Annotated in this window: 48 protein-coding genes (2 of these 48 cut by a window edge); 34 read left to right on the plus strand and 14 right to left on the minus strand. The window is 46.8% G+C overall.

The window, feature by feature from the left end:
- A protein-coding gene (locus MKX36_RS01470) for a hypothetical protein (protein WP_340864091.1) crosses the window boundary here: on the minus strand, window positions 1-270 show its beginning. Its footprint begins 303 nt before the window's first position; 270 of the gene's 573 nt are visible here — the first part of the coding sequence; its start codon is at window positions 268-270; its stop codon lies off the left edge, out of view.
- A 213-nt stretch (window positions 271-483) separates the two neighbouring features.
- Here MKX36_RS01470 and MKX36_RS01475 point away from each other — a divergent pair, with 213 nt between their 5' ends.
- From MKX36_RS01475 to MKX36_RS01500, 6 genes are all read left to right on the plus strand, one after another.
- The gene (locus tag MKX36_RS01475) at window positions 484-897 is read left to right on the plus strand and encodes a GntR family transcriptional regulator (protein WP_016820218.1); all 414 of its coding nucleotides are present in this window, start codon (window positions 484-486) and stop codon (window positions 895-897) included.
- Window positions 894-1,607 carry an ABC transporter ATP-binding protein gene (locus tag MKX36_RS01480; protein WP_250248510.1) on the plus strand — a complete coding sequence of 238 codons (714 nt, stop codon included), beginning with the start codon at window positions 894-896 and terminating at the stop codon, window positions 1,605-1,607. Before MKX36_RS01475 ends, MKX36_RS01480 begins: the two co-directional genes overlap by 4 nt.
- Window positions 1,604-2,371 carry an ABC-2 transporter permease gene (locus MKX36_RS01485; RefSeq protein ID WP_017425682.1) on the plus strand — a complete coding sequence of 256 codons (768 nt, stop codon included), beginning with the start codon at window positions 1,604-1,606 and terminating at the stop codon, window positions 2,369-2,371. The genes MKX36_RS01480 and MKX36_RS01485 overlap by 4 nt, the downstream gene beginning before the upstream one ends.
- 39 nt (window positions 2,372-2,410) lie before the next feature.
- Window positions 2,411-2,896, plus strand: a complete 486-nt coding sequence (locus MKX36_RS01490) for a cytochrome c biogenesis protein CcdC (protein WP_017425683.1) — start codon at window positions 2,411-2,413, stop codon at window positions 2,894-2,896.
- Between the two features lie 362 nt (window positions 2,897-3,258).
- Complete coding sequence (locus MKX36_RS01495) at window positions 3,259-4,476, plus strand: stalk domain-containing protein (protein WP_017425684.1); 1,218 nt, start codon at window positions 3,259-3,261, stop codon at window positions 4,474-4,476.
- 88 nt (window positions 4,477-4,564) lie between these two features.
- A complete protein-coding gene (locus MKX36_RS01500; RefSeq protein WP_340864092.1) occupies window positions 4,565-5,242 on the plus strand; it encodes a hypothetical protein in 678 nt (225 codons plus the stop codon).
- A gap of 94 nt (window positions 5,243-5,336) precedes the next feature.
- Here the strand turns inward: MKX36_RS01500 and MKX36_RS01505 are convergent, their stop codons facing one another.
- The 3 genes from MKX36_RS01505 to bglX all read right to left on the minus strand — a co-directional run bounded on the left by MKX36_RS01505 (window position 5,337) and on the right by bglX (window position 12,135).
- Window positions 5,337-6,341: a LacI family DNA-binding transcriptional regulator gene (locus tag MKX36_RS01505; protein ID WP_019685866.1), complete on the minus strand. Its 1,005-nt coding sequence runs from the start codon at window positions 6,339-6,341 to the stop codon at window positions 5,337-5,339.
- Between the two features lie 165 nt (window positions 6,342-6,506).
- Complete coding sequence (locus MKX36_RS01510) at window positions 6,507-9,947, minus strand: GH36-type glycosyl hydrolase domain-containing protein (RefSeq protein ID WP_340864093.1); 3,441 nt, start codon at window positions 9,945-9,947, stop codon at window positions 6,507-6,509.
- Between the two features lie 13 nt (window positions 9,948-9,960).
- The gene (gene bglX / locus MKX36_RS01515) at window positions 9,961-12,135 is read right to left on the minus strand and encodes a beta-glucosidase BglX (RefSeq protein ID WP_340864094.1); all 2,175 of its coding nucleotides are present in this window, start codon (window positions 12,133-12,135) and stop codon (window positions 9,961-9,963) included.
- A 572-nt stretch (window positions 12,136-12,707) separates the two neighbouring features.
- Between bglX and MKX36_RS01520 the strand changes: the two genes are divergently transcribed.
- From MKX36_RS01520 to MKX36_RS01530, 3 genes are read left to right on the plus strand one after another with little or no spacing between them, the layout of a single operon-like run.
- Window positions 12,708-13,961 carry a sugar ABC transporter substrate-binding protein gene (locus MKX36_RS01520; protein ID WP_025363775.1) on the plus strand — a complete coding sequence of 418 codons (1,254 nt, stop codon included), beginning with the start codon at window positions 12,708-12,710 and terminating at the stop codon, window positions 13,959-13,961.
- Between the two features lie 36 nt (window positions 13,962-13,997).
- Window positions 13,998-14,882: a carbohydrate ABC transporter permease gene (locus tag MKX36_RS01525; RefSeq protein WP_016820227.1), complete on the plus strand. Its 885-nt coding sequence runs from the start codon at window positions 13,998-14,000 to the stop codon at window positions 14,880-14,882.
- An 18-nt stretch (window positions 14,883-14,900) separates the two neighbouring features.
- A complete protein-coding gene (locus MKX36_RS01530; protein WP_013368987.1) occupies window positions 14,901-15,755 on the plus strand; it encodes a carbohydrate ABC transporter permease in 855 nt (284 codons plus the stop codon).
- 94 nt (window positions 15,756-15,849) lie between these two features.
- On the opposite strand, the gene MKX36_RS01535 is transcribed toward MKX36_RS01530, so the two are convergent.
- Entirely contained in the window at window positions 15,850-16,437 is a 588-nt protein-coding gene (locus MKX36_RS01535) for an RNA polymerase sigma factor (protein WP_107734469.1), read from the minus strand.
- A 216-nt stretch (window positions 16,438-16,653) separates the two neighbouring features.
- Between MKX36_RS01535 and MKX36_RS01540 the strand changes: the two genes are divergently transcribed.
- From MKX36_RS01540 to MKX36_RS01590, 11 genes are all read left to right on the plus strand, one after another.
- A complete protein-coding gene (locus MKX36_RS01540; RefSeq protein ID WP_340864095.1) occupies window positions 16,654-18,396 on the plus strand; it encodes an ABC transporter ATP-binding protein in 1,743 nt (580 codons plus the stop codon).
- Between the two features lie 106 nt (window positions 18,397-18,502).
- Window positions 18,503-18,688: a CLI_3235 family bacteriocin precursor gene (locus MKX36_RS01545; RefSeq protein ID WP_080561119.1), complete on the plus strand. Its 186-nt coding sequence runs from the start codon at window positions 18,503-18,505 to the stop codon at window positions 18,686-18,688.
- A gap of 73 nt (window positions 18,689-18,761) precedes the next feature.
- Window positions 18,762-20,216 (plus strand): Cys-rich peptide radical SAM maturase CcpM, encoded by a 1,455-nt coding sequence (gene ccpM, locus MKX36_RS01550; RefSeq protein WP_257126571.1) that lies wholly within the window; start codon window positions 18,762-18,764, stop codon window positions 20,214-20,216.
- 11 nt (window positions 20,217-20,227) lie between these two features.
- A complete protein-coding gene (locus MKX36_RS01555; protein ID WP_019685873.1) occupies window positions 20,228-21,352 on the plus strand; it encodes a TIGR04066 family peptide maturation system protein in 1,125 nt (374 codons plus the stop codon).
- A gap of 13 nt (window positions 21,353-21,365) precedes the next feature.
- Window positions 21,366-21,641 (plus strand): peptide maturation system acyl carrier-related protein, encoded by a 276-nt coding sequence (locus MKX36_RS01560; protein WP_257126572.1) that lies wholly within the window; start codon window positions 21,366-21,368, stop codon window positions 21,639-21,641.
- 97 nt (window positions 21,642-21,738) lie between these two features.
- Window positions 21,739-22,521 carry a hypothetical protein gene (locus tag MKX36_RS01565; protein ID WP_019685875.1) on the plus strand — a complete coding sequence of 261 codons (783 nt, stop codon included), beginning with the start codon at window positions 21,739-21,741 and terminating at the stop codon, window positions 22,519-22,521.
- Window positions 22,522-22,667: 146 nt separating this feature from the next.
- On the plus strand, window positions 22,668-24,257 hold the full coding sequence (locus MKX36_RS01570; RefSeq protein ID WP_290403122.1) for a S8 family serine peptidase: 1,590 nt from the start codon (window positions 22,668-22,670) through the stop codon (window positions 24,255-24,257).
- Between the two features lie 182 nt (window positions 24,258-24,439).
- Entirely contained in the window at window positions 24,440-25,954 is a 1,515-nt protein-coding gene (gene arfA / locus MKX36_RS01575; protein WP_275975555.1) for an arabinosylfuranosidase ArfA, read from the plus strand.
- Window positions 25,955-26,367: 413 nt separating this feature from the next.
- Entirely contained in the window at window positions 26,368-28,263 is a 1,896-nt protein-coding gene (locus MKX36_RS01580; protein WP_340864096.1) for an HSP90 family protein, read from the plus strand.
- A gap of 23 nt (window positions 28,264-28,286) precedes the next feature.
- Window positions 28,287-29,348, plus strand: a complete 1,062-nt coding sequence (locus MKX36_RS01585; RefSeq protein WP_340864097.1) for a hypothetical protein — start codon at window positions 28,287-28,289, stop codon at window positions 29,346-29,348.
- 90 nt (window positions 29,349-29,438) lie between these two features.
- Window positions 29,439-30,185 carry a glycerophosphodiester phosphodiesterase gene (locus tag MKX36_RS01590; RefSeq protein ID WP_340864098.1) on the plus strand — a complete coding sequence of 249 codons (747 nt, stop codon included), beginning with the start codon at window positions 29,439-29,441 and terminating at the stop codon, window positions 30,183-30,185.
- A gap of 172 nt (window positions 30,186-30,357) precedes the next feature.
- Here MKX36_RS01590 and MKX36_RS01595 read toward each other — a convergent pair whose 3' ends face one another.
- From MKX36_RS01595 to MKX36_RS01615, 5 genes are all read right to left on the minus strand, one after another.
- Window positions 30,358-31,185, minus strand: a complete 828-nt coding sequence (locus MKX36_RS01595) for a class I SAM-dependent methyltransferase (RefSeq protein ID WP_017425699.1) — start codon at window positions 31,183-31,185, stop codon at window positions 30,358-30,360.
- 141 nt (window positions 31,186-31,326) lie between these two features.
- Window positions 31,327-32,208: a UTP--glucose-1-phosphate uridylyltransferase GalU gene (galU, locus tag MKX36_RS01600; RefSeq protein WP_340864099.1), complete on the minus strand. Its 882-nt coding sequence runs from the start codon at window positions 32,206-32,208 to the stop codon at window positions 31,327-31,329.
- The gene (locus MKX36_RS01605) at window positions 32,205-32,627 is read right to left on the minus strand and encodes a GtrA family protein (RefSeq protein WP_340864100.1); all 423 of its coding nucleotides are present in this window, start codon (window positions 32,625-32,627) and stop codon (window positions 32,205-32,207) included. Before MKX36_RS01605 ends, galU begins: the two co-directional genes overlap by 4 nt.
- 3 nt (window positions 32,628-32,630) lie before the next feature.
- On the minus strand, window positions 32,631-33,722 hold the full coding sequence (locus MKX36_RS01610; RefSeq protein ID WP_340864101.1) for a glycosyltransferase family 2 protein: 1,092 nt from the start codon (window positions 33,720-33,722) through the stop codon (window positions 32,631-32,633).
- A 17-nt stretch (window positions 33,723-33,739) separates the two neighbouring features.
- Window positions 33,740-36,082, minus strand: a complete 2,343-nt coding sequence (locus tag MKX36_RS01615) for a glycosyltransferase family 39 protein (protein ID WP_340864102.1) — start codon at window positions 36,080-36,082, stop codon at window positions 33,740-33,742.
- Window positions 36,083-36,370: 288 nt separating this feature from the next.
- On the opposite strand from MKX36_RS01615, the gene MKX36_RS01620 reads away from it, so the two are divergent.
- Both MKX36_RS01620 and MKX36_RS01625 read left to right on the plus strand, forming a co-directional pair.
- Window positions 36,371-37,057, plus strand: coding sequence for a response regulator transcription factor (locus MKX36_RS01620; RefSeq protein ID WP_340864103.1), 687 nt, complete (start codon window positions 36,371-36,373; stop codon window positions 37,055-37,057).
- A complete protein-coding gene (locus tag MKX36_RS01625) occupies window positions 37,054-38,550 on the plus strand; it encodes a sensor histidine kinase (RefSeq protein WP_340864104.1) in 1,497 nt (498 codons plus the stop codon). Before MKX36_RS01620 ends, MKX36_RS01625 begins: the two co-directional genes overlap by 4 nt.
- A gap of 84 nt (window positions 38,551-38,634) precedes the next feature.
- Here MKX36_RS01625 and MKX36_RS01630 read toward each other — a convergent pair whose 3' ends face one another.
- Window positions 38,635-42,918 carry a S8 family serine peptidase gene (locus tag MKX36_RS01630; RefSeq protein ID WP_340864105.1) on the minus strand — a complete coding sequence of 1,428 codons (4,284 nt, stop codon included), beginning with the start codon at window positions 42,916-42,918 and terminating at the stop codon, window positions 38,635-38,637.
- Between the two features lie 362 nt (window positions 42,919-43,280).
- Between MKX36_RS01630 and MKX36_RS01635 the strand changes: the two genes are divergently transcribed.
- Window positions 43,281-44,216, plus strand: coding sequence for a manganese-dependent inorganic pyrophosphatase (locus MKX36_RS01635; RefSeq protein WP_340864106.1), 936 nt, complete (start codon window positions 43,281-43,283; stop codon window positions 44,214-44,216).
- Between the two features lie 68 nt (window positions 44,217-44,284).
- Here the strand turns inward: MKX36_RS01635 and MKX36_RS01640 are convergent, their stop codons facing one another.
- The 3 genes from MKX36_RS01640 to MKX36_RS01650 all read right to left on the minus strand — a co-directional run bounded on the left by MKX36_RS01640 (window position 44,285) and on the right by MKX36_RS01650 (window position 46,817).
- Window positions 44,285-45,208 (minus strand): alpha/beta hydrolase, encoded by a 924-nt coding sequence (locus tag MKX36_RS01640; RefSeq protein WP_340864107.1) that lies wholly within the window; start codon window positions 45,206-45,208, stop codon window positions 44,285-44,287.
- Window positions 45,205-45,744 (minus strand): MarR family winged helix-turn-helix transcriptional regulator, encoded by a 540-nt coding sequence (locus MKX36_RS01645; RefSeq protein WP_064961837.1) that lies wholly within the window; start codon window positions 45,742-45,744, stop codon window positions 45,205-45,207. Before MKX36_RS01645 ends, MKX36_RS01640 begins: the two co-directional genes overlap by 4 nt.
- A 110-nt stretch (window positions 45,745-45,854) precedes the next feature.
- Complete coding sequence (locus MKX36_RS01650) at window positions 45,855-46,817, minus strand: ATP-dependent DNA ligase (protein ID WP_340864108.1); 963 nt, start codon at window positions 46,815-46,817, stop codon at window positions 45,855-45,857.
- 192 nt (window positions 46,818-47,009) lie between these two features.
- Between MKX36_RS01650 and MKX36_RS01655 the strand changes: the two genes are divergently transcribed.
- From MKX36_RS01655 to MKX36_RS01705, 11 genes are all read left to right on the plus strand, one after another.
- Complete coding sequence (locus MKX36_RS01655) at window positions 47,010-47,285, plus strand: GNAT family N-acetyltransferase (protein ID WP_013369011.1); 276 nt, start codon at window positions 47,010-47,012, stop codon at window positions 47,283-47,285.
- A 291-nt stretch (window positions 47,286-47,576) separates the two neighbouring features.
- Complete coding sequence (locus MKX36_RS01660; protein WP_017425709.1) at window positions 47,577-48,140, plus strand: DUF420 domain-containing protein; 564 nt, start codon at window positions 47,577-47,579, stop codon at window positions 48,138-48,140.
- A gap of 184 nt (window positions 48,141-48,324) precedes the next feature.
- The gene (locus tag MKX36_RS01665; RefSeq protein WP_340864109.1) at window positions 48,325-49,599 is read left to right on the plus strand and encodes an ABC transporter substrate-binding protein; all 1,275 of its coding nucleotides are present in this window, start codon (window positions 48,325-48,327) and stop codon (window positions 49,597-49,599) included.
- A 64-nt stretch (window positions 49,600-49,663) separates the two neighbouring features.
- The gene (locus MKX36_RS01670; RefSeq protein WP_016820245.1) at window positions 49,664-50,545 is read left to right on the plus strand and encodes a carbohydrate ABC transporter permease; all 882 of its coding nucleotides are present in this window, start codon (window positions 49,664-49,666) and stop codon (window positions 50,543-50,545) included.
- Window positions 50,545-51,435: a carbohydrate ABC transporter permease gene (locus MKX36_RS01675; protein ID WP_025363791.1), complete on the plus strand. Its 891-nt coding sequence runs from the start codon at window positions 50,545-50,547 to the stop codon at window positions 51,433-51,435. Before MKX36_RS01670 ends, MKX36_RS01675 begins: the two co-directional genes overlap by 1 nt.
- 50 nt (window positions 51,436-51,485) lie before the next feature.
- Window positions 51,486-53,312, plus strand: coding sequence for a protein O-GlcNAcase (locus MKX36_RS01680; RefSeq protein ID WP_340864110.1), 1,827 nt, complete (start codon window positions 51,486-51,488; stop codon window positions 53,310-53,312).
- Between the two features lie 95 nt (window positions 53,313-53,407).
- A complete protein-coding gene (locus tag MKX36_RS01685) occupies window positions 53,408-54,949 on the plus strand; it encodes a DUF4127 family protein (protein WP_340864111.1) in 1,542 nt (513 codons plus the stop codon).
- A gap of 5 nt (window positions 54,950-54,954) precedes the next feature.
- On the plus strand, window positions 54,955-55,674 hold the full coding sequence (locus tag MKX36_RS01690; RefSeq protein WP_019685891.1) for an N-acetylmannosamine-6-phosphate 2-epimerase: 720 nt from the start codon (window positions 54,955-54,957) through the stop codon (window positions 55,672-55,674).
- Complete coding sequence (locus tag MKX36_RS01695) at window positions 55,652-56,491, plus strand: MurR/RpiR family transcriptional regulator (protein WP_017425714.1); 840 nt, start codon at window positions 55,652-55,654, stop codon at window positions 56,489-56,491. The genes MKX36_RS01690 and MKX36_RS01695 overlap by 23 nt, the downstream gene beginning before the upstream one ends.
- A gap of 116 nt (window positions 56,492-56,607) precedes the next feature.
- Entirely contained in the window at window positions 56,608-57,549 is a 942-nt protein-coding gene (locus MKX36_RS01700; RefSeq protein WP_230877453.1) for an ROK family protein, read from the plus strand.
- A 25-nt stretch (window positions 57,550-57,574) separates the two neighbouring features.
- A protein-coding gene (locus MKX36_RS01705; protein WP_340864112.1) for an FAD-dependent oxidoreductase crosses the window boundary here: on the plus strand, window positions 57,575-57,671 show its 5' end (the start). 1,514 nt of this gene lie beyond the right edge of the window; only the first 97 of its 1,611 coding nucleotides appear in the window; its start codon is at window positions 57,575-57,577; the stop codon falls past the right edge of the window.

Below are 57,671 nucleotides of genomic sequence, written 5' to 3' on the forward strand. Positions count from 1 at the left end.
TTTACCAGCCTTCAACTGTGTATCCAACTGACTGGAGGACAATTTCAATAGTTTCAGGAGAGCCTTGTTCTCAGCATAGTTTCCTCCTGCGATTTGTGGACCGTTAGCATCGCCAGGGTTTCCCTTAGGTGCCTGTGCTTTGCTTGCAGTAGGAGCCTTCTCAGGTGTAGTTGAAGCAGCATGGGCTGCGCCTGTGGAGTACAGCGCTCCGCCTCCTAAAAATGCCAACGCCAACGTTCCGGCCAAAATTGCTTTCTTGGTGCTCTTCATCTTCATTTCCCACCTTTCGTTTATGGTTTGTTTGGTACGTGATACATCATAAGGGATTAACTTGAATGCTATCTGAGCGCAAGCTGAGCATTTACTGAATGGAATTTGGATGGCAGGACTAGCATTTTAACGAATTGCTATTGTATTACGTGTATTAAGTGATATAATACACTACAGGCACGATAGATACAGCCGAATTAGGGGGAAACACCCATGGAAGAACAACGGGTTGGCTCGTTCCGATTTTTAATAGACTTTAGCCAGCCATTATATGAACAAATATTAAATCAAGTACGAAGCTCCATTGCTAAAGGAGAGATTGAAATGGGAAGCAAAATGCCATCTGTGCGTGATCTGGCGCAGGAATTGCGTATGAATCCGAATACCGTGATGCGGGCGTATCAGGAGCTGGAACGGGACGGATTGACTGAGAAGCGACGCGGTCTGGGTACGTATGTAACTTCGTCCAGTGAGCGGATTGCCAGCTTTCGGGAACAATTGGCTATGTCGTATATCGATCAGTTTCTCGGACAGATGAGCAGCCTGGGATTATCCTGGGAAGATGTACAGCAATATATAAGAAGCCGACAGGACGGAGATCACAAGGAAGGAGGCGAAAAGGCATGACGGAGTCTGTGGTAACCGCAAAGCAACTGATGAAGCAATATGGAAATAAAAAAGCATTGGACCAACTGGATGTCGTCATTCCGGCAGGACGTATTGTAGGTGTGCTTGGGCCCAATGGCTGCGGGAAGTCCAGCCTCTTTCGAGCCATCACGGGGTTGATTCAGCCGGACGGGGGCGAGCTTCAGGTGCTGGGCCAACAGCCAAGCTGGGAAACCAACCGGAATATATCCTATCTTCCTGACCGGGCACGCTGGTATCCCAATCATACAGTTCAGCAGACGCTGGAATGGGGGAAGTCCTTTTTGCCTGGCTTCAATCTAAAGGATGCCTATAAACTTGCTGACCATATGGATGTGGAATTGGAGCTAAAGATGGCCGGGTTGAGTCGCGGACAGGAGGCACGTGTGCTGCTGATTCTGTGCCTGGCACGAGAAGTACCGCTTATGATCCTGGATGAACCTTTTGTAGGCATTGATGTCCTCTCTAGAGAAGCGATCGTAGCTGGGATTATTGATTATTTGGAGGATCGGCAACAATCTATACTCATTAGCACACATGATATTCAGGAAGTGGAAGGCTTGTTTGATTACACGGTCATGATGGACCGCGGGCGAGTGATATGGTCTGGTGAATCGGATGATCTGCGTGCAGAGCATGGCTCGCTGAACCAGGTGTTCCGCAATTTGTACAAAAGGGAGTGGAAGGCGTGAATTCATCCGGGCTGTTCAAAGATTTAATACGCCATGAATTTCGAAATAAAGGAAGCTGGAGAAAGCAAAGCCGCAATCGACTGCCCAGATCGTGGAGACTTGTATATTTCTCACTATTTCTAATTGCGGCGTTCGCGATCTCCTTGTACTTCGCTCTTCACAACCAACTCGAATTGACAAGGCTGTGGTATGTCACCCTGGGCTTGCCGTACATGATTGTTTTCATGGGTGTGGGAATGCTGAGAAGAGAATGGGAAAATGACACCTACGGATGGTGGCTGACCCTTCCCTATCCGCGTATGTGGCTAATTAGCGCCAAATGGATTGCTGCTATTTTACAAACCATTGTCGTGATATTGCTCTTGTTTGTAGTAGGTTCTCTATACGCGCTATTTATCTCATCGACCATACAGGCTTATACGTTTGCGGATGCAGCGTCTTTTATGATAGCCGGCTTAAACTGGTTTGTAATGATTATCGCCTTTACGCCGTTGGTTATTGCGCTGGGTCTGCTGACGGCCAGTACCAAATACAGCACCTTGCGGCCGCTTAGCCCAATCCTGTGGATTCTTTTGATGGGTGGAGGAAGCGTCTTTTATTGGTCAGGCGATCAGCGGATTTATGAGCAGTTTCATCATGTTCACAACGGACAGTGGTTTCCTTTTACCTGGCATTTTCCGGTTGCGGTGTTGATTAGTTGGGTTGCTGCATATGCATTGATCCGCTTGAACGCTTATTTGCTGGAGAAAAAACTGTCGATTTAACTTAGGATAAATGACTCTATATTAGAAAGGAATTTCACCATGGCGACAATCTTTATCTATGCATTGATGGCTGTTCTGGTGGGTCTGATGATTTGGTTGAGAACCAAAAGACGAAGGGGCCCGGTAAAGGGAAAAGGATTTCGGATTTTGCTCCCTATGTTTATCGCTTTCCCAGCTATGATGATATCGGTATATCAATTGATGCATATTCCTGGTCAAACGTACGCGCCTCCCGCCTTTTGGGAACTGCTGGTTGCTGGGTTATTAGGGGCTCTGTTTGGCTACGTTATTTTGCTGCATACGGCGTATGAAAGACGAGATGACGGTCTCATCTATCCCAAGCCGAACCAATATTTTAAGTATATTATTATCGCTATTATTTTGATTCGGGTTGTTCTGACTCAATACCTCAGTAGTTTGGGTACGACCGAAATTAGCATGCTGGCCATTACGATGGCGCTGGTATATATCTCAATCTGGCGAATTGGGAGCTTTATCAAGTTTCGGAGGACGTTATCTGTATAACAATATGAATGAGGTAACAGCGGCTTTCTATTCAAAAAGCGTCCATTCGCTTGGTGATAGGAGCCGCTTTTTTTGAGCTAACTTCATTAGTACATGTTATTTATAATAAAATAATGAGGATGATCATACATTGTTATTGCTTTCCATATCCTTTATTCGAAGGTTTGTGACTTGCATGACAACGGTCATAAGTATAAAAATTCAAAGGAGGGTTAATAAGGTTTCAAAAGATTTAAATGGGGTTTAAAGTTAGATAGGTGGGGAAGAGTTCATACCTTCGTAGTTAACTGCAACCACATTAGTTACATAAAGAGAAATTGCATTCCATACTCTATTTTACAGGTTGAGAGGGGCTTACATTCATGAAAAAACATACGGTTACTGCTGCACTTGCTGGCTTGCTCGTTCTGTCTTCTGCTGTACCGGCTTTAGCAGCCGACGTGAAACCTGCTACGGGTATCCAGGTTTGGGTAGATGGCAAGAAGGAGGCTTACAAAATTGCGCCTATCGTGAGAAATAAGCAGGTGTTGATCCCCCTGAGACAATTGGCTACTAGTTTAGGAATTCCGCTGGACGCCAAGCATATTACATTCAATACGGCGCGTCAAAGCACGACGATTCGTTATGATCAAGCGACGGTTGTACTGGTATCAGGCAGTCCGGAAGCGCAAATCAACGGGATTAAGGTACCACTGTCCACCTCGACCATCTTGACCAAGCAAGGGGTAACCTATGTACCAGTTGATGTCGTCAAAGAAGCGTGGGGCAAGCAAGTGATTTGGGACCCGGCCAGCCAGACCTTGCAAATCGGGGTGAGTAATAAGGATAAGGTTGTAGAGATTCTGAAGAGCTTTGAAACGGGCGATACGAAAGCAGCTGAGGCTTGGATCAGCAAAGATCAGTACATTCAGCATAATCCGAGCTTTGCTAGCGGGAGAGATGCCTTTTTGCAAGGGATTAGCCAATCCAAGGGAGCCAATGTGCTGGTTGAAGTCCAGCGGGTTATTCAGGATGGCAATGATGTAGCAGTACATTATAAAAAGTCTATTGCAGGGAAAACGAGCATTGCTTTTGATATTTTCCGCTTCGATAGCAATGGTAAAATTGTTGAGCATTGGGATAACATGCAGGACTCGGCTCCAACCAATCCAAGTGGACATACCATGATTGACGGAACAACACAAGTCACGGATCTCAACCAAACCGAGACAAACAAAACGCTGATCCGCAAGTTTGTAGATGATGTGCTGGTTGGCAAAAATCGTGCAGCATTGGAAAGCTATTATAATGGGGATCAGTACATTCAGCATAATCCTCTTTTTGGTGACGGTGTATCCAGTCTGAAGCAAGCATTATCCGCTACGGGTCAAGGAGCTTCTATTGGATATGATCAGGTGCATATGGTTCTTGGAGAAGGCAACTTCGTGCTGGTTGTAAGTGAACTGAAATCTCCTAAGGGAATCTCAGCTGCTGTCTATGATCTGTTCCGTGTGGAGAACGGCAAAATAGCCGAGCATTGGGATGTAGTTCAGGAGATTCCAGCTAAAACAGAGTGGAAAAATACGAACGGCAAATTTTAAAGAATATGCTCGTCGTGTGATCTGATTAGCACTGTCCAGACCGTCCGGTTCCTGTTAAAATGGGGCAAACATATCAGGGGGTTGGACGGTGGAAGACTTGAAGCAACGTGTGGGTTGCCTGCATGCGCATCACTCGAACATTGCCTATGTGGAACGAGCTTTTGCTTCTTATGAGGTGGAGCTGGTACATTTTGTGGAGCCGGGACTTATGCGCCGGGTATCGTCGGATCCGCATTTTTCTTCAGATGATGCCAGTCGCAAGGTAGAAGAGCAACTGAGATGGATGTCTCAAAGCGATCTAGACGTTATTTTGATAACGTGTACGAATTATATTGCTTTGGCGGAGAAGGCTCAAGGGTCAATGCCTACGCCAATTGTCGCACTGGATGAGCCTCTATTTCATGAGATGTGTGATGATTTGCTGCCACGAACCTTGGTATTCACGAATCCGGCTACCGTAGAGGGCACGATGAAGCGTCTTTATCATACGGCCAATGTATTAGGCAAGCCGGACCTCTCTTCTTTAATAGAGGTCAAGGTGGTGGAGGGCGCTTTTGAACTGATTATGCAGGGACATAAAAATGAGTATGAGGAATTGCTGGTTCGTTCATTGCATGAATTGAGGAAGGCTGATCCCAGCAGAGGGCTGGCTGTAGCACAGTTATCGATGGTTGATGCTGCGTTGCAGGTGGAGCTGGAGACAGGGCGGACGATTGCCAATCCCTTACGGTCGTTGGCGAATTTACTTGAGGTTTTGTTAGGTTAAATAAGTATAGCTAAAAGAACTTCCTACCCATTTTGGGACAGTGGAAGTTCTTTTTTTTGGAAGTGGGTAGGTGGGGGCACTTCTGTACGATTCATTAGTGCTCCTGCTGGTCTTGGGTGATGAGCGCCGCGCCTGCCGATTCTCTTTGGACAAGCGTAACGTACAACCGTTCATGCTCCACGTCTTCCCCGGCAATGATTTTGAGAACCTGTTCAGCGGCTACAGCGCCCCATTTGCGCTTGGAGTAGTCTATCGTTGTCAGCCGGGGCTGAATATATTGCGCCAGCTCGATATTATCAAAGCCGACGATATGAACATCCTTGCCAATGGTAAGCTCTGACTGAGCCATTCGATTGTAAAAGCCTACGGCCATTTCATCATTGAGACAAAATACAGCTACAGGTTCCGAATCTGGGCGAGCCTGCTGCTGTAAAATGATCTCAGCCGCCTGCTCACCGCCCGATTTCTCGAAATTGCCGTCAATTTCAATCATCTCGGCGACGCCGCTACGCTCAATGGTCTGCTTGACCGCCTGCATTCGCTGCCAGGAATCATAAGAACCTTCTGGTCCGGTCACAACATATAGCTTGCGGTGTCCCAATTCCAATAGATGCTCTATGGCGAGCGCGGCACCTGCTTTGTTATCCAGCAACACCTGGTTAATGTTAGGATGATTCAGTTCGCGGTCCAATACGACAATTTTATGTCCGCGCTCGGCGTAGTTCAGCAACTCCTGACTATCAAACGTCTGATCCAGTACGATGGCACCGTCAATCATGCGTTCTGGCAGCATTCGATGTGATTGCTTGCCGCTGCAGACAATGAGGTCATAGCCCTTGCGGTTCAAAATTTCCTTGATGCCGTACAGCAAATCGCCATAAACGTCTCCGCGAAAATCAGTCAGGAATACGCCAATAATTTTGGTCTGCCTTTTCTTGAGATTCCGTGCGGCGGCATTGGGCACATAGTTAAGCTCTTTGGCAATGGCCAAAATACGTGCGCAAGTCTCTTCTGTTACCTTATCGCTACCGTTCAAAGCATATGAAACGGTAGATATGGAAACGCCCGCCTGTTTGGCGATATCTTTAATGCTGACCACAACGTCACCTCCTTGTGTTCGTCTTATATGTGCTATTGTATATGGATTATTAACCACATAGCTATTCAAAATGTCGTAGCTCTACATGCAAGCAGCAAAGGGCGATCCCGCAAGATCGCCATTCCTTTGTTGCCTATACCTGATTTTGCTTATGCATCATTCGATTTATAAAATAATCTCCAGACGGTGTACACCATCATGTTCTGCTAACGCCTGCTCGAAAGTCTCACGTTTGATGCGCAAGGCACCGGAACGATAGCGATTATCATCGGCTGGCTCACTTTCCAGAGGGGCACCGTTCAATACTGCACGGCCTTGCTCACCGCTCGTATGCTCTTGCAGCATGCGGTAGACGAAGGTGATTGGCTTTCCTGCAAAGGAAAATTTAAATTCCAATCCGTTGAGATCGTCCGGCAGCACAGGGTCCAGGATCAGGTCCTCGCCTGACTGACGAATACCAAGGACATTCGATATGAGCTGATTCATGTAGATTCCCGGACCGCTGGAATAGATTCTCCAGCCACCCTTGACGGGTACGGCTCCTTCCCGCAGTTCACCAAACCGTTCCTGTGCTTCATAGCGGGTGTTAAATTTACCGTCCGAGCTGCTGAAATACGCGTTGCTTTGGCGCCATTCGGCATTCGGTACGGTTGCACGGATGCCGACCGGATTGATGAGCTTCAGGCTGTGCCAAGCGTCATCCTTGCGTCCTAACTTGGCCATGGCTTCCACAAAGCGGATATGAGCGTGCACATATTGCAGCCCCACCTCACGTCCAAAGTTGGCCGCTTGCTCTGCGCGCTTGAAGTGCGAACTCACACCGCCATCATATTGAGCAGGGCGGTTCATCAGACGCACACCATCCGGGCAGAGGAACTGCTCGCGGATGAGCTGCTCATGAGCCAATGCTTGCTCAGGCGTGAGCAACTGGCTGATCATGCTGCGTGTCATCGGCAGCAAACGGTAGTGGATTCCCGTCTCGGTGTCGGACGGATGGAGCATGAGCTTGGGCTGACCAGGCTCTTCCATATATACAAAGCCTGGAATAATTCCGCTCTCCAGCATGTAGCGATTGAAGTCTTTACGGATGCCGTTCGCCATCTGATGTAAATCTTGTGCAATCTTATCCGCTTCGCTTACTACATTTGCTGGAGCTTGCTCCAACACAGCAGCAAAGTTACGAATCACTTGGTAGGTGAGTGCAACCGTCCAACTGCTCGCCATGTATTGCTTCAGCTGCGCATTGGCTGGCTGGAGGGTGTCATCCCAATCGCCATCGCCATAAGCCGATAAGTACGTATCATGCAGGAAATTCTCTCGAATATATTCGATTTCCTTCATCGCATGTTCCATAAGGGTCGCAGTCTGCTTGGTATAATCGAAAGTATGTCGATGGGTGTAAGGTACATTTTCTCCCAGAATACTGTAATCACGGGTAGCGGTCAAATAATCGCCCAGTACCTTAAGCGGCCAAACGATAATATCCCCATGGCTTTCTTCTTGCTGCACGTGAGTATAGTTGTCAAACATAAACCATTGCGGCCAGTTTCCGCTGTCTTCATACTGATGGCTGAATACAGTTAGCAAAATGGAACGAACCTCATCAAAATTTTGCACTGCCGAAAAATATTCGACAGGCCCCTGACATACATCACGTGTTCCCCAGGCTGCTCCGCCGTATTGCTCCAGACCGTGAGGCACAGAGTAGTGGACGAGCATGTTGTGGGTGTACCACCAGGCCACTGCGTTCACACGGAATAGCTCGCTGGTTTCCTGTTGGCCAAGCGTCAGATGGAAGCCATTCATAAGCTCGGCAAAATACTCCCGGTAGCGCTCGCGCTCATCTTCAAAGGAGGCGTGTAGCTCCTTGTGTGCTCGGTCCTTCCCAGTCGAACGGCCATGCAACCAACCTTGTACAGTGCAGGTCCATTCGCTGCTGTCGCCCAGTTCCAAAACGACCAGGGATGCATCAGGAGAGGCTCCACCCTGTAGCAGTGCTTGAGCGTCGCTCACATGCTGTAATGGAGCGCCCTCTACGTGCATTCGGTAAAGCAGGTCGGGATAGGCCTCGGCGCTCAGGGAAGCGGAATCAGCTCTAAAGAGCAGGTCATCACCTTCGCGTTCCATATGAAACGGAAGCTCATATTCGTTCACATGCATACACATTTGCTGAGTGATCAGGAATGGATAGGCTTTACCACTTGCCGAGCGCATGTGAAGCCGCACTTCTGGGCTATCAGCATTCGTATGGTTTGTAATAATGAATGTATCGTCAGCCGTTTTGTAATACCAGCGCACATAATTAAAGCCAATCTCAAACAGGGAAGGCATGGTGAGCAGGCGATATTTTCCTTGAATTCCGACGTAGATACGTTGACCGGATGTCTTAGGAATGTTGAGCGCATTACGCACGTTGGTGATCATTTTGTTGAAATTCGTATTGCCGATCACGAGCTGGGAATTGAATACCCCGTACATATAGGAAGTGGTTGTAATGGTTTCTTCCTTACCTCCAGAGTAATGCCCACCCATTAAAATGTGTCCGTGAGGACGCTCTACACGAAGCTCTTTGGATTTGAGTACGACATGCTCATAGCTATCCGTGAAAAAGGAAAGTAGTGTATCGCCATCCCGTTCTTCTTCCTGGCGTTTCGGGAAAAGCTGATTCACTTCGGCATCGGTCAAGTCCAGTGTGCGCAGCGGTTCACCGATGGTTTGAGCTGGGGCCACACGCCCTGCCTGAAGATCACTTGCCGCGTGTGCTGGTATGCTGGTCTCAGAAGCGTCCGCTAGAACGGCAGCTACTTCATCGCGTGCTTTGGTTACCAGGTCCTGATACTCCAGCTTCGTCACTGCAGCCGGATGGCTCGGCTGGAACAGACCGTAAAACGTAAAGCGAGCTTCCCCAGCGAGTTTTACCCGCTCAGATTGCAGCGCTGTATAAGCGAATTCGTATTGATACACTTCATTGGCGAGCGTGTCGCGGCGCAGTGCTTCCGGCTCATTCGTTTCCTTGTAAGAAAGTCCAAAGAACTGAAATCCGTCTGTCGAGTAACCAACAGTGCGGGTTAACGAGCCTTGTTGAATGTATGGGAATGCCTGACTTTGAGGCTGGTTTTGACGTGAGCAAACAGTATAGCCTCTTTGTTCATCATGATAGACAGTATGGTCAATATATTGAGACAAATAAGCTTCATTACTGCGCACAGCAGCGGTATCGGCAATGCCGATATCCTGACCGTACACAATATCTGCTTCAACATCATCGCCCTGTAGGGTTACATCCCAGAACCATACTCCCAGGCGGCTGAGTGTGAAGGTCACCTGATAGCCTACACCGGCAGTGAACCCTTCCCATATAATCTGCTGATCCGTTTGTCGGATTACGCCGGGCGAACGAACTCCCAGCAGAGGAGTGATGCTTACGCCGGAAGGACGATACAGTCTCAAGTACAGATTGTTCAGGGAACCATCGACTGAATTGGTCAACAGTTGGTTGATCATCGTTGAGCCGTGAGCGATCTTGTACACATCACCGCTGCTTAAGAAGGTAAAAGACAGGTCTCCGGCCCGCAGCAAAATATTTTGGTCTAGACTTGTATTCATCAAAGGGAACGCCTCACTTTCCTGTTTCTTTTACTAACCGAAAACGGCCTTTAGTAGTATCTCGGCTGTTAGGTCCTGTAAAGACGGCGAATTCACCGCTGTCACTGTCAAAGCTCAAATCTGCATGATGATAGCGCAGCTGAGGCTCGGTCACTGTAAACTCCACTTCCCGGCTTTCGCCTGGGGCAAGCAGGATTTTGCAGAAATCTTTCAGTTCCTTCATGGGGCGAACCGTATCACCGCTGATATCACGGACATAGAACTGAACGGTCTCCTCGACTGGACGTGTTCCTGTGTTCGTTACCTGCACTCTAACGGTCAGTTCTTGACCGGGAATAAGAGTATCGCCTGAAAGTTGTAAGCTGTCATAGGCTACATCGGTGTAGCTCAGGCCATAGCCGAACGGGAATAAAGGTTCGTTCGGTACGTCTAGATATTGAGACACGTAGCGTTCTGTTGTGTTCGGATCTAACTGCGGACGTCCAGTATTAAAATGATTGTAATACACTGGCACCTGTCCGACCGATTGCGGGAAGGACATCGTCAGACGACCCGTAGGTTCAGCATCACCGTATAACAAATCGGCAATTGCCGCGCCGCCTTCGCCACCAGGGAACCAGGCTTCCAGTACAGCGTCTGCTTCTTCAATGACGCCGTGCAGATCCAATGGACGACCATTAAACAATACGGCTACCATGGGCTTGTTCAGTGTCTTCAGGCGTTTCACCAATTCCAATTGAGCCTGCGGCAGGCGAATATTTGAACGGCTGCCTGCTTCACCACTCATATCTGAGCGCTCGCCAAGCGCTAGTACGATGATCTCTGCTTGACTGGCAGCATGCAGAGCTTCTGCATATTGCTCCTCTGTTATGTTGTCTACAGAGCATCCTGCCGCCACCGTGAGCAGCGAGGAGGATATTTTCGATTGGAATCCATCAACAACACGAATGGCTTCCTCTTGTGAACCGCTCCATGACCAAGAGCCCAGAATATCGCCGCTCTCTGCAAAAGGTCCGATCAATGCAATATGTTGATTGCGATTCAATGGAAGCACAGAATCATTTTTGAGCAGCACGCATGATTTAATGGCTAGTTCTTTAGCAACCGCACGGTGGGCTTCGCAGAATACCACTTCACGTTCACGCTCAGGGTCTGCGCCGCGTAGCGGATTCTCGAACAAGCCCAGCTTTTGTTTGAGCCTCAATATACGCATCACTGCTTCATCAACGAGCGCTTCATCCAGCTGTCCGCTGCGAATCAGCTCAGGCAGGTGCCCATTGTAGCAGGAGGTCATCATTTCAATATCTACGCCTGCCAGCAATGCTTTTTTTGCTGCCTCCCGTTCATCCTCGGCGATGCCGTGAGGAATAAGCTCTTTGATCGCGGCCCAATCCGAAATGAGCACACCGTCAAAACCCCATTCATCACGAAGCAGATCACGCATCAGGCGCTTGTTGCCCGTTGCCGCTACGCCTTCTACGGTATTGAAGGACGTCATCACCATTTCGCAGCCTTCATCTAAAGCAGCTTTGTAGGAAGGGAGATAATACTCTCGCAGCTGCCATGCAGATACATCTACGGTATTGTAATCACGTCCACCTTCACCGGCTCCATAAGCAGCAAAGTGCTTCACGCATGCGGCTACCCGCTCGGTATCATTCGTCAGATCATTACCCTGAAATCCGCGCACAAACGCACGGGCAAATTGACTGTTGAGATAAGGGTCTTCCCCAGTAGATTCCATTACACGACCCCAGCGTGGGTCACGTACCAGATCGACCATAGGAGCGAATGTGACGTGAACACCGGATACGGCTGCTTCCCGAGCAGCGATAGTAGCGCTCTCTTCTGCAAGTTCCATATCCCATGAGCAACCCATAGCCAGCGGTATAGGGAAAATCGTTTTGAAGCCGTGTACAATATCTGCCATAATTAAAAGCGGGATACCCAGACGGTTTTTACTCAAATGAGCCTGCTGAACACGAATTGCTTCCTGGGCTCCTGCAAGGCCGAGCACGGAACCAACGTTGTGAACCGTCTGCTCTGTGATGCCGAGAGAAGCCATAGGCCCAGTAATTTGGCCCTCTGTACCCGCTTCTTCAAAAAAGCCACCCACAAGCTGAAGCAGTTGGTCAACTTTTTCTTCAAGAGTCATGTTTTGTAAATAGGAATTCAGGTGTTGTTCCATCATAATCCTCCGTAAGCTGTTTGGTTGGTAAAACAGCTCTCTTTTTCAGATTCATGAGATTTTTTGGATAAAGTTGATTCAAAAAAGTGCTGAACAGGCTAATAGCTAGTATAGAAGCATAATCTTCTGTTGTATTATTAATCGAAACGTTTCTATTGTTGGACTCAGTTGGATTATATACGCTTCCAAATGGAGAGTCAAATGCAAAACGGGGGTTTTTTATAGGACAAATAGCGTAATAAAGATTGAAATAAATGAAAAAGAGATGTGATTCCAAGTAAATAAAAAATAATATCCCTATTGAATACGGTTTCAATTTGTTCTATAATGACTATCGAAACGTTTCTATTGATGAGTATGGTCCTTAGGCTTTAAACATAATTGTTATAACGGTATGCTTTAACTGCTATGTATTTGCATGTATCAGGATTTTGCAAAATTCGATTTTAGTCGCTCCAAATTGCAATATTTGGACATTGGAAGTCGCTTATTGAATTTTTGCAAAATTCATGTGCTTGAATCCGTTATCATATTGCATGATCGGTAAACTGATCATCTCGGGAGGAATTCGTATGATGAAAAGAACATTGGGGATCATTTTGGCAAGCACCTTATTACTGGGGGGTGCGCTGGTAGGTTGTTCATCCAAGGATGATTCGTCGGGCAAAGATGCAAATGGCAAGACGACCATCACCATGTGGGGAATGGGAGCGGAAGGGAAGTTGCTGCCTGAAATTGTAAAAGATTTTGAAAAAGAAAATCCAGATATTCACGTTGATGTACAGGCGTTGCCTTGGGATAACGCTCACGACAAATTGCTCACGGCGGTTGCCTCAAAATCAGGTCCAGATGTTGTCCAGCTCGGTACATCATGGGTGCCGGAATTAGCATCTGCGGGTGCACTAACAGACATCACGCCTTACATCAGCAAATACCCTGAGCTTGAAGCGAAAAATTTCTTCAAGGGCGCTGTCAGTACGGCTCAATTTGAAGCTAAACCGGTCGCCGTACCTTGGTACACTGAAACGCGAGTTTTATTCTATCGTTCGGACCTACTAAAACAGGTTGGATACAATGAAGCACCTAAAACGTGGGAGGAACTGTCCGATGCTGCTCAAAAGCTAGCGGCTCGGGGTAAAGGCAAATATGGTATCTCCTTTAGTGCAAAGGAGCAGTCCATGGGCTTTATGTTTGCTCTCCAGAACGGTTCCAAGCTGGTTGACGAGCAGGGCAATCCGCTATTCAACCAAGCACCGTTTGTAGATGCTGTGAAGTATGTAAATACCTTTTTCCAAAATGGCTCTAACGCAGTGGATATTGGAATTGATTCCGTTCAAGGTTTGCAAGGCGAGGGGATCGTTCCAATGTTTATCAGCGGTCCTTTCATGATTAAAGAAATCAAGAGCAAGGCACCAGAACTGGAAGGCAAGTGGAATATTGCGGAGCTTCCTGGCAAAGTAAACAACCTATCCGTTTTGGGTGGAGCCAACCTTTCAATTATGAAATTCAGCAAGCACCCAGAGGAGTCGGCCAAATTCCTGGCTTACATGAGCAAACCAGAAACACAACTGAAATGGATGGAGCTGTCCAGTAACTTGCCTGCGACTACTAAATCGTGGGAAGATGCCAAACTGAAGAGTGATCCGATGCTTCTGACGATTCGCAAACAGCTGGATCATTCCGCAGCATTGCCGCAACTGGCTGCATGGGAAGAGGTTTCTCAACAATTCATCAAGAGCTTTGAGCGTATTTACCGCGGTCATGCCGATGTACAGAAGGAAATGGATGACTTTAATCAGCAGGCTGCAAGTATAATGAAAAAATAATGATCCATATCCGTCATTGTCAAAGGGAGTGAAGGCATGAAAGGAAGCTCGCAGAAGCTTGCGCCATACTTGTTTATCGGTCCCTCCATCATCCTGTTAACGCTGTTTTCGTTATTGCCGATACTACTGGCGCTCGTGATCAGCTTCACGGATATGGATCTGTCCGGACTCGTTAATTATGAAAGTATTCGCTTTATAGGATTGGAAAATTACACGAACGTGCTTTTGGACCCTTCCTTTTTGAAGTCCATTGGGAATACGTTGTTCTTTGTTATCATTGGCGTTCCGCTGGTGCTGATATTTTCGCTCAGCATCGCGATTCTGATTAACATGGGTAAATCACGTGCTTTCAAAGTATTCCGCGTCGTGTTCTATCTGCCGTCCGTAACGAATGTGGTTGCGGTCGCAGTGGTTTGGAGCTATCTGTATAATCCGACGCTTGGGTTATTCAACTACGTGCTTGGTCTGGTGAATTTAGGTCCCGTCCCATGGCTGACCGATCCAACAGTAGCGAAAATTTCGCTGATTGTGTTAGCGGTTTGGCGGGGCATCGGTTTAAACATGATTATTTTTATTGCGGCTATTAAAGGCATTCCAGGCTCTTATTATGAAGCGGCCCAGCTTGACGGGGCCAATACATGGCAGCAAATTCGTTATATTACGCTGCCGCAGCTTCGTTACGCTATTTTCTTCGTGTCCATCACGACGATGATCGGCTGGCTGCAATTTTTTGAGGAACCTTTTGTCATGACCAAAGGGAAACCGCTGGACGGTACGCTGACGGCATCCTTGTTCATTTACAATAACGGCTTCCAATTTAGTAAATTCGGGTATGCCGCGGCGGGATCGTTCATTCTGTTCTTCGCGATCATCGCGGTAACGCTGATTCAGTTCCGTTTGCAAAATAAAGCGGAGTCCTGATAGAGAGAGGTGATGAACGTGAAAACAGCTGTTCAGCAAGCCCGCGCCAATACGCGCAGTGGTGAAAAAACATTTCAATGGTTCGTGGCGATTCTCCTGACTGTGGGAGGTCTGTTGATGGTGCTGCCTTTTGCGTGGATGATTTTATCCTCCTTTAAGACAGAGGGCGAGGTAACCAAAATTCCTCCAACCATCTGGCCGGAGCATTTTACACTGGATAATTTTAAAATCCTATTCGATAGCATGGCGTTTGGAACCTATCTGACAAATACGCTGATCATTGTCCTAGCTTCCTTCTTCGGATTATTCCTTAACGCTATGGCGGGTTATGGTTTTGCCAAATTTCAGTTTAAGGGCAAAGGTTTCCTGTTCTATCTGGTGCTGGCAACCATGATGATTCCAGGTCAAGTGACGATGATTCCCGTCTATTTGATTCTAAACCAGATGGGGTTGACCAATTCCATGCTGGGGATTGTGCTTCCTGGATTGGTGGGCGCGTTCGCGATCTTCCTCTTCCGGCAGTTCATGTCCGATATCCCGGAAGAACTGCTGGAGGCGACACGACTTGATGGAGCAGGGGAGTTCCGCACTTTTTTACAAATCGTGCTGCCCATTTCGACGCCGATTATTGCGGTACAGGCGATCCTGACCTTCATCGGTGGATGGAACAGCTTCTTATGGCCGCTCATTATTGCGAACGATGAGAAGCTGTACACCTTGTCCGTAGGTTTGTCACTGCTCAAGGGACAGAACGAAAGTCAATTTGCCCTGCAAATGGCGGGTTCGACCTTTATGGTCGTTCCGATTATGATTATCTTCATTATTTTCCAAAAGTATATTATCGAGAATTATACAATTTCGGGAATTAAGTAGGGGTATAGGGTGAAAGCAAGTTTAGTCACCAGAACGAGTAGCGGAGCTTCTCTTTAGGAGAGAAGCTCCGCTTTTTTGCTTTACATGGATATATTTATATATGAGTTAGACAATATTGATGGGATAATGTACGAATTTTTCGTTTTAGTCTGTAAATCCGGGTCGTTGTCGCCGTAACTGAAATATTATATTTTTCAGCGAGGAAGGAAACAGGCAGTTGTTGACAAAAGTAATCCTGATAGAGCGTATATTCAATGTTGGAAAGCTGCATCAGTATGCTAACAATCACCGTATCCACATCTTCCAGCTTTTGATTCTCCCACTCCTCCTCTACCGAATTCGAAAAACCACATATTTTCTCACATTCAAGCGTAGTTTCATGCTTTCTTTGCGTATAGTAGCACCTAAATGATTTATATATGAGATTCCTAGCCGTAAGGTACAGCCATCCCTTAACATTGGGGTGATGCTTGAGCTTGACCAATTGCTGTCTTGCCGCTACAAAAGTATCTTGTGTACATTCTTCTGCCATAAATTTAAAACAAGATTGATTCTTGATTAAATGCATACAGAACCGATATACCTCACTCAGATACAGTTCACAAATTTTTTTGTAAAAGCATCTGGAACTACCTCTGCATTGATCCTCTTTGCAACAGTCAGTAACCATCGTGGTCGGCATTTGTTCAAGCCCCCTTTGGACGGATAAAAAGATAAATGACTTTTACATGTTCCAATCGTATACATTAATACCAATTTTGAAGAATGACAAAAATCATATTTAATCTCGAAAATGTGGAATTACTAGAACAGTTAAGAGATATTTTAAGGTGATTTTGATTCCGATACGGAATTAGTTAATAGGGGGAGAGGGCGCACCAGCTGAAGGGGGAAAAGGATGAAGGATTCTGTAGTATACAAACACTTGGCAGCAACCTTTAAACCTCATTTGAAGACAGTCGTGATCATTGTGACATGTCTCATCGTATCAGCGGGCTTGAATATATTGTTGCCTTTGACAAGCAAGACTATTGTAGATCAAGGTCTCTTGAAAGGAGATATGCGGGCTGTAGTCCTGTACACTTCTGCTGCGTTCTTCATCGTTTGCTTGGACAAGCTGCTGAATGTGTGTAAAGAATTCTTTCGGGCAGGCTTAAGCGCACAGGTTACTTTTTCCTTATTTGAAAAGGCGTATCTGCATCTGACAAGAGTCCGAATGAGCTATTTTAAACGAACCAACGAAGCTGAACTGTTGAACCAGATTAGTACAGATGTAGGTAATGTTTCAAGGATCACAGATAGTGGAGTGTTTTTTACTATTATGCAGGCGTTCAGTATGATTGGTGGTTTATGTGGTCTGCTGCTTATTAGTTGGAAAATGACTGTAATTGTGCTGTGCTTTTTGCCTATCAAATATGTTGTAGTGAAGTATTTTGTGAAGCGCAGAAAAAGACTGGTGGGGGATTTGATTGAAGGCAGCAGTGATTTTGCCCAGTGGTTTGGGGAATCTGTCGGGGGGATGAAGGAGCAGCGGATGTTTGGTCTTATCCCTGGTAAGCATCAGCAATTCTCATCCAAACAGCGGCGAATTGTAGATTCGGAACGGAAACTGTCTCTTCTGGATGCTTGGAATATCGCTTCAGAATCGATTGTAATTCAACTTCTGATGATGCTTGTGTATGTTGTTGGAGCTGATCTTATTTTTCGTTTACAGCTCACTGTAGGTGGTATTTTTGCCTTTGTTACTTACAGTGCTTATGTTACCACTCCCATTTTCGCTATTTTAAACATTGGCTACATGCTGGCCGAAGTTGTTCCTTCTGCCGTGCGATACTATCAGTTTTTGGATTGGGCAGAGGAAGAGACATCTAATTCAGTCCCTGTTGCGTCTGTTCTCCCTGAGCCGCCTCCTGAGGACCACATTTCGTTTCATCATGTTTCTTTTTCATATACCAAGGATGAGCCGATCCTATCCGACGTGAACTTTAGGATTGCCCGGGGGGAAAAGATAGCTATCATAGGAGCAAACGGGGCAGGAAAGTCTACGCTCTTGGATTTGATGATGAGGTTCAGCCAGCCTGATCAGGGGATGATCACTTATGACGGCATGGACGTTCAAAGCTATGAAATAGATGAGTATCGAAGTCAGATAGCCTTGGTCAGCCAGCATTTATATTTATTTGATACTACTCTTTTTGAAAATATCCTCTTAGGCACAGAAGTCAGTAATGAAGCGATAGAGAGAATTATCGCGGAGGTTGGTCTGAAAGATTTGGTTCACAGCTTCGCAGATGACTTCCCAATAGGCTCGAATGGCTCCAAGCTGTCGGGAGGGCAAAGACAGAAAATAGCCATGGCCCGGGCATTGGTCAGAGAAGCGCCATTGTATATTCTCGATGAGGCGACTTCCCATTTGGATGTGGCAGGCAGGCTAAATGTCCAACAATTGTTGAAGACCCGATTGCGTGACAAGACCGTAATGATCGTTACCCATCACAGTGAGATATTAGCGCATGTCGATAGAGTTATTTTGTTGGAACGTGGCAAACCACTCCAAATCGGAACACATTCACATTTTATGACCTGTCATACGGAATACAGAGGATGGATATCAGAGAAAGAAGAGGTCCCTATAAAATGATGAAAAAAAACAAACGCTTTCATCGTGTGATTTAACACTATGTAAGGAATTAGTATGGGTGAACACCCGTTTTAATCATATTAAAAAATGAGAGGAGTAGTTTTACATGCGCAAGCTTGTGAAAAGAAGTACGAATGTAGGCGACACGATTGAGGCATTTGGCTGTGGTTGTTCCTGTTATTGTCCTTGCTCCTGTTATTGTGCTGGCAGTTTGACTCGAAGCTCCAATACATCGCGAGAAAGTGACGGTTCTTATCGCAGAGATAATGGAACGGGAATTGGTAATTATTAAGTTTATATTTGTATGGAGGAGCCTGGAAATTGCAGGCTCTTCTGTCCACATCAAAACAGAGTAGGTGTGAATCATGAACATGTGCCAACCTTTTATATACACGTTTCAGACGAGACTCCACCATTATGTATATGATGTAAATACCAATTTAATCTTACGGATTAAAGAGGAGGCTTATCATTTTCTGAATTCGCATTCCAGTTTCGACCTGGATGAGATGGATGCTACACCGGAGTTGCAGCAGTATATCCGTGACTTGTTGGATAACGGATTTTTATCTTCGCAGCGTCCACAGATTATGATGCATCCGAAGACGAAGCACTTGGAGCATATGCTTCAGCATCAGTTGAAGACCCTAACTTTGCAGGTCACTCAAAATTGCAATCTTAGATGCTCTTATTGCGTGTATTCAGGAGGATATGAGAATCGGGGTCATACCAGTCTGATGATGGATTTTGAGACAGCGCGCAAGTGTATAGATTTTGTCATTGATCGGTCAGTGGACAGTGACCGCTTGGACTTTGGTTTTTATGGGGGAGAACCGCTTATTAATTTCCCTTTGATCAAGCAATGTGTTGAATATATCAAGGAGCAGGTAGCATACAGAGATGTGGGTTTTCACTTAACGACCAATGGTACGCTGCTTAATGAAGAGATTTTGGACTTTTTGGATGAGCATCATTTTGTGCTGACGATCAGTCTGGACGGAGATCAGGAGAATCATGACAGAAACAGACGGTTTGCTGTTAACGGGCGGGGCTCGTTCGATACGATCATTGCCAATGTAGACACAATTAAAAGGAATTACCCTGCTCTCTTTGAATGGATTAATTTTAATGTGGTGCTGGATACTCGCAATGATTTTGGTTGCATTAACGACTTTTATACGAACTATGAAACGTTCGAAAGTCTGTACAGTGTGAGGTCTTCCTACATTAATGATGCTTATGTGAAGGATGAAATCTTGTACAGGAATGAATTTATTGAGCAGAGGGGTTATGAGGTTTTTAAAATGATGCTCTCCAAGTTTGGAAGAGTAGATGAAAGCCATGTCTCCAAACTGATTAAAGACTATTATATTCAGATTTATTTCCGAATGTTTCATTATAGAAAGCCTTCGGCGGGGATGCCTATAGAAGCACATCATGGCGGACCCTGTGTGCCCGGTGTTCAACGCCTGTTTGCTGATGTACATGGAAACTTGTTTCCATGCGAACGGGTGAGTGAGCAGTCGGAGGTCGTGCAGATTGGAAAGGTGGACACTGGCTTTGAAATAGATAAAATCAGCCAAATTTTAAATGTAGGGACGGTTACGGAGGATGCATGTAAAGACTGCTGGAACTTCCGTTTTTGTACGCTATGTGTGGCTGTAGCAGATGATCTGCACACCTTGTCTAAAGAAAAGAAGCTGAGTCACTGCTCTGTAGTTAAGAATGATATCAGGCATACCTTACTTGATTTTTGCATGATGAATGAGCTGGGATATGATTTCTCTGAGGATACGATCCTTGATTTTGAAAAAGCATGAGGGGTGTCTCCATGACGAATAAATTAATCATTTTTCCATTTGATTATGAAACGATAGCTCTGGTTAGAAACTTGAACTTATTAGGAAGTTATGGGGAAGTTGTACTTATTTCTTTTCAAGGGTCGGGTATGATCGGGAAAGATGCCTGTGTGGTGGACAAGGGACAAGTAACAGGCCTTATCGTGAAGCCGGTGTCTTGCTTGGAACAGGAATTAGAGAGCTGTGATGACATTTTACTGGTACAATCTAACTTCAAGCTGGATGTAGCTGAGGTGTATCTCCCAGTGATCAAGAAGGCTGGACAACTTGGAAAAAAAGTTATGTTTAATTTCACTTTGCCAGACTCATGTATGGAACTCATTCAGCCCGGTGAGGAGCATGGCTACAAGCTGATTTTAAAAAATACATTTGATGTGCGCACGGAACATATTTCACCACCGGACCCGTCTTCCGCCATACATGATTTTTTTACACCGGTTTTGTTTGTAATAGGTCTGAACGAGCGAACCCATAAGCTTAATTTGCAGCTTAACATCCGGCAGAAGCTTGAAGCACAAGGATATCAGGTATCGCAAGTGACATCTAACGGATGCGGAGAGCTGATAGGTGCGCATTCTTTCCCGCAGTTTATGTTTGAGGGCGGGATGACCGAGACGCAAAAGATTATTATGTTTAATCGATATTTGAAAAAAATAGAGCAGAGTGAAAAGCCGGATTTGATACTCGTAGGTATCCCAGGCGGGATTGTTCCTTTTAATAACACATTCACGAATTATTTTGGAGTAACCTCATTTTTGGCATCCCGTGCAGTTAGACCCGATGGGCTGATCTGTTGTCTTCATTATGATGAATATAATCTAAAATACCTGGAGCATGTCAAACAATACATGGAAAATCGCTTTTCCTCTTCATTGCTGGGATACGCCTTGAGTAACAATGTATTCGATAGCTATTCTTCTTCCTCAGTGAATTTGCAATATGCTTCTGTTAATCCTCGTTTTGTGGAAGAGAAAAAACAAGAGTTTTCCAGTTATCCCGTGCCTATACTCAATCTGTCTAGCGATGAGGATATGGGCAAGCTGACGGAGGACATTTTACACTATTTTTCGGTCGATCATCATGTAGCTCAGTTCTAATGGAGGGGAAAATATGAACTTTACTCAGGATGTAACAGAAACACGAGCTAAGCTGGAAAATATATTTGGGGAACTTTTTAACATCAAAGCGAGCGAGATCAATAAAGAGGCTACTTTATTAGGGCCAGAAATGAGGTTGTTTCCCCGAGATCTGGTATATCTATTATTTGAGGTGGAAAAAAGATTCGCCATCCAAATTCCGGAGGAGCGTATATTGGAAGGGGGGTTGCTTACATATAACAGCTTGTATGAGACGATAAAGGATTGCTTGGCAGTGGAAAAGGAATGAAGGATTTGTGAAAATGATGATAAAACATACAAAAACATACAAAAAAATCCGATATACCTCTAGAATCACTTATTAGAAGAGAATTGGAGGTTTTAGGATGAATGTATCTTTTACATCATCTCACCAATCGCCGTTCCGCACCGCAGATAACAACCGACTTGAACTACGGCATCCACTTTCTGCGCAGGCTGAAAGAAAGAGTATAGGCAAGCCGCAAAACAAGATTATTCAACAATTGACAGAGCAAAAGCAAAATTTAATGGAGAGGCGTTCGGACTATGTAAGTAATGCCCTCAAGCGTGGTCTCGGTCCAGAAGCTGTAAAGGCTGAAATGGAGGAGATCGATAAGCAGATTCAGCAAATTGATGAGAACATTCAAAAACAGTCACTGGAAGAACAAAAAAAGGCCTTAGGCATGGATGAGGACAGTAAAAAAGAGGCTCAGGAAGGTAAAAAGGAACAATATATACCCAAGACTGCTGAGGAACAGAGACAGAATCTGATCACCTATACCATGCATGGTATAGTATCTGCAAACAATGAGTTGAAGAATGCCAAAATAGCTAAAATGGCACAAATCACATTGGGAAGCGAGGCTAAGGGCTGGGAAAGCACTAACCCTGCAAAATCAGCGGCTTTGCGTGAGAAGGCAGAAGGGCTTGACGGAGAAATTATGGGAATCGCAGCGAGTATTAATGAGCGCATCAGTGAAGCCGCGAATAATGCACCGACGATGACTGAACGGGATGAGCCAAAGGATGAGAAGGAGGTAAGTCCAGAGGCCGGCAGAGTGTGGACTGAACAAGAAATCAATGCCTACCAGGATTCGGCTAAAAAAGAGGAGAAGGCTGCAGGTACGAACGTAAATATTGCAGTCTGATCCAGTTATTTTGCGTATAGTACACGAACTAGGAGGGTGCTTATAGACGAACGCTAACGTTCGTAGAGGCACCCTCCTCTTACTTAATGAAATGGAACAGAGCAGTGAGAACCATTTCGCGATCCGAAGGAGGAGGGGGAGAAACAATGAATGCCAAGATCCATGTAGCCATCATTGACGATGGGGTGAATGCTGACTTCCTGAACTCTCATTTATTATACGACGTCGAAATAGCGCATGGGGGCGCAGAAGATGGGCGTAGCTTAAATCACGGTACGCTGTGTGCTGCTATTGTACAAACGTATTTCCCGGATGCGATGATTAGCAGTGTGAAAATAATGAACGATAGAAAAGGAAATGCGGTGCAGCTTTGTGCCGCACTGGATTGGTGTGTAAAGCATGGGGTACAGGTAGCGAATATGAGCCTGGGAAGCATAAAGTATCGGGATCGAGAAATGCTGCGAGAAGCTGTAAATGATGCAGCTAGAGCAGGACTGATTATGGTATGTGCTGCACAAAACGGGGGGCTTCTTACTTATCCGGCTTCTTTTGCTAATGTGATTGGAGTGCGCTGTGACCGAAGCGGCATACTTATGGTAGGGCAATATACATATGATGCTGAAAAAGCTTATTCAAGTGGTATTGAATTTACCGCTTTTGCCAGACATGAACTGGTAGATTCAACGGGAGGGATTGTGCGCTGCTCCAATTGCAATAGCTATGCCACTCCATTCGTTACGGCCCAGGTGTGTAAAGCTTTGCAGCAGTCCAAGCATGTTCCTTCTATAGAGAAGCTAAAATATATACTGTATGAGAATAGCTACCGTCCGATACAGGATACGGATTTACCTGTAATCCAATACAAACATCCAGATTGGATACGACGTGCACATGTGTTTAAGGGGGAGGGCGTAGTTGGCTCGGTAGCACCTTATTATTTTCAGACCCCATATGAAGCCCAAATTCCTCGCACAAAAGTAGCTGCATTCATCGAACAAGCGATCCTCCGGGAGCAGGAGCAGCAGCCGGATTCAGCCTTTAGGACGGGAAAATGGAGTGGGGATCTGACAGATACGATTGTCTTGCTGGGCACAATGGAACCAGAAGAGTTGCAGGAAGTGGAGCAATTGGCTGTGCATTATAGAAAACATGTCGTTTATATCTCTACAAGTCAACGCCACACTCCTGCCCCGCCTTTTTTATCTGACCATTTGCGCTGGTGGCAGCAAGAGGATCATTTCTTTATAAAGCAGGAGGAGACGATTGCGATAGAAGCTTCTCACATTCCGCTTATTTGCATGTATTATAGCAAGGAGTTTGATATCCTATATTTTTTGCATGTGCTGAGAGATTTCTTTGCCCGAGATGGATATCAAAGCTGGATCGTGGTAGACCAGCCTACCGCTATGCTGCATGATATGGAGTATTTGCCTCTTAAAGCTGCAATCCATGGATTACAGGCATTAATAATCGCTGCCGGGGCAATGGCTTATAGTGCGTATACGGATATTGCCATTTTCTGCGTAGAGGCTCAGCATATTTCAAATTGGAGCAAAGAGCAAGATGTATCAGGGGTTGATATTGAGCTTTCTGTGATATCTGTAGCAGAGGCTGACAGCATTCAAATCTCTATACAGACAGAGCAGCGATATTCGCAAGAATGGGTTTTTCCGGAGTTAAACGAGGGAGATATAGGTCGTTTTTATACAAGTTTAGAGCAGCTACTGGTAAACTGATATATAAAATACGTAACCAAATACTTATCGTTTAATATTATTTTATTAATATATATATTAAGTATTTAATAATAATATTGACTATAGTGATTATGGTGTGTTATATTGAAAGCGTTAATAAAATGGCTTGTTAGCTTTAGGTACAACAAATTTTATTTTCGCATTCAGAGAGGATGGTTTAGGTGGCAGCAGCTGTAAAAGCAAAGATGATCGTAGACAAGTCTTTTCGTATTGCTGAAGTCGATAAACGCATTTATGGTTCTTTTGTAGAGCACCTCGGGCGTGCTGTATATGGTGGTATTTATGAGCCTACTCATTCAACTAGTGATGAAAGCGGTTTCCGTAATGATGTTAAAGAACTGGTAAAAGAACTAGATGTTCCTATTATACGCTATCCAGGCGGTAATTTTGTATCCGGTTACAATTGGGAGGACGGCGTTGGCCCTGTCGCATCCAGACCTAGACAGTTAGAGCTGGCGTGGAGAACGGTCGAACCGAATGAAGTAGGGACGAATGAATTTTTTAAATGGGCCCAGGATGTTGGCTCCGAAGTAATGATGGCGGTGAATCTGGGTACGCGTGGTATTGATGCGGCGCGTAATTTGGTGGAATATTGCAACCATCCAGGAGGCTCCTATTGGAGTGATTTACGTCGTAGTCACGGTGTAGAGCAGCCACATAAGATTAAAACCTGGTGTCTTGGCAATGAAATGGACGGTCCATGGCAGATTGGTCACAAGACAGCAGAGGAATATGGTCGTCTGGCTGTAGAATCTGCAAAAGCTATGAGGCTGATTGACCCTGACATTGAACTTGTATCCTGTGGAAGCTCCAGCTCCACGATGCCGACGTTCCCGGAATGGGAGGCAACCACACTGGATCATACGTATGAGGTAGCTGACTATATTTCCCTGCACCAATACTACGGCAACCATGACAATGATACGGCTAATTATCTGGCACGTTCTATGGACATGGATCATTTTATTCGTACAGTCATTTCGACTTGTGATTATATCAAAGCGAAGAAACGCAGCAAGAAAAAAATGATGCTCAGCTTTGACGAATGGAATGTGTGGTACCACTCCAATGATGCGGACAAAAAAATTGATCCATGGTCTGTGGCACCACCGCAGCTTGAGGATATTTACAACTTTGAAGATGCATTGTTGGTCGGCAGCATGTTGATTACGTTCCTGCGTCACGCAGACCGTGTAAAAATGGCTTGTATGGCTCAACTGGTCAACGTTATTGCACCAATCATGACCGAAAATAACGGAAAAGCGTGGAAGCAAACGATCTTCTATCCGTATCTGCATGCCTCCCGTTATGGTCGTGGGATATCGCTGATGCCTGTAGTGGACTCCGAAAAATACGACTCCAAAGACTTTACAGATATTCCTTATCTGGATAGCGCTGTAGTTTATGATGAAGAGGGAGACGCGCTGACGGTCTTTGCAGTGAACCGTCACTTGTCTGAATCGCTGGAGCTGACGGTAGATGTACGCAGTTTTGAGGGTTACCGCATTGTCGAGCACACTGTGCTGGAGCATGATGATCTCAAAGCGACCAACAGCCCAGCTGGTGAAATGGTTACACCTCATAACGGTGGCAATGCCAAGCTTGAAGACGGAATTATAAAAGCCCATTTGGGTAAAGCCTCGTGGAACGTGATCCGTCTTGCTAAGTCTCATTAATTCTCTTTCTAAAAGGAACACACTAGGCTATGCCTAATAAGTCCGCATTCTCTCTTGTAAGGCTACTACAAGAGCAGGAATGCGGGCTTTTTGTATAAAATGAGTCATTTGTCCCTCCATCGATCTAGTGCCCGAAAGGAAGGGATAATTTTAATAAATATTATGTTTATTCCTAAATTTAACTAGGTAAAGATGATCCTTATTCACTAAGTGTTCGTGCTTCATTCATTTTTGTGAAGTTAATTAGACCCAGGTCCGACATTCCCGGGTGAAAAAAGACCCTGTTATACGGTTGTCAATGAATTGATATCTGAAACGAGGGTGTGTAATCCGACTTGAATCCACGTTATACTTTAAAAGATAGCTATTTTAAAAAAAGATGGCTGTAGCATTTCGAGAAAGGAATGATCTCTATGAGTCAAACGGACGAATATCGTTTTCAAGTGAATTTGGGCGGCATGATTGATATTTTGGCCAATCATTTATATAGCAGTCCACGAGTGTTTATACGTGAAATACTGCAAAATGCAACAGATGCGATCACAGCTCGCAAGGAGCTGGGGAAGGCTGCTGCTGAAAGTAAACCATTGAAAGAAGACAATACTCTTGGAGATACAGCTTTTGAGAGTAACGACTATGAAGGCAAAGTCATCGTGGAGCTATCCGGTGCCGGGGACCAGCAGGTATTGATGATTCAGGATAACGGGATTGGATTGTCGGAAGAAGACATTCACCGGTTTCTGTCGATCATCGGGCAGTCTTCCAAGAAGGGAGCTGACTTGCTGACCTCGGAGACTTCATTTATCGGGCGTTTTGGGATTGGTTTACTGTCTTGTTTTATGGTGAGCGATGAGATTGTAGTACTGACCCGTTCGGTGAAGGAAGGCGTCTCTATGGAATGGAAAGGGAAGCCGGATGGGACATATACAATTCGTCGATTAGAGACCCAATTGCCTACAGGGACGCAAATTTATTTGCGCTGCAAGCCAGGGAGCGAGTTTTATTATGAGCCAGCTCAGGTGAAAGATTCTTTATTTTATTATGGAGCCTTGCTTCCCTATCCTGTCCTGCTGTCTGTAGACGGGGAGACCAAGCAGGTCAATCTTCCATCGACAAGCTGGATGCAAGACCCGGAACAATTACGGAGCCGCCGCGGTGAGGTGCTGGATTTAGGCTATCGTCTGATGGGTGAGCGCTTCAGTGATTTTATACCGCTACGGACAGCATCGGGTAGAACAGGCGGGATTGCATTCATTTTGCCTCGCAGTGTTAATCTGAACAGCAAGCGGCTGCATCGGGTGTACTTGAAGCATATGCTCGTGTCTGACAAAGCGGAAAATGTATTGCCAGAATGGGCATTTTTCATTAAAAGCCTGATTTGGACAGATGAATTGCAACCAACGGCATCACGTGAATATTTTTATGAAAATGAGCAGCTTGATGCGGTTCGTTCTGAATTGGGGACCTGTATTCGCGAAGAACTGCTACGCATGGCGGAATATGAGCCAGACCGCTTGCAGCACTGGATTCGTTTGCATGAGCTGTCCATGAAGGCGCTCGCGGTTGAGGATGATGAGTTTCTGCGGATTATGCATCGCTGGTTTTCCTTCGAAAGTACATTTGGGCGGCGCGAGCTGAGTGAACTGATCCGAGAGGCGGGCGGACGTCCGCTCCATTACACGGCGACCGTGGATGAGTATCGCCAGATTACGCATGTGGCGGCAGCGCAATCGATGCTGGTGATCAATGGCGGATATATCTATGATGCAGAAATTTTGGATAAGCTGCACTGGATCGACGCTACCCTGCAAACAGAGCGGCTCAGCCCTGAGGATGTATCTTTATCATTTACCGGACTGACGCAGGAAGAGCACACAAAGTATTACGGTGTGCTGCGTGTGATGGATGCTGCATTGCAGCCAATGCGTTGCCGTGCTGAGTTGAAGCGTTTTGAGCCTGCGAGCTTGCCTGTGCTTTACACCATTTCACAGGATGCACTAACCTTGCGCTCCATGGAACACACAGTTGAAGAGACAACTTCACTTTTTTCCAATGTGCTAGATAGTCTAAAAGCGGGAGTCCAGCAGAACGCGGGCTACTCGACCTTGTATTTTAATTTCAACAACCCGGTAGTGGAGCGAATTTTTGAAGCTACTGATACACAGATGATTACGGCTGCCACAGAAATGATGTATGTGAATGCACTTATGATGGGTCACTATCCGATGAACCGCAGTGAGCTGGAGCTGATGAACCGGAGTGTGCTGCATTTTATCAATTGGGGATTAGGGAACGGACAGAATACGTAATTGCGTAATAAAGGAGGATTCAAATGGAAGAGACGATATATGAATTGATGGAGCAGGCGCAGGATATGCCCGGAGGGGCGGCGAAGCTGGCCATTCTGGAAGAGGCTGTTCGCTTGGCGGATACTTCAGGTTTGAAGGAGCTCGCTTATGAAATTCGGGGAGAGATTGTAGACTGTGCTATTTTTAACGGATATCCATTGAAATCACTGATTGCTTTTTCATGGCAGCTGGGTCAATTTGACCAAAATCCAGAGGAGTACGACCCCGTTGAGCTGTTGTGGAACTACAAATGGATACTCGGGAAGGTGTGCAGCTTTTCCAATATATCGAAGACTCAAATCGAAGATTTGGTGGAGGATATGCGCAGACGTTATGCCGAATACGGGTATAATGAGCGTCCATATTACTATTATAAGTTCCGCATCGCGATGGACATGGGGGAACTGGATGAAGCACGGCGGTATCTGGATATGTTCCGCGTGATTGAGCCAGACAGTATGAGTGATTGTGAAGCCTGTGAGCAGAGCCAGATGGTGAGGTTCTATTACTTGACCGGAGAAGACGAGCAGGCGCTTGCCGTGGCAAAACCGATTTTATCGGGACGGATGAGATGTGCAGAAGTACCGCATGTGACGCTCTCGCAGGTGCTATTGCCGCTGTATCGTCAAGGCGAGGTTGATCAGGCGAAGGAGCAGTATCGCAAAGGCTATCGCCTGGTTCGTGATGACCGAGACTTCCTGAAAACGATCGCAGAGCATATTGAGTATTTGACAGTTGCAAATCCGATTGAAGGCATCGGAGTGGTGGAACGTCATTTGCATATCGCACTGGACTATGAGAGCGGATTGGAGCAAATGTATTTTTACGCAGCGATGGTAGGGCTGCTGCAAAAGCTGGATACTTCGAGCAAACTTCGTTTGATTCGGATGCCTGCATCTTTTGAATGGGGCAAACAGGAACGTACGTTAGAAGAGATCATTGCGTACTTCAGACCACTGGCAGAGTCTGCGGCAGCTGAATTTGATCGACGGAACGGGAATACATTTTATTCGGATTGGATCGGGAGGATCGTTCAACCCGCGTAGAAGAACAGGCATCTGGGATGAATATTTTATACAGCCCAAACAATGAACGAGTACAATGTTCTTGTTTGAAATGACAGGAGGGATTAGATCGTGACTATGACCCAGAAGGTGATTAATTTTGCACATCGCGGAGCTTCAGGGGTATGTCCTGAAAATACGATGGTGGCTTTCCGCCATGCGTTGGAACTGGGAGCAACGGGTATTGAAACGGATGTGCAGCGTACCCAAGATGGGCATTTGGTGCTAATTCACGATGAGTCGCTGGAGCGCACGACAGGCTGTCCACTAGATGTAAGAGATATCACGCTGGAAGAATTAAATAAACTGGACGCAGGCAGTTGGTTTGATGAGAAATTCCGAGGTGAGCGGGTACCGATGCTGGATGAGTTATTGGAACTGGCCCAGTCCTCGGATACCATTATTAATCTGGAATTGAAAAATAGTGTTCATCTCTATCCAGGGATGGAGGAAGAGGTTATTGCCGCTGTGAAGCGTTTCGGATTGGAAGAGCGGGTGATCTTATCCAGCTTCAATCACGAATCGCTCGCGCTCTGTGCGCAGATAGCCCCTGAGATCAAGACGGGAGCGCTATATATTGAAATTATGGTTCGCCCATCGGAATATGCAACCCAATTCGGGGTTACAGCACTTCATGCCTATAAGCAAGTGGTTACACCAGAAGCTGTGTCTGAGGCCTTGGCATTAGGTGTCGTCTACCACCCATGGACGGTGAATGAGCCGGAAGAAATGGAACGTCTGCTGGAGGCTGGAGTGAACGGCATCATTACAAACTACCCAGATCGATTGGCGCACATTCTAGCTGTCCACTCTTCTTAAGAGGAAGGTGAAGCAAAACTACACTACACTACTACTAGAGATTGTACGGAAATAGTAGTAGAAATGTATTGAATGAAAAAAGACTCTCCTACGTACTCGCTTTCACGAGACAAGGAGAGTCTTTTTTTGCTTGAGCCGAAGAGAATATGATCACGACAATTTTGGTGTTGTTCTACTTGATGCCAAGTCTCATACGATAGCTGAACAGGATATCCAGTGTTCTGCCTTCAAAATGATTCTCTACCAGCTTCACGAAGCGAGCTATATCGTCGTCAAGCGTTCGATTGCCAAGTTTGAAAAGACTCTGAATCCCCCCTTGGCTAAGAGCGAGCCCAGTATAACGAGCAGCGTCACATTGCTCACGATTGTGGAAGACAATCTCCCGAGTATAGCGAAATTGTCCGCTGCGGTGCAGATTAGCTAGATGCTGATCCTTACTCCATTTATGAGCTCGTTGCTCTACTGGCGCTTCCTGTTCCAAAACGCCATCCGCTTTGGTGATAAGCTCTGTATAAGCTTGCTCTATCTGCCATTGCAGCACTGGAGGCCAGTCACAGTCAAAGGCCGCAAACACACCGCCTTGAGCCAAGACCCTGCCTGCTTCCTGAAGCGTACTCTCGGGGTCCATCCAGTGAAAGGATTGAGAGCAGGTAATGACGTCTACAGTGCTGTCCTCAAAGGGCAGGTTGTTGGAGAACCCGCTCTCGAAGGAAATAGCTCCTGCCATTGTCGTTCCTGCTCTCTCCAGCTTGCGCTGCGCTATTCCTCTCATGTCCGGGTTAGGCTCGATGCCGACGATTCGCTGAGCGCTGTCTTTCCATATGAAGGTTGAAAGTCCGGTACCGCAGCCAATATCGGCAACTAGCTCTACGTTCCGATCCAGATAGCGGCTGATGATTTCCACCACGAGTGATGGCGCTTCTGGACGGTGCTGATCGTAGTTGTCGGCAAAGCCATTGAAACGATCCACATTACTTTGCAGATTTCCCTCAGGAATCATAGGGTCTTTTCCTCCTTAGCTTCGGCCGGGCGACCGAACAAATTCCGATGTTCTGTACTCTTACATTGTACAAGTTTATGTGCTTAACCAGCTACTTTTGTGTTTTCACAACATCATCGGATTTCGGTGGAGGAAAGTCTCCTATTTTATCATTGAAGCAAGCGCCCACTCACGCATTATGGAGTCAAGCATTGGACGCAAATCTTCGCGCTGCATGCCCATGTGGAGCACCGCTTCCAGATAGCCGGCTTTATCACCAATATCATAGCGTGTGCCCTCCAGTTCCAAGGCGAGCAGTTGGTTCTGCAATGCTACTTGATGCAGAGCATCTGTCAATTGGTATTCACCGCCCGCTCCAGTGGACATATTATCCAAAATGGAGAAAATAGAAGGCTCCAATACATAGCGACCAATGACGGCCTGCCGCGAAGGAGCATCTGCTGGAGCGGGTTTTTCAACAAGTCCGCCGACTTCGTGAATAAGACCATTCTGGCGGATAGAGTCAATAATGCCGTATTTACTTACATCCTGTTCTTCCACTGTACGCACGCCGACCACTTGCTTGCCAGTGGCTTCGTAAACATCCATCATTTGACGAATCGCCGGAGTGGAGGAATTCATAATATCATCGCCCAGTAACACGGCGAAGGGCTCATCGCCAATGAACTGACGTGCGCAGCGTACCGCGTGCCCCAAGCCGAGCGGCTCTTTTTGACGGATATAGTGAATGACTGCTTTGCCCCCGATGCTTTGTACTTCACGCAGGAGATCATATTTACCCTTGCTCTCCAGTACTTGCTCCAGCTCTACGGACTTGTCAAAATGGTCTTCGATGGCTTTTTTATTACGCCCCGTAACGATAATGATGCTCTCAATTCCGGACTTGATGGCTTCTTCTACGATATATTGAATCGCTGGTTTGTCTACGATGGGAAGCATTTCTTTCGGTAAAGCTTTCGTAGCTGGCAAAAAACGGGTACCTAAACCGGCGGCAGGAATAACGGCTTTTGTAATTTTTCTCATAGGGACTCACTTTCCTTTCGGGATGGGGAACCGAACACCCAGTATCGGCTCCCGATATAATTGATGATCATTCCGGTTGCAGTGGCGATCAGCTTGCCTAAAGCAAGCGGCAGCTCGGTTTTAGTGTGAAGCACTTGCAGCAATAAAGAGGTTATCCCCAATACGATGAGGTTGATTACGATAAATTTGAGTAATTGACCTTTGTTTGTGTTGTTAGCTTGTTGTTTGCTGAATGTCCATTTGCTGTTCAAAATATAACTGTTGGCTGTGCCGCAGCTGTACGAAATGATCTGCGCCACCACGACCGGCACTCCGGTCCAAGCCAGCAGCATGAAAATGATATAATCTACACCCGTATTCACCAGACCTACGATGCCAAATCGGATCATAGGAAGCAGCTGGGCTATGCGACTATTCATGGATTAGGCTCCATGGCCGGATTTGGGTCCAGTATATGCCGCGCTGTTGCCGCGCACTGTGCGTGCACCCGAAATCAGGCTGTCACGGGCTCCTTGCATGTACAGGGAGTCGCGTTGTTCAGGAACATTCATAGCATGCGTCGGACCGTTATCGTATTGTCCACCCAAACGCTCACGGACAATGTAGAGCGGACGCGCTTTGGTTTCGTCATAAATCCGTCCAATATATTCACCCATAATACCGAGGATAATCAGAATCACCCCGTCGAAGATCAGGCTGATGCTAATCATGGATGACCAGCCTTTCATCACATAGGAATCGGTGAAAAGATTAAGAAACAATACATACATCAGATACAGGAAGCCGGACATGGACAAAAGTGCGCCGATATACCCTGCCAGCTTGAGCGGCTTAATCGAAAAGGATGTGATCCCGTCGAGACTGAGCTTGATCATGCGTTTTAGCGGATACTTGGTTTCGCCTGCGAGCCGCTCATCGCGCTCATATTCAACAGCGGTTTGTTTAAAACCGATCCAACTGACCAGGCCGCGTACGAATCGGTTATTTTCCGGCAGTCGTTTCAATTCATCTATGACCTTGCGATCCATTAGGCGGAAGTCCCCGGTGTCAACCGGGATATTAATATCCGTTGATGCTTTAAGAACGCGGTAGAAGAGGCTGGCAGACCATTTCTTGAAGCGAGTTTCGCCATTGCGTTTGAGCCGTTTGGCGTAGACGACTTCATAGCCTTCCTTCCACTTGTTAGCCATCTCAACGATCAGTTCCGGCGGGTCCTGGAGGTCGGCGTCAATGACGACGACCGCCTCTCCCACCGCATAATCCATCCCGGCGGTAATAGCTAGCTGATGACCAAAGTTGCGAGAGAAATCAATCAATACAATCGTATCATCTCTGAGACTGAATTCCTTAATAAGCTGGACGCTGCGGTCCAAACTTCCATCATTGACGAAGATTAGCTCGTAGGGCTCTCCCATTGAGCCCATGACTTGTTTCAGCCTCCGATAGGTTTCCGTAATAACGGCTTCCTCGTTGTACATTGGAATAACTATGGAATAACGGATAGGTTCACTCATTCGTAGTTCCTCCTCATTTATAATGTGATTTCGTATAAAGTACCGCTTCCGCCACGCTCGTCTCCGCCAGGTCCACCTTGGCCATTCTGAGCGCTCGCATTGCTGTTTGTGGTGTCGTTTCCGCTGTCGGTTGCTTTCGCTGCTGTACTTGTTTCCCCTGTTGTTGTTTTCCATTCATCTGTAGGGATTACTTTGCCGTGTTCCTTGATCCATGCAGTGACTTCGGAGTTGCCGCCATCCGGTCCACCGCCGCCACCAGAAATCATAAAGTATTTCACTTGCCCACTTTCAACCAGCGCCTTGATTTTATCGACGGTATAGACCGGATCGGAAGACACAAAACCGTTCATAATAATTACCTTTTGTCCGGCTTCGATCAGGTAAGGAGCGGCTGTTGAATAATTACTTGCTGCGAAAAGATAGGTTTCACCTGTGTTGTTTTTTTGCAAATAGCTCAACGTTTTTTGATCTAAACTTTGACTGCCGTTCGGGCCTCCCATTCCTCTGGAGCGGGTAGAAGATCTCTGTTCCGTGTCAGTACTTGTTTGTGTGCTTGAAGTATTTCCGTCAGAGCTGGGATTGTCTGCATTATTGGTCTGGTTATTCGCTTGAATTCCTTCAGCTTGTTGTCCATTGAAGCCTGAACCTCTGTTGCCATCATTGCGGCCTGGCATTCCACCACCGCCGCCAAATTGAGTCGGTCCAGCTTGTGGAATCATGCTGTTCCCCCCGTAGACGATTGGTGTCAATGCCCAGTACACAGGACCGATAAACATAGCGAGTACACTTGCAATAATGGCATATCTTGTGAACTTCTCGGATTTCATTCGTGCTACTACCAGAAGTGCTGTGCCGATGATCCCTACGATCAATACCGCGATGGACCAGCCGCTACCGATGGTGTCGTTGTAATTTTGCAGAATGAACCAGCTAAATACCGATGTTGCCAATACTGCCACGGGTAATAGCCAGGAGAGCCAGTTGGAACGCTCACGATACTGCTGCCACAATTCTACGAATCCTGCTCCGAAGAGCGCTGCAATCGGTGGTGCGAGCATAATCAGGTAATAATGATGGAAGAAACCTGCTACGCTGAAAAATGCAGCTGCGGGAATCAACCAGGCGAGCCAGAAGATAACCTCTCTATGTTTCTGTGTGATATTACGGCGTCGAATACCGGCAAGCAAGCCGATGGAAGCAATGATTACGAACGGAAGCAGCCAGCTGGCTTGGCCTGATAGGGAAGATTGGAACAACCGCAAAGGCCCCTTTTCACCAGTACCGAACATGCCGCCACCGGAATTTCCACCCGGGCCACCACCAGGACCACCCTGTCCGTCTCCACCAGGAGCGCCTTGTCCGTTCCCACCGAATCCGCCCGGTGGCATTTGACCACCTGCACCAGGTCCGCCTGCTGTCATGTTGTTGGCACCAGAATCATATGTAGTGGTAGTGCTGTCGGATGATGGAGTTGTCTGGATCTGATCCGTGTTCGTATTGTTGCTATTGGTTGCAGCGTTGTTGTTCTGCTCTGAGCGTTGACCGCCACGATTTCCACCTGTTCCCTGATCTCCTGTCAGGCGGGACAGGCCGTTATAACCGAAGGCCAAATTCAGTACAGAGTTGGTGCCGCTACTCCCCATATAAGGACGTTCATCTGCTGGAGTGGAGTCCACTATGACTGCCCAAGAGAGCGATACAATCAAGAGGACTACTGCCGAGCCTGCCAACGTAATTGCTTTACGTTTCCAGTTAAACTTGGAAGCCAGCAGATAGAACAGGCCCAACGCCGGAACGATCATATAGGCTTGCAACATTTTTTCGTTAAAGGCGATGCCGACGACTGCAAAAGCAGCCAGGATCAACCCGGTTTTGCTATTTTTAAGGCCTCTGAACAACAGCCAGGTTGCGAGCAATAATGTGAAGACCAACATAGCGTCAATGTTATTCGTGCGGCTAACCGCTACGGCTATCGGTGTCGTTGCCATGGCGAAGGCAGCCAGGCGTGCGGCCAGTGTACCAAAGCTCGGTTTGACGAGTAAGTAGATGAGCAAGACCGATCCGACCTGAGCCAGCGCCTGTGGCAGGATTACGCTCCATCCGTGAAGCCCGAATATATAGGCGCTCAACGTCTGAATCCAGAACACCACTGGCGGTTTGTCTACCGTTACCGATCCTGCAGAATCAAGTGAGGCGAAAAAGAAATTATGAAAGCTCTGCAGCATGCTTGCTACTGCCGTCGTGTAGTAGGTGTTTACGTATTTGTCTTGCCAGATGTTGTATCCGTTCAAAAATGCGGATATCAGCATAATGATGATCAGGGGGAGGTCCGCCCTGGTCTTGAACCATTTCTTAATCATGTTCATTCCACTCCCTGTGAAAATTCTTTGTTTTTATTCCGTTGTTCTAGCCGCTATCTTCAGGACTGCGGAATGACCAGTCGCTTCCGATCTTGGCCCGGTGAACTACCGGCTTGCTATTATCATGCCATACGTACCTTAATGAGTTCTGAGCGCTCCCTGAACGTTAGCTGAAAGCTGAGATGAGGTGCTTTTTTTACGGCAGGATTCAGGTATATTAGATACAGGTGAAAATGAACCGACTTTTAATGTGAGAAAAATGCGCCAATATGAAAGGGAAGATTAATGATGAAACCAATACACGGAGTTAAGATTATGCTGGCGGACGATGAGCCTCATATTTTGCAATTTTTAGAGCTTGGACTGATTAATGAAGGGTATGAAGTCAGAACCGCCGAGAACGGGAGTGCAGCGCTCGATCTGGCTAGAGAGTTTCGCCCGCATGTAGCGGTGCTGGATGTGATGATGCCGGAAATGAACGGTTTTGAGGTATGCCAAAGTCTTAAGGAGACAGAGGATAACATCGCAGTCATTATGCTGACAGCCAAGGATGATGTGGATGATCGGGTAAAAGGACTCAAGCTCGGCGCGGATGATTATATCGTAAAGCCCTTCAGTTTTAATGAGCTGCTGGCTCGCATCGAAGCGCGTTTGCGAAATCAGTTCCCTGACCTGTTGGGGGAAGTGGTTCACGGACCCTTTCAAGTGGATGACCGACGGAAGGAGATTCGCTATCAGAACCAGGTGCTGGAGTTATCGCCTACCGAATACGAACTATTGAAGTTTCTGGTGTTGAATCACGGAATTGTGCTGAGTAAAAGTCGTATTTTGGACCGAGTCTGGGGGTACGATTTTGGGGGCGAGGATAATATTGTGGAAGTGTATATTCGCTCCTTACGTGAAAAACTCAAAGATAAGGAACATCGGGTCATTCGGACGCTGCGTGGTGTTGGGTACCGAGTGGATTTGTTATGAAGGCGGGAGGGAAAAGTCGGAGAAAATATGCGCTTCGTTCTCTCCGGTCCCAGCTTTTGGCCAGAACCTTACTCATTTTGGCTTTATTGCTCGTATTGATCGGTTTTCTCCAATACTTTTTAATGAAAGATTTTTTGTATCGCAGTCGGGCGGAAGCTATGGATACACAGCTGAATTCAATACCTGCCGACTTATTGATTAAGGATTCGCAGGAAAAGAGCGGGGCTGGGGTCACTGTTCCTCAAGATGAGACCAATCGGAGAAGTAATCGACCGGGACCATTTCTGTTTTGGCCGGATATGTCGCTTGCTTCTATAGGTATAGACGGCACCTTCCAGAGCTTGTCCAATGAAAATGGACTTAAACCGCCGCGCCTCACCACTCAGCAGTATCAAGCAATGCAGCAGAGCAAGCGCATGCGTCACGGCTATCAATTAATTACGGATGCTCAGGGAAAAGAGCAGCTGGTTGTGTTTCGCCCACTCGGACCACCAGACCGTTCGTCAGGGTTACTTCAAATGGGCGTATCCACGAATTCTATGCAGGCGCAGTTGATCAATCAACTCCGCACCTTTATTTTATTGTCCCTGATTGCACTTGCGATTGGTTTAGCACTTATGCTTCCTGTGCTTCGCCGCACATTGGTTCCTCTTTCCAGAATGGTCGAGGCAGTCAAACGTATTGATGCGGGCAATTTGGACGAGCGCTTTGACGCAGAGCAGGGTCAGTATGAGGTAGATCGCTTGGCAGTTTCATTTAATGGAATGCTGGAGCGGTTGGAGCATTCTTTTGCTGCCGAGCGGGAATTGCAGATGCAAATGCGACGATTTATTGCGGATGCCTCCCATGAACTGCGTACCCCGCTCACATCCATTCACGGTTTCTTGGAAGTGCTGCTTCGTGGAGCAGCATCCAATCCAAAGCAGCTCCAATCAGCACTAGAGAGTATGTATGGTGAATCCAAGCGGATGAATAAGCTTGTCTCTGATTTGCTATTGCTGGCTAAGCTGGATCGAACACCAGAGTTGAAGCTGGAAGATATATCGCTAGATGCATTGCTGCTGGAAATGAAACCGCAGCTCCTTATGCTGGCAGGCACACGTAAGGTAGTTTTTGATATGACAGCAGGTGTACGGGTATTGGCAGAAGGCGATAAGATCAAACAAGTCGTGCTTAACCTGTTTCACAATGCTGTTCAACATACCGATATGGAGAAGGGCGTGATCCATGTCAACCTATCGGCTGGTAAGAAACTGGCAGATATTCAAATTCGTGATAATGGACCCGGCATGGAGAAGGAACAGCTGGAGCGGATATTTGAGCGATTTTATCGTGGAGATGAATCACGTACACGCAGCTCAGGTGGAGCGGGCCTTGGTCTGGCTATTACACAATCGATCGTGGAAGCTCACGGTGGGAGCATTACAGCTGAAAGCACACTGGGAACGGGGAGTATATTTAAAGTAACGCTGCCTTTAGCAGGAACAGTATAGTATCGCAGATTATGGTCTAACATAAGAATAGCCCCCCAAACCGCGACTTTGGTTAAATAACGGCTTGGGGGGCTTTTTTAATTGTTAGTTAATCAGCGCAGCTTTTTGTAAAAGTACATGCAGCACCTTGGCAGATGCCTCACGTGTTGTAGGTGCATTCGGCTGGAAGTAGGAAGAGCCTTTGATCGTGGCTCCGTTAATAATACCTGCTGCACTTACTTTTTCAATACTGTCCTTGGCATAGCCTGCAAAGGATGAAGTATCATGGTACGGTGTGCGTGCAGGACCATCGGTTGCTGTTTTGATTTGAAGCAAGTCCACTGCTTTGCCCAGCACAACAGCAATTTCTTGACGACTGATATTTGCTTGCGGATCAAACTTGTCGTTATTGCGACCTGTAATCAATCCGGCCTCATAAGCGGCTGCCACATCCCCGGAATACCAGCTACCTGCCGGAATATCACTGAATGGTGCAGCAGTACCTGGTGTCAGGCCAAGTGCCCGGGTGATCAAGGCTGCAAATTCTGCACGCGTCACGTTTTGCTTCGGTGAGAATGTTGTGTCGGTTGTGCCGTTAATTAGCAACTTATTCGCTAGCGATCGAATTTCGGATTGGGCATACGACGATGAAATATCTTCAAAGCTAACAGGACGTGTCGCCGCTGCATACGTGGAGAAGCCTGGACGACTTACCTTAACGATGGTAGATCCATCAGCTTGCTTGGTGAAAACGGATGGAACGGGATAGACATTTCCATTCGCCGTATAGAGCACACCGGCTGTATTAGGATCAATTTGACCAGGTACGGTAAAGGATCGGCTAATGAACTGTCCTGGGACCACTTTGAGCGGTTGACTCTTGCCACCAGTGACAACGTTGACCTCAAACCCTACCGGGGTGCCGATCACATTCGAGCCTTTAAGCTTGCTTGTAAATGTGCCGCTCGCCTCTGCCTGGCTACTGATGACCACTTCAATGCCTGCACCTTCAGGTGCATTTTTTAGAGCAGATACCGGCAATGCCAGGGAAGAACCTGTATTGCTCACAATCAGGCTGCTTCCTGCTGCGGCTTTGCCCAGTGTTGCCAGCTGTGACGAAGTGAGTGATGCCTTAGTCGTTTGGCCTGCTTGGCTAGTAGCCGACAATACGATAGCTGTCGGACTGGAGCCAGCTGCTGTCACGGTAGCCTGCAGATCTGCATCAGCTACTGTCAGTGACTGTACATTATTGTTTAACGCAACGGCTGTAGGCACAGCTTTTACAGCTTGTCCTTGCTTCACTACGCTTTGCAGCGAAGGTGCAGATGTAGCGACAGGGGTGGATGTATTCGTTGCAGCAGAAGGTGTAGTATTGCTTCTGCCGCCACCTCCACCTCCGCCGCCGCTACTACTACCGGAAGCGGCACTATTATCCACGCGGATCGATTTCGTGGCAGTGAACAGTTTAGGACCATCGGTATTACGTTCAACTTCTCCCTTTTCATTCAGTTCTGGAGAGCTGACTTCCAGCTTGTACACGCCATCCTTCAAGTGTTGAATAACCGGCTGACCGTTAGCATCCAGAACAGGCTTGCCATTCTCATCAAATTCAACATAACTTCCGTTAATCCCCTTAAAGGAATATGCGCCTTGTTTGAGGCGAGCGTTAGCTCCTTGTTCTTTGGTAGTGGCAATCCCATCAATCAGACCGATTAGCTTATCATCTAATCCGTATACATAGAGCGCGATCTGATTGGTTTTATCTGTGGTCAGACGGAAAGCCAAATCTGTTGTGCGCTCCGCACCTGTACGACTTGGATAAATAATCGGGTTCGTGAAACTTAGATCCTGCAAGCCGAAACCTGTCGTTGGATTTTCTTTGCCGACATACACAACGAACGGAAGATGAAGTGTCGGCTGTCCAGCGCTTTTTAAAATAACTTCTCCTTCATATACACCTGTAGCTGCACTCGAACTTGGTTGTACAGACAGGAAAAACGGTTGTGACTTGCCAGGTTCTGCCGTGATGGCTCCATTCGCGCCAACACCCTGCAACTGAACGGCAATGTTGCTCACATCAGGGGTAGCAATAGGCTTAGTCGGATCAGAGGTGACATTATCATGTAAAACGTAGCTGGCTTCATACTGCACAGGGTTTGCGGATAAGTTTTTGAGCTGAAGCTGGATCTGCTTCGCATCACTACCCGGTCGTAACACCCCGAAGCTGGCGGAAGGATTGTAATTCACAACCTCCTGCCGATTAAAGTTCTTGTCAAGAATCGTAATCTTTTCAACGGTTTCCAGTAGGGCTGGAGTCTGAATCGCATTTGCAATGTTTACAAGACCTGCACCTTGGGAATACACATCATATTGGATTTTATCCTCATCAAAGAGTGTAACCGAAGTGTTTGCCAGAGCAGCGCGGATATCAAACGGTGTCCAGTTCGGATGCTGCTGTTTCAGCAGCACGGCAAGTCCAGCCACATGCGGAGATGCCATACTCGTTCCGTTGCTGCGTTTGTAAGCTTGCTCATAGGATGCATCCGGATAGAACTTGGCGAAGGCAGGGTACGTCGACATGATGCTAACCCCTGGTGCGCTCACGTCCGGTTTGATGCTCAGCAGTTCATCGCCATTGGGTCCGCGGGAGCTAAATCCCGCCATGGTATTACCAGGATTGTCAGTACGACGATACTCTTCTCCAAAAGCAATAAAGAATTTTTGTTTGTGGTTTTGGCTTTCAATGATTTGTCTTGCCAGTGCTCTACCTTCTTTTCCTGTCATGTCAAAGGTAGGGATATAATCTACATTGTCTCCTTGATTTGAATTAATGTAACCATCGTAACCAGGGATAGCTTCACTCAGATTGGCTTGTGTGCTGTCGCCAGATTTTGCTTGACCATTAAAAATAATAATAGCCTTTACACCATTTTGTTGTGCGTTTGCGATCTTGTCTACGAAGCCCAAGACGCCACGCGATACGATCACAACCTTATCTTTTACATCTTTAGAAGTGAAATCATCTGGATATCCCAAATTGGCATAAACTAATTCCAATGGTTCTGTCCCCAAAATAGAAGAAAAATCCTCATGAAATGTTTGCCAAGCCATCATATTAAAATTGTAATAGGTATCTGATGTAACTGTTAAAGGCTTTTCATCATCACCATAGGTTACAAGATTGACGGATGCTTTATTTGAATAGCTATGGCTCGGCGAAGTGGCTGCACCAACGGAAATCGCTAGCTGGGATGTTGCGGGAGAACCCATGGAATAAAAATAGGGTCCTTGTTGTGCAGCGTTACCGTTCGCGATGACCGCGACTACCCCGGAAAGTACCGCATTATTGATGGCGATGGCATCCGGGGAGTTGGGATCCTTTTCAGAATCTGAACCTAGCGACAGGTTGATGACATTCATGCCATCCTTGACAGCACGTTCAATACCGTCAATGACCTGAGCCGAGGAACCGGAGGAACGACCGGTCTTGGTATTGCGTCCAAGCACCTTATACACATATAAGTCCGATTTATAGGCAATGCCTTTTTGTACAATATCCGAGGATTTATTTGCAGCTTTCCCGGCAATGGTACCGGAGACATGAGTACCATGTGTCGTTCCACTAAAACCTGTGCCGTACGGATCATTCTCTTTTTCAAGGAACGGTTCCTCGTAAGGGTCGTTGTCCTGTTCAAAAGAGTCATATCCGCCTTTGTAGGCTTCTTTCAAATCTGGATGCTCATAATCAATACCGGTATCAATAACCCCGACCTTGATTCCCTCGCCATGCAATCCTTTGGCCCAGGCTTCAGGCACACCAATTTGGTCCAGTGGTGCATTGTCATAAGTGGCTTCATTGGCTGTAAGTGTTGGTGGGTCCTGCACGGGGATGGAATAATATGTTTTGTTTTCGTGAATGGATTTAACGCCTGGTAGTTTAGCCAATTCTGGAATTTTATTGGCTGGCACTGTAACCTCCAGTCCGTTAAGCACCGTATTGTACTGGTAATTCACTTGAAGGGAAATGCCGTGCTCAGCGGCTTGGTCTACGAACGTTGTTTGCTCGGTGGCGATCGCAGATTCGGCTTTTTGCTCGGATTGAGCGGTGAAAGCTTTGGCGCTTGAACGTGCGGCATATTTGTCCACAGCTAGGGGCTCACCATCAAGCTGTACGATGACTCTGACCTGACGAGAGGAGTCTGTGCTCAGCTCAGGTGAGATAAAGGCTGGAGCCGACTCAATAGTTAATGCTTCCTGAGCTTTTAAAAATGAGTCGATTGGCAGATCTGCAGTAGCGGCAGAACTGAAAGACGGTAGAGATAAGCTTACCGTCAAGGCAAGAGCGAGTGATACGACAGGTATTTTTTGCAAAATAATCGGCTTTTTCAAAGATTTCCCTCTTTTCAATCAAAATATGATATCTCTACATACTAGGATTTGAAGCCACTGCCGTTGTTCTCACGCCTCCCTTAATATCTAAAATAATAGAATTGACCACTGGTGACTAACTTGCCAGTTTTGAGGCATATCTTACCATATTGGTGGGATATATTACTATATGTTTTTTATATTTTTAGAAAAAATAAGGTTAACTTCACATATAGATTCCATGGAAATGTTATGAATTTACTAGATTATTTTTGAAATCAATCGAAGAGGAATGGGAGAATGCAAGATTTAATGATATAATCTGCATTGGAATTGTTGAGGTTACACAATCACGTAAAATGCTTAAGGTGAAGGAGTCGATTATGTTGGCAAAAACATTGATTTTTGGGCATAAAAATCCGGATACGGATACCATTTGCTCAGCTATTGCTTATGCAGACTTGAAAACCAAACTGGGCGCGGACGTAGAGCCGGTTCGTCTGGGCGAGGTTAACGGGGAAACGCAGTATGCGCTGGATTATTTCAAAGTGAGCGCGCCGCGTTTGGTTGAGCAGGTTGCTAATGAAACAGACAGCGTCATTCTGGTCGATCATAATGAACGCCAGCAAAGCGCAACTGACATTGACAAGGTGCGCGTAACTGAAGTCATCGATCACCACCGGATCGCTAACTTTGAAACAAGCCAGCCGCTGTACTTCCGTGCTGAGCCAGTAGGTTGCACAGCCACCATTTTGAACAAGCTCTACAAGGAAAATGGTGTAGCCATTCCCAAAGAAATCGCAGGTCTGATGTTGTCCGCGATTATTTCTGATTCCCTGTTGTTCAAGTCCCCGACTTGCACAGATCAGGATGTAGCCGCTGCCCGCGAACTGGCTGAAATTGCTGGTGTGGATGCAGACCGTTACGGTTTTGACTTGCTTAAAGCGGGTGCTGATTTGAGTGGCCACACGATTGAGCAGTTAGTAAGCTTGGACGCCAAAGAATTCCAGATGAATGGACGCAAAGTGGAAATCGCACAAGTGAACGCAGTAGACGTAAACGACGTATTGTCCCGTCAAGCTGATCTGGAAGCTGCTTTGTCCCAAACCATTGCAGCCAAAAATCTTGATCTGTTCTTGTTCGTCGTAACAGACATTGTGAACAGTGATTCCATTGGTATTGCGCTGGGAAGCCAGGCTCAGGCAGTTGAAAAAGCCTACAATGTACAGTTGGATGACAACAAGGCTGTTCTGAAAGGCGTCGTATCGCGCAAATCGCAAATTGTACCTGTATTGACTGAAGCTTTTAACAGTTTGTAATGATAAAAAATAAGCCTCCTGAACCCGACTGCATGAGGGCAGTGGAAGTAGGAGGCTTATTTTTATTTTTATTTCTTCAGCTCTGCCAGAGTGTCCTCGATACGAAATTCAAATGCCAACTTCAACTGGTCGCTCATCAGGTGCCAGGCACTTTCAGCTACAGCGAGATCCCCGCTATGAGTAAAAGCATGTGCGGCGCCCATATATTTCTTATATGTTACGGGCACATCCGCTTCAATCAGCCGCTTGGCGTACAGCTCAGCTTCCTCAGCCAAGGAATCCAACTCAGCTGTTATGATCAGCGCAGGAGGAAGATCATGCAGCGATTCTGCATAAATAGGAGAAACCAACGGATTTCGCGCCTCATCTGGCGAGCGCAAATAGCTTTCATTGAAGATTTTTGCCACACGAGGCGGGATCGCCTTCTCAAATTGGGGCTTCAGCTTGGGATCTGTAGCAATATCCAGTGATGGGTAATCCAGCACCTGATACACAATTGGGAATTCTTTGCGATCCCGGGCCATAAGACACAGCGCTGCTGCAAGATTACCTCCTGCACTATGTCCGCCGACCGCAATGCGTTGGGGATCGATGTTTAGTACGTCAGGATGCTTGTACACCCATTGGGTCACATCATAACTTTCCTGTAGCGGAATAGGGAATTTATGCTCCGGGGCCAAGCGATAATCGACATTAACGACGACACAATTCGCTCGTTCGGCAATGACCGGGCACCAGGGGTCATCCATTTCAGCGCTGCCCATTATGAATCCGCTACCATGAAAATTGACGAATACAGGGAGTGGATCAGCAGACCGGAGGGAAGGTTCATATACAATTACCCTGGAATCACCTACAGAGGTGGGGATCATTCTCTCAGTCCGATGTACTTTGGGAGCATGCGAAGGCTTAAAATCGGATGCTGTTATCATTCGGCCAGCCGATCTGCGGGCAAGTTTGACGAACAGATTTTGTCTCAGTCTTCGCATCATTTGTCTTTCTCCTCTCTGAGGGCGCTGGGGGTGGTTAGACGCGAACCTTTAACATCTTCAAAAGCATCTCGTACGCGTGACAAATAGGTCTGAAACTGGCAGAGTTCCGATTCAGTAAAGTCTGACATCAGACGTGAAGCCAGCCCTATGAAAAAAGGGTCCATCTGCTGGATTTTACTTCTTCCTTTATCATTCAGAGAAACAAAAACTCCCCGCTTGTCATTGGGATCGTCGTATTTATTTATGAATCCTTCTTGCTCAAGAGAAATGACCATAGAACTGATGGCTGCCCGGCTGACACCCATCTTTTCAGCCAACGCTGAAGGAGATGACATTTCATCTCTTTGCGCAGAAAGTACACAAAGTGCAATATATTGCCCATAGGAGAGACCAAACTCACGCGAACGTTTTTCCATATTTTTTCTTATTTCGTATGTTATAGAAAATAAATCTACCAAAACACCAATCGGTTTATTGCCACCTGGAAATAGGTTATAGGCCAGTTGACGAATTTCGGAGTCCAAAAAAAAGAACATGCGATCCACCTCGATGTAGTTAATTAGTTAACTGTAATTTAATTAACCACTGGTTGCAATGATTTATACAAACTTTGTTCTGCATTTTTTGAAAAAGTATCGGCAAAACGTCACTTCCAGGGTCCAATGCACTGTTCAATACCTTGATCCACAAGAGCTTGGATGGAGGGCTGACGCAAGGTACGTCCTTCTTGCCACCGCCACTCACTATATTGAATTTTGGCGGTAAACATGGGCTTCACCCAAAATGCGTCTTGATGCCGATCCGGTTTGTTAATAAAAGGTCGCTCCGATAGAGTATGTGGTATCAGGCGCTCGGTAAGCTGACGCCAATCTCCACGAGTCAGCTTACCTGTACCCACGTGCCCGATATAGCGCAGCATTCCTTGCTTATCATACTGGCCCAGCAATACAGCGTTGATCACACCTCCGTTCAGGGTATAGCCACCGATAACGGCAATGATATCGCCATAATTTTTGACCTTGACCCATCGTCTGTCCTGTCCGCCCAATGTGTAGGGACTATCCAGTTTTTTGCACACAATACCTTCCATTCCTTGGCTGCACATAACCTGAAAAAGAGCCTGTCCATCAGGATGAGCAGGAGCCAGTTGGATCCGTTCATTCGGTATGATGATCTGATGCAGCAGTTCAAGCCTTTCCTGTAACGGTTTGCGATGAACCCATTCCCCATTTAGATATACAATGTCAAACAACATGTAAGTAGCGGGTACGGCTTCATAGGCTGCCTGAATTCGCTCCGTCCGGCGAATCAGATCCCGGCGCATAATTTCATGGAACGACGGTTTACCGTCGGCACCAAGTGCGATCATCTCCCCGTCCAGTATGACTGAATCTGCCCTACAGTAGGAGGAGAAGCGAGCAAGCTCCGGGTACAACAGCGTTCGTTCATGCTGCTTACGATTGAACAGACGCGTGTTGCCCTGGTCGTGATACGTTAAAATTCTTGTACCGTCCCATTTTATTTCGTAACGCCAAGGGCCTGCATCTATAGGGACTTTTTCACTCAGTTCTGGTTCAAACGGGATGACAGGTTTCATTTCCGTACCCAATACAGCACCTCCCTTTACCTTAATTGGAATAAATATAGTGTCGACGATAGTTCCTTTTTTATGTATGTGATGTTTCGCTGTCCCCTAAATAGGGGAATGATAAGGATATCTAGCGTGGGTATCAAGTGAATGCAGCGTTCGTTCGCATGGAGTCGTTACGGCATTTCTTCAGTCAGAAAGGGGATTGGTCTCATGAGACAAATTCGCGAGGAGGACCATGCAGTAGTCATGGTGGATGATGGACAGGTAGTTGCAGAAGTAGGTTATAAATCTGTAGATGACCACTCTCTGGTCATTGACCATACATTTGTATCTGAACAGTTACGGGGTCAAAAAATTGGCAAGGAGCTCATCGACAAAGTTGTTGCTATGGCGAGGGAACAGCATAAAAAGGTGATCCCGGCTTGCTCGTATGCGCTGGCTCTGTTCAAGCGCCATCAGGAATACAGCGACGTCTGGCAGCAATGAATATTGCTATCAAGGCGCGTTATTGCATAGCCGACACAACACCGGAGTGGGGAACGATCCCTTCCCGGTGTTTTTTGTGTGCATAAAGCTTGTAAAATGAATGCATTCTACCGTTGATATTGGGAAGTAAGAGTGGTTCCCAAATCGATGAAGCATATTTTCTGGAGAATGGCTGTGAAATTGTTCATACTGTTGTCACTTCACAGGCTATCTATGAGTTCTATATAATATATTATGGTTATGACCGCAAAAATAACGAAAACCTGAATTTAAACGAAGGAGACGCTCATGATGAATAAAGCGAGTGAGGACAAGCAGTACGTTCCAACGAGCAATCGTAATTTTACAGCCTTGATTATCACCGTTTCCATTATAGCCAATGTGATTATTTTGCTGTTGTTCTTTTCGCCGATCGGATACCAGGGGAGTGTTAGTTTTGATCTCACTATTTTCCCAAGGTTGAATGCGATTTTTAACAGCTTCACATTTATTTTCTTGGTGGCTGCATTGGTTGCGATTTTCAAGAAAAACATTAAGGTGCATAAAACCTTTATTCTGCTGGCCTTCGCCAGTACCGTTTTGTTTTTATTTTCCTATCTGACCTTCCATTACATTTCACCGGAAACTGCAAAATATGGCGGTGTGGGTATCCTTCGGCCGATTTACTTTACGCTGTTGATTTCGCATAGTATATTGGCGGCGATTATCGTACCGTTGGCGCTATTCACAGTTGTATGGGGATGGACGATGCAGGTAGCAAAACATCGTAAAATTGCCCGTTGGACGATGCCTATTTGGCTATATGTGAGCTTGACTGGAGTTTTGGTGTACGTTTTCATGGCTCCATATTATTAATAGATATGAATCCTCTGCGGGTTGATTTGGCAAACATGGCGTCTCTATTGAAGAGGCGTCTTTTTTGTATCCAATAAAAGAAAAATTATTCCTTCTAAATTTATTTTATTGAAAAAATGTTCCTTCTATAACGGTATTTCTGTTATAATTTACCTTAATCAACTAAGAACAAGGGGGTCACCATGTGACAAAGAAAGCGAAAGGCAGGTTACGGTTGCTTGTATCTATGCTGGCGCTGGTTGTACTGCTGAGCGGCTGCGGTGGCGGAGGCTCAAAGCCGGAAAAGGTAGACGGAGGGAAAGTGACACTCCAATTTTGGACCATTGCGCTACAACCTACATTTACCCCGTATTTTAATCGGGTCATTGCCGATTATGAGCAGAAGAACCCTAATGTCAAAATTGATTGGAAGGATTACCCGTATGATGCAGTGACCAATAAGTTGTTGACGAGTATCGCTAGCAACAGCAGTCCGGATGTAGTGAATCTCAATACGGAATTTGCTAGCCAAATGGGCTCTAAGGGTGCTGTTGTTGATATGAATGAACACTTGTCGCCTGAGGAAAAGGCTGCTTATTTCGAAGGTATTTATAATTCGACTGTTATTAACGGTAAAGCTTATGCACTACCCTGGTATACAGGCACGGAAGTGCTTTACATGAATACAAAGCTAGTTAAAGCTGCTGGATTGGACCCTGCCCATCCGCCCAAAACGCGGGAGGAATTGTCAGAATGGGGCCGCCAAATCAATAGAAAAATCGGTAAGGCCGGCTATGCTCAGCAGCTTGTATCCAAGCTTTTTGCGGTTGACGGTATTCCTATCTTAAATAAAGAAAAGACAGCAGCTGCATTCAACACACCAGAAGCAGTCACCATGATTGATAATCTAAAAAAACAGATGGAAGATGGTGTCGTGCTCAAGGAAGATGCTGACTTCTCGCAGCAAGTGAAATATTACGCTGGCGAGCAGGTTGCCTTCGAGCTGGCGGGCCCGACATTCATTAATTTTATCAAAACGGCAGCGCCGGACGTATATAAAAATACGATTGCTGTTCCCGTCCCAACCGGTAAAGCTGATTTGCGGCTTTCCAACTCTATGGACCTGGTCGTACCTACCAAGTCTGCACATATAGACGAGGCGGTGAAATTTGCTGTTTTCTTAACAAATGCAGAGAGTCAAACGGCATTTTCTAAAGAGGCCAATACACTACCTTCCACGAAAGAATCGATTAAAGACCCGTATTTTACTCAGTCTGACCAATCATTAGAGGCACAAGCCAAGGTAGTATCTGCACAAAGCTTGGATAAGGCGACAGATTATATGGTCGGTGTGCCTAATGCCAAGGATGTGAACAGCGCGATCGCGCGAGCCTTGCAAAATATTTTATTGAACGGAAGTAATACGAAGGAGACGCTTACTGCCTTGGAGCAGGAAGTGAATGATATTTTAAAGCAATAGGTATGACAGGGGAGTAATGCGAATACTCCCCTGTTCATTTATCAAAATCAGGTGGTGATGCAGCATGATCAAATGGTTGAGGTCGGAGTCCTTTACGGCCTGGGCCTTTATGACGCCGGGACTGTTATTGCTTGCCGTCTTTGTATTTTGGCCTATTATTTACAGCATTCCGCTGGCATTGACGGACTACTCTGTCATATCAGATACCCATTTTGTCGGCCTGGATAATTTTGAAGCAGCGTTTAAGGACCGTAACTTTCTTATTTCGATTTGGAACTCATTGTTGTACGTGCTCATTGTTCCCTTTCTTCAAATATTCTCTATCCTGATGGCTGTGCTGGTGAACAGTCGTATCCCCGGAATTAAAATATTTCGTACGACCTACTACATCCCTGTTGTGACTTCGATGGTAGCTGTGGCCTTAATTTGGAGCTGGCTGTTGGGCAATAACAGCGTAGTGAACTATTTGCTTATACAAGTCGGTTTGATTAGCAAAGACATACACTGGTTATCGGACAGCAATTTAGCCTTGTATGTACTGATGTTCATCACGATGTGGAAGGGACTCGGGTATTATATGATGCTCTATCTGGCAGGATTACAAAACATTCCTCAAGATCTGTACGAAGCCGCTAGGGTGGATGGAGCCAGTCGATGGCGTCTGATTGTTCATATTACACTTCCGCTGCTGAAGCCATACGTTCTGTTTTGTACCCTCATATCGCTCATGTCAGCTATTCGCGTATTTGATGAGGTATATGTGTTAACCAAGGGTGGACCGGGAACGGCCACGTTGACATCCAGCTTGTATATTTTTCAAAAGGGGATGGAGCAGTTTAATTTTGGGTACGCTTCGGCACTTGGCTTAATTGTCGGTGCAATGATTGCGGTACTTAGTATTATTGTATTCCGATTCAATAGGAAAGGCGGTGTCAATCCCTATTGATGAATCTACAGAATGATAAAATGCTGCGCTCGTCTCTTCCTAAAAAAGAAAGCAGTCGCATCATGCGTAGTCTTGGTCGAGTGATCAGAATGACGGTAATGTATGTGCTTTTAGTGCTGCTAGCCCTCTTTTTGATGGGACCGTTTCTATGGCTGCTTAGTGTATCCCTCATGCCAGGCCGTAATATTTTTTCAACGCCGCCTGCGATCTTCCCGACCTTTATTGATTTCGACAACTATGTTCAGGTGTGGCAGTTCATGGATTTCCCTAAATATATGCTGAATACAGTCATCATTACGGTGTTGGGCGTTGTGCTCAATGTGGTACTGGCCAGTTTGACGGGATATCCCTTGGCTGTATTTCGTTTTAAGGGTAAAAATGTGGTGTTTACGCTGCTGATTGCTACAATGATTATTCCTTCTTACACGGCATTTATTGTGCATTATCTGACCATTCAAGGGCTTCATCTGGGCAATACATATATGGGTGTGGTGTTGCCTGGGGCAGTCTCTGTGTTCAACATTTTTCTAATGCGGCAGACGTTTATTCATATCCCCGCCGATGTGCGTGATTCAGGTAAAATGGATGGCGCTTCGGAGTTTCGAATTTGGTGGCAGCTGGTGCTTCCACTGGTCAAGCCGGCGCTTGCTGTGATTTCTCTGTTGGAGGCCATGTCGTTCTGGAACAGCTTCCTGTGGCCTATCGTTATTCTGAACGATACGGAGCTTTACCCGCTGGCAGCTGCGCTTACGTATCTCAATGGTCAGTTTGCCTATAATTTTGGCTGGATTGCTGCAGGCACAATGATTTCGGTATTGCCGATCATTATATTGTTCCTGTTCACACAGCGCTATTATATGGAAGGCTTGGCGGGAGCCGTAAAAGGCTAAGTCAGAAGTCTCGGCTACGGAGAGCCCGTAAATGGAAGGAGACGATTAGCATGGAACTGTCCAAAAGAATGAGACCTAATTCGGATGTAGGGCTAACACCGCAGGAGGTTCAATATTATTTTCGTGATGTGTATGACAGTGGGGACAAACTGGTTATCTCTGAACCGAACCTGATCTGTGAACTGTCCTCTCGCTTTGCAATGAATCAGGAGTATGAAGGTGTGCTTGACCCCGAGGGACCGATCAGGCTCATTGCACCTCCGGGGCCCGGTGTTCCGACTGAAACAAGGGGAAGCGTGCAGTTGATGCTCGAATATGACGGAACGCTTACTGCAGATGGATATCGTTTGGACATTCAGAAGGAAGGTAGAATTGAAATCCATGCGTTCAATAAAAGAGGGCTTAAGTACGGCATGGATGCCCTACATCTCCTGCTTCAAGTAGAACAGGAACGATGTACGCTACCGGTGATATCTATTCGGGATGAGCCTTCCTTTCCGGTCAGAGGAATCATTGAAGGCTTCTACGGGAAACCGTGGAGTTTCGCGGATCGGCTGGATGCCGTTCATTTTATGGCTGCGCATCGGATGAACACGTTTATGTACGCTCCCAAGGATGATCCCTATCATCGCGAGCTATGGAGGGAACCGTACCCCGAGGAGATGTTTGCCCAAATCCGCGAATTAAAGGAAGCCTGTGAACGGCACGAGATTGATTTTCACTATTGTATTAGTCCAGGGAATGACCTGAATTTTGGTAGCGCTGAAGATTTTCTCAAATTGACGGAAAAGTTGGCAGCCATGATAGCGATAGGCGTGCGCCATTTTTCTGTATTAATGGATGACATTGACTACGTCCTTAAAGGAGAAAATCGGCATTTGCTGGGCCGCTCGGGCCACGCCCATGTCTTTTTGACGAACAAGGTTCATACATGGTTGGCTGAGCGGCTGCCTGAATTTACGCTGACAGTCTGTCCATCGGAATATTGGTCCTATTGGGATACCGAATACAAAAAGGATTTCCGGGAGCGATTGCATCCAGATATTAAGGTATTCTGGACGGGATACTTTGTATTTGCTCCACAGATTGGTCGCCAGCATGCTGCCGATAATCATGCATTCTATGGGCATGAGCTGTGGTTATGGGATAACATCCCGGTGAATGATTGTGACCATGATCGGTTATTCCTCGATCCGCTGCGCGGACGGTATTCCGGGCTTCCAGCTTGCGGACATACCGGCATGGTGGCCAACCCAATGAACCAATGGGAGTGCTCCAAGGTGACGCTTATTACGATGTCCCACTATATGTGGAACAGTGAGCGTTATATGCCGGAGCTGTCCTGGGAATGGGCTGTGCGGGAGTTAGCGGGGGAGCATGCAGATGAACTGATGTTTTTCTGTCGCCAAAACAAGAACAGCCGACTGGGCGGCAACACGTATGAGGACGTGGACCTTGCCTTGCAAATGCGCGATATCCCTGCGCTGGATATCTACTTCGAGCGGCTGCTTCACGTTGTGAGCGTCCTACAGAATATATCTGCCAATGATGCGGCGGCAGGCTTCGTGGCACAGGCTACGCCTTGGCTGGAACGTGCCAAGTTGGATGTGGACCTGTGGCATGTGCTGCGCCAAGCTGCGCTAGGCAACGAGCGCCAGAACGATGTGCAGTCGCTAGGAAACCTCATGCAGAGCGAAGCAACTGGCGGACAAAAGCCGCCGCCTCTGACGGACGAGGTCGTGGACGAACTACGACGCGGTATCACGGCTTGCCTAGAAGCAGAGACTCGACTGGGGAACAATCCGGCGATCCGTGCCGCCGTGCAGTGGGGTTATGTCGATCAGGATGAACAAGGCAAATATCGACTGATCTTGTGAGAATTGGTGATGGTTAAGAAACAAGACAGCATAGCTGCCTTGAAAATTACCATTTGCCGTTAGAATAACGGTAATTTCCAGGAGAGGTGGAGCGTATGGTGAAGCCAAATACCCGATTACTTTTTGTACCGCTGGATGAGCGGCCCTGCAATTATCAATTTCCTTACTTACTAGCACAGGGCACAGACCTTGAAATGGAGCGCCCTCCTTTAGAATGGATGGGACAAAAGAAAACCCCTGGTGATACGACCAGACTATGGGCATGGCTCGAAGAACGTGCGGCGAGTGCTGATGGGGCGATTATTGCGATGGATACGCTGCTGTACGGAGGAATTGTACCCTCTCGGCTACACGGAATGTCGATTGAGCAGGTCACGGACAGGGCCAATCGTCTTCGTCTGTTGAAGCAGCTATACCCGCAACTAACTCTGTATGCCTTTCAATTGATTATGCGTTGTCCGCAATATTCTTTGGCTGATGAGGAACCAGACTACTATGCTGATTGGGGTCGTGAGATATTCAGAAAGGGTTTCATTGAGCATCGTCAGGAGCTAGCGATTGCTACCGCAGAAGAGTTGCTGGAATTAGCGGACATCGACGAGCGTTTGCCTATAGAGATTTTGGACGATTATCTAGGGCGTCGCCGTGTGAATTTGGAAGCCAATCAGGTAACACTGGAACTGGTAGCAGAAGGCGTGATTGATTTTATGATCATTCCACAGGATGATTCGGCTCCCTACGGCTATACCGCCAAGGATCAACAGCGACTAAGAAGTCGTATTTCCGAGCTTGGGCTAGATTTGAAAGTATACATGTATCCGGGGGCAGACGAAGTGGGTTGTACGTTGCTAGCTCGTTGGGTGAATCGGACGAATCATGTAGTTCCACTGGTATATCCTCGATTGTCTGCTTTGCAGGGGGCGTTCGTGGTCCCGCTTTTTGAGGATCGTTATTTTTACGAAACGTTAAAGTATCAGATTATAGCGGCAGGTGGGCTGATTGCATCCTCAGCAGCGGAGGCTGATTTGATTTTGCTGGCCAACACACCTGGTGACACGATGGCAGAAGCTTCATCCCAGCAGCATGCGATGGCCGGATATGATGTACATCGGAATCTGGTAGAACTGGTGGAGTACGGTGCTCATATGCAGCATGATGCCAATAAACATATTGCAATTGCTGATGTAGCTTACGCCAACGGCGCCGATCTCAAGCTGCTTAGACTATTGAAGCAAAAAGGACTGCTTTTTAAACTGGCAGGCTATGCAGGCTGGAATACCAGTTCTAATACGCTCGGTACCGTCATTGCCCAGTCCATGCTTTATGTTCGCTATGGTCCTACGGAGGAGCACCAGGATTTTCTGGGGCTACGCTACGCTGAGGATGCCTGTTATTGCGCTGTGGTACGTACAGCTATGAATAATGGAATTGTGGAGCAGATGGGTTTTAACAAGTTTATGCTCGATGGCTCTAGAGGATCGGTAGCTGCGGTCATTCGCGGACGGCTGGAGCAGGCGCTCGATGAATATGTGAACGGGCCGGAGGGTCGCGTGGAAATTACAGATTGCTACATGCCGTGGAACCGTACCTTTGAAGTTGGATTGACCGTTCGGCATTATGCTGAGGAGAGGGAGTGATTCCTATGGAGATGGAAGCTATATTATCCAAGGTTCGGCATGGACTGATCGTTTCCTGTCAGGCGCTACCTGGCGAACCGTTGCATGGAACAGATTTTATGGTCAAAATGGCACGTGCTGCACAGGAGGGTGGAGCTGTAGCGATTCGTGCCAATGGTGCATCGGATGTACGTGCGATTAAACAGGCGATCCCTCTACCAGTCATTGGTTTGATTAAACGGGATTATGATGATTCTGATATTTACATTACGCCTACCCTCCGTGAAATGGAGGAACTGGTGGAGGCAGGTGCAGATATCATTGCGCTGGATGCCACATCACGACCGCGCCCAGCGGGGAGCAAGCTGAAGCAACTCATAGATTACGCTCATGAGCACGGAGTCACCTCCATGGCGGATATATCGACACTGGAGGAGGCGCTTCATGCGGCTTCCCTTGGTGTAGGCTGCGTATCCACGACGTTATCCGGTTATACGCCATATTCTATTCAGATAGAGGGTCCAGACCTGGAATTGGTGCGGAGAGCATCAGAGCTGGTTCCTGTTCCTGTCATTGCAGAAGGCAGATTCCATGATCCGGCACAAGTAGAGGAAGCATTTCGGCTGGGTGCACATGCAGTGGTTGTAGGCTCGGCGATTACTAGACCCCAATTGATTACGCAGCGGTTTGCCGATGCCGCAAGGAAGGCAGTGAAATGCATCTATGGAGATGAACGACCGAATTAACACGTATTATCCTTCATTAACGAAATCGGAGCAAAAAGTCGCTTTGTGCGTACTGGAGTGCCCCGCTGACATCATATATTTCTCCGTGACGGAGCTGGCTGACTTTGCAGGTACAGGCGAAACGACGGTTATGCGTTTTTGCCGGAAAATTGGTTTTAAAGGGTATCAGGATTTCCGACTGTCGCTGGCACAAAACCAGACTTATCGAAAAACCGATATGAGCGAGGAGAACATCGACCCAGATCACGAACATGATATTACCCGCACGGTGTATCACAATATGCTCGATATTTTGCACTCCAGCATGGGGCTCTTGGACCGTTCGGAGCTTAGTCGTGCGATAGCGTGTCTCGATCAAGCGGGTTATGTTCAATTTTTCGGTGTAGGTGCATCGGGAATTTCCGCACAGGATGCTAAAAACCGATTCTTGCGGATTGGGCGGCGCGCCGAGGCTGTGGCAGACGGACATATTCAGTCGATGATGGCCGTGTCCATGAGTCCTGGTGATGTCGCTATTGGCATCAGTGTATCAGGAAGTACACTGGATACCAACGACATGCTGCACAAGGCCAAGCAGAACGGAGCAACAGTTATCGCAATTACGAATTATGCAAAATCACCTATTACCTCCATTGCAGATATTGTTTTACTGACCGCAGGGAAGGAAGCTCCGATAGAAGGCGGTTCAATCGGCGCCAAAATCTCACAGCTATTCGTGATTGACCTCATCTGCGAAGGACTTGCTCGCAAGCACACAAGCCGCACCGAAGAGATGAAGGAAAAAACAGCGAGGGCGGTTATTGAACGAAGTTATTGAGATTCTGCGGTTGTAGATTAGAATATGATACGCTCCGACAGTTCATCATGTTTTTCTATCTATAGAAGGTTTGTGCTAAGAGCTCGTAAGCTTTTATGTGGGGGAACAAGGAGGATATGGTGGTGGCAGTTGCATTGAACAAAGTCATTGGGGTCGACATTGGAGGAACTTCCGTAAAGGCCGCCATAGTGGCGCGGGATGGATCGGTACTTGATGAAATCCGAATGGATACAGATGCCTCACGTGGGCGTGAATGGGTGTTGTCGCGTGTGTCTGAGGCTGTATTCGGACTGATGCGTTCATTTGGAGATACCAGTGTGAGTACCCCTATAGGTATAGGCGCTTTAGGTATTGCTACTGCTGGCAGAGTGAACGTGGAGAGCGGTGAAGTTGTGTACGCCACAGATAACCTGCCTGGCTGGCAGGGGACATCCTTGGTGGAGTGGGCTAAAGAAAAGTTGGCGCTACGTGCGGTTGCAGATAATGATGCGAACGCTGCGTTACTAGGAGAAGCGTGGCAGGGAGCTGGGAAGGGCAAACAGCGCTTGGTCATGCTCACCTTGGGAACAGGGGTCGGAGGCGCGTATATGGAAAATGGCCTCTTGTGTAGAGGGGCTCACTGGAGCGGCGGCGATTGGGGGCACAGTATTTTATTTCCCAAAGGTCACCCTTGTAATTGCGGGAAAAAGGGATGTGCCGAGCAATACGTATCAGGTAGTGCCCTGTTACGTCGAGGCAGTGAATACACCGGAAAATTGTACCGTTCGGGGAACGAGATTGTGACAGAGGCCACTCACGGCAATCTGAAGACAATTCAGGCGCTGGATGACTACACGGCAGATTTGGCTGTGCTTCTGGCTAATATTTCGGTGACCCTCGATCCTGAGTTGATCATTGTTGGGGGAGGAGTAGCGGATGCGGGGGAGGTATGGTGGCCCTTGCTCGAAAAGCATTTGTACCAACTGGGAGTTCAAACAGAAGTAAGTCGGGCAATGTTGGGCAATCGCGCTGGATTCATAGGCGCTGCTAGACTAGCTTTTGAAGTGATGGAATCTTAGTACAAAAATGAAAGGGGAACGAACCATGACGCAAAAACGGCTTGATGCCGATGTTGTTGTGATTGGCGGAGGTCTGGGAGGGACATCGGCAGCCCTTGCGGCGGCGAAAGCTGGTATGAGAG

The sequence above is a fragment of the Paenibacillus sp. FSL W8-0439 genome (assembly GCF_038008995.1).
Classification (GTDB): domain Bacteria; phylum Bacillota; class Bacilli; order Paenibacillales; family Paenibacillaceae; genus Paenibacillus; species Paenibacillus polymyxa.

What these genes read in the sequence shown, in the direction of transcription:
- MKX36_RS01610 (WP_340864101.1), bottom strand. Translation starts at nt 33,722, where the DNA reads ATGAGTGAACCTATCCGTTATTCCATAGTTATTCCAATGTACAACGAG.
- MKX36_RS01570 (WP_290403122.1), top strand. Translation starts at nt 22,668, where the DNA reads ATGAATGCCAAGATCCATGTAGCCATCATTGACGATGGGGTGAATGCT.
- MKX36_RS01695 (WP_017425714.1), top strand. Translation starts at nt 55,652, where the DNA reads ATGGAGATGAACGACCGAATTAACACGTATTATCCTTCATTAACGAAA.
- MKX36_RS01645 (WP_064961837.1), bottom strand. Translation starts at nt 45,744, where the DNA reads ATGTTCTTTTTTTTGGACTCCGAAATTCGTCAACTGGCCTATAACCTA.
- MKX36_RS01625 (WP_340864104.1), top strand. Translation starts at nt 37,054, where the DNA reads ATGAAGGCGGGAGGGAAAAGTCGGAGAAAATATGCGCTTCGTTCTCTC.
- MKX36_RS01615 (WP_340864102.1), bottom strand. Translation starts at nt 36,082, where the DNA reads ATGATTAAGAAATGGTTCAAGACCAGGGCGGACCTCCCCCTGATCATC.
- MKX36_RS01535 (WP_107734469.1), bottom strand. Translation starts at nt 16,437, where the DNA reads ATGCCGACCACGATGGTTACTGACTGTTGCAAAGAGGATCAATGCAGA.
- MKX36_RS01475 (WP_016820218.1), top strand. Translation starts at nt 484, where the DNA reads ATGGAAGAACAACGGGTTGGCTCGTTCCGATTTTTAATAGACTTTAGC.
- MKX36_RS01555 (WP_019685873.1), top strand. Translation starts at nt 20,228, where the DNA reads ATGACGAATAAATTAATCATTTTTCCATTTGATTATGAAACGATAGCT.
- MKX36_RS01595 (WP_017425699.1), bottom strand. Translation starts at nt 31,185, where the DNA reads ATGATTCCTGAGGGAAATCTGCAAAGTAATGTGGATCGTTTCAATGGC.
- galU (WP_340864099.1), bottom strand. Translation starts at nt 32,208, where the DNA reads ATGAGAAAAATTACAAAAGCCGTTATTCCTGCCGCCGGTTTAGGTACC.
- MKX36_RS01480 (WP_250248510.1), top strand. Translation starts at nt 894, where the DNA reads ATGACGGAGTCTGTGGTAACCGCAAAGCAACTGATGAAGCAATATGGA.
- bglX (WP_340864094.1), bottom strand. Translation starts at nt 12,135, where the DNA reads ATGGAACAACACCTGAATTCCTATTTACAAAACATGACTCTTGAAGAA.
- MKX36_RS01510 (WP_340864093.1), bottom strand. Translation starts at nt 9,947, where the DNA reads ATGAATACAAGTCTAGACCAAAATATTTTGCTGCGGGCCGGAGACCTG.
- MKX36_RS01680 (WP_340864110.1), top strand. Translation starts at nt 51,486, where the DNA reads ATGGAACTGTCCAAAAGAATGAGACCTAATTCGGATGTAGGGCTAACA.
- MKX36_RS01690 (WP_019685891.1), top strand. Translation starts at nt 54,955, where the DNA reads ATGGAGATGGAAGCTATATTATCCAAGGTTCGGCATGGACTGATCGTT.
- MKX36_RS01490 (WP_017425683.1), top strand. Translation starts at nt 2,411, where the DNA reads ATGGCGACAATCTTTATCTATGCATTGATGGCTGTTCTGGTGGGTCTG.
- MKX36_RS01545 (WP_080561119.1), top strand. Translation starts at nt 18,503, where the DNA reads ATGCGCAAGCTTGTGAAAAGAAGTACGAATGTAGGCGACACGATTGAG.
- MKX36_RS01655 (WP_013369011.1), top strand. Translation starts at nt 47,010, where the DNA reads ATGAGACAAATTCGCGAGGAGGACCATGCAGTAGTCATGGTGGATGAT.
- MKX36_RS01675 (WP_025363791.1), top strand. Translation starts at nt 50,545, where the DNA reads ATGAATCTACAGAATGATAAAATGCTGCGCTCGTCTCTTCCTAAAAAA.
- MKX36_RS01685 (WP_340864111.1), top strand. Translation starts at nt 53,408, where the DNA reads ATGGTGAAGCCAAATACCCGATTACTTTTTGTACCGCTGGATGAGCGG.
- MKX36_RS01620 (WP_340864103.1), top strand. Translation starts at nt 36,371, where the DNA reads ATGAAACCAATACACGGAGTTAAGATTATGCTGGCGGACGATGAGCCT.
- MKX36_RS01670 (WP_016820245.1), top strand. Translation starts at nt 49,664, where the DNA reads ATGATCAAATGGTTGAGGTCGGAGTCCTTTACGGCCTGGGCCTTTATG.
- MKX36_RS01700 (WP_230877453.1), top strand. Translation starts at nt 56,608, where the DNA reads ATGGTGGTGGCAGTTGCATTGAACAAAGTCATTGGGGTCGACATTGGA.
- MKX36_RS01540 (WP_340864095.1), top strand. Translation starts at nt 16,654, where the DNA reads ATGAAGGATTCTGTAGTATACAAACACTTGGCAGCAACCTTTAAACCT.
- MKX36_RS01560 (WP_257126572.1), top strand. Translation starts at nt 21,366, where the DNA reads ATGAACTTTACTCAGGATGTAACAGAAACACGAGCTAAGCTGGAAAAT.
- MKX36_RS01495 (WP_017425684.1), top strand. Translation starts at nt 3,259, where the DNA reads ATGAAAAAACATACGGTTACTGCTGCACTTGCTGGCTTGCTCGTTCTG.
- MKX36_RS01525 (WP_016820227.1), top strand. Translation starts at nt 13,998, where the DNA reads ATGAAAGGAAGCTCGCAGAAGCTTGCGCCATACTTGTTTATCGGTCCC.
- MKX36_RS01520 (WP_025363775.1), top strand. Translation starts at nt 12,708, where the DNA reads ATGATGAAAAGAACATTGGGGATCATTTTGGCAAGCACCTTATTACTG.
- MKX36_RS01640 (WP_340864107.1), bottom strand. Translation starts at nt 45,208, where the DNA reads ATGATGCGAAGACTGAGACAAAATCTGTTCGTCAAACTTGCCCGCAGA.
- ccpM (WP_257126571.1), top strand. Translation starts at nt 18,762, where the DNA reads ATGAACATGTGCCAACCTTTTATATACACGTTTCAGACGAGACTCCAC.
- MKX36_RS01660 (WP_017425709.1), top strand. Translation starts at nt 47,577, where the DNA reads ATGAATAAAGCGAGTGAGGACAAGCAGTACGTTCCAACGAGCAATCGT.
- MKX36_RS01585 (WP_340864097.1), top strand. Translation starts at nt 28,287, where the DNA reads ATGGAAGAGACGATATATGAATTGATGGAGCAGGCGCAGGATATGCCC.
- MKX36_RS01605 (WP_340864100.1), bottom strand. Translation starts at nt 32,627, where the DNA reads ATGAATAGTCGCATAGCCCAGCTGCTTCCTATGATCCGATTTGGCATC.
- MKX36_RS01635 (WP_340864106.1), top strand. Translation starts at nt 43,281, where the DNA reads ATGTTGGCAAAAACATTGATTTTTGGGCATAAAAATCCGGATACGGAT.
- MKX36_RS01580 (WP_340864096.1), top strand. Translation starts at nt 26,368, where the DNA reads ATGAGTCAAACGGACGAATATCGTTTTCAAGTGAATTTGGGCGGCATG.
- MKX36_RS01565 (WP_019685875.1), top strand. Translation starts at nt 21,739, where the DNA reads ATGAATGTATCTTTTACATCATCTCACCAATCGCCGTTCCGCACCGCA.